Raw genomic sequence first — 55,892 nt, 5'->3', positions numbered from 1 at the left:
CCTGCGCTGCAGCGCCCGCTCTCGCTGGGCGCCGACGTCGTGGTGCACTCGGCGACCAAGTACCTCGGCGGGCACAGCGACGTCGTGGGTGGGGCCCTCGCCTTCGCCGATGCCGCCCTGGCCGAGAAGGTACAGTTCCTGCAGTTCGCCGCCGGCGCGGTCTCGGGCCCGTTCGACGCGTACCTGACCACCCGCGGCATCAAGACCCTCGCCGTGCGCATGCAGCGTCACAGCTCCAACGCGCAGGCGGTGGCCGAGCACCTCGCCGGCCACGACCGCGTCGCGAAGGTGTACTACCCCGGACTCCCGTCGCACCCCGGGCACGAGCTCGCGGCGCGGCAGATGAGCGGCTTCGGGGGCATCGTGTCACTGGCCCTGGCCGACGGTGCGGCTGCTCGCCGCTTCGCCGAGTCCACGCGTCTGTTCACGCTCGCGGAGTCGCTGGGCGGGGTCGAGTCGCTGGTGAACTACCCGGATGCCATGACCCACGCCTCGGTGCGCGGAACCGAACTCGCCGTGCCCGACTCGATCGTGCGGTTGTCGGTCGGCATCGAGTCGGTCGAGGACCTCGTGGCCGACGTGGATCGGGCGCTCGCCGCGCTCTGACCCCCGTGCGGTGCGTGAGGTGCCCATGTGCATCGTCGAAGCGACGAACATGGGCACCTCACGCGCGTGGGTGGCGGGGTCAGCGCTCGGCGCGGGCGAGGTTCTGCGTCAGCTTCTCTGCGGTCTGGCGCACGACGTACGCCGGCTGGTCGCGCTCGACGCGCCAGCTCTCGCTGAGCGGTCCGACGTTGACGGTGTCGAAGCCGAACTCGTCGTAGATGCGGGTCACGAGCGCGACCGCCTCGTCGGAGTCACCTGAGGTGGCGAGGGCGCGGCGCCCCTCGGTGCCGGCGGGGGAGCCGTCGGTGAGAATGTCGGCCGCGGGGATGTGGTTGAACGCCTTCACGACGGTCGACTGGGGAAGGTGCTCCTGAAGCATCTGCGAGGTCGTCGTCTGCTTCTCGTCGAGAGCCGCGATGTGGCCGTCGCGCTCGAAGTAGTAGTTGTTGGTGTCGAGCACGGTCTTGCCGGCCAGGGGTGCGACGGGCACGTCGGTGTACGCCTTCAGCGGGACGGTCACCACGACGAAGTCGCCGGCTTCGGCCGCTTCCTGGGCGGTCGCGGCGCGCGCGGGGTCGCCGACGGCGGCGACGAGGTCGGTGAGGGTCTCGGGACCGCGTGAGTTGGCGATGACGACGTCGTAGCCGTTCTTCGCGAACCCCTTCGCGAGGGCCGAGCCGATGTGTCCTGCTCCGATGATTCCTACTGTTGTCATGCTGACCGGCAACTGCTCGAGCGCCGCACGCATTCCCGGGCGGGGGTCGCCTGACCATCAGCGGACTAAATAATTAGCAGCTCTAGATATCCGTGTCAACGGGTCCGCGTGCCGACATCAGGCCCAATAACGTCCTTCTTGTCGCACCCTCGCGAATGAGGTCGCCGGCCGGTGTTCGGGTCACCGTCCTGCTGGACCTGCGAGGGCGACGGCCCCCGGTGGACGCGGCTTCGGACCACCGGGGGCCGCTTTCTTTCCCGGTGACGGTCGTCGGAGTCCTGACCACGAGGTGGAAGACTGGTGCGTCGGCGAGGGTCCCCTCCCTCCCGTCCCGTTCGAGGAGCCGCATCCGTGACCACCGCCACGCGCCCACCGCACACCGCCCGTTTCTTCGCCGTGTGCATCGGGGTCGGTCTTCTCGCGGGCCTCATGTCGGGCCTGTTCGGTGTCGGCGGCGGCACGGTCATCGTGCCCCTGCTCGTGCTGCTGCTCGGCTTCGACCAGCGCCTCGCCGCCGGCACTTCTCTCGCGGCCATCGTGCCGACCGCCTCGGTCGGCGTGATCACCTATGCGGTCGACGGGCACGTCGCGTGGCTGCCGGCGCTGATCCTCGCCGCGGGCGCCGTGGTCGGTGCGCAGATCGGCACGTGGCTCCTGCCGAAGCTGTCGCAGACGGCTCTGCGATGGTCGTTCGTGGTGTTCCTCCTCGCCGTGATCGTCAGCCTGTACTTCGTCATCCCCTCGCGCGACGCCGAGCTGGTGCTCACCTGGGTCACCGGGCCCGGGCTCGTCGTCCTGGGTGTGGTCACCGGCATCCTGGCCGGACTGCTCGGGGTGGGGGGCGGCATCATCGTCGTCCCCGCGCTGCTGCTGCTGTTCGGCACGAGCGACCTGATCGCGAAGGGCACCTCGCTGCTCATGATGATCCCGACCGCGATCTCGGGCACCGTCGGCAACCTGCGCCGTCGCAACGTCGATCTCGTCGCCGCCGTGTGCGTCGGTGCCGCCGCGTGCGCGACGACCGCCGTGGGGGCGCAGATCGCGAAGGCCGTCGACCCCTTCGTCGCCAACGTGCTGTTCTCGATCTTCCTCGTCTTCATCGCCTCGCAGATCGCGGTCAAGGCCGTGCGCGGGCGTCACCAGCGCTGAGCTCGATCGACCGCTCCGAGCGGGACGTTCGCCGAGCGCGGCCGACGCCCCGCCGTAGACTTGCCCCGTGCCCGTGAACCCCGAACTCGTCGGTCGAGCCTTCGCGCCGACCGCTCCCTATCTGGTCGGCCGTGAAAAGGTGCGCGAGTTCGCGCGTGCCGTTTTCGCCGACGCCCCGCAGCATTCCGACCCCGACGCCGCGCGCGCGCTCGGCTACGCCGACGTGGTCGCGCCGCCGACGTTCGCGATGGTCGTGCAGGACCTCACTCTCCAGCAGCTGCTCGGCGACCCCGACTCCGGCATCGAGCTGTCGCGCCTCGTGCACGCGGAACAGCGATTCCGCTACACGCGCCCGATCGTCGCGGGCGACGAGCTCGTCGCGACGCTGTCGGTCACCGGCATCCGTTCGATGGGGGGCAACGCCATGATCACCAGCGAGGCCGAGATCATGGATGCCGCGGGCGCTCACGTGGTGACCACGACCAGCATCCTTCTCGCCGGGGAGGCCGGAGCATGAGCGGCTTCACCGTCGGAGAGGTCGTCGCCGAGCGCTCGGTCCACCTCACGCGCGAGTCGCTCGTGCGGTATGCGGGGGCGTCGGGCGACTTCAACCCCATCCACTACCGCGACGACATCGCCACCGCCGTCGGGCTCCCGGGCGTGCTCGCGCACGGCATGCTCACGATGGGGATCGCCGTCGGCACGCTCGCCGAGGCTCTCGGCGACAGCGGACGCATCGCCGACTACGGGGTGCGCTTCACGCGTCCGGTCGTCGTCGACCCCGAGACCGGCGCCGACCTGCACATCAGCGCCAAGGTGGGCGCCGTCGACGACGAGATCGCCCGCATCGACCTCACCGTGACGTTCGCCGAGACCACCGTGCTCGGCAAGGCGCAGGTGCGGGTGCGGGTGTCCTGATGCCCGACGTCGTTCCGATCCCCCTGTCGCAGCTCACGACGCTGCGCACCGGCGGTGCCCCCGCCCGCATGATCGAGGCGACCACCGCAGAAGAGCTGATCGCCAGCCTGCGTGCGGTGTGGGCCGACCGTGAGGCGTGGTTCGTGATCGGCGGCGGGTCGAACCTGTTCGTCGGTGACGACGCGTTCGAGGGCACCGTCATCCGCGTGCGCACCACCGGCGTCGAGGAACTCCCCGGTTCGGGTCCCGACACGGTGCGCGTGCGCGTGCAGGCGGGCCATGACTGGGACGCCCTCGTCGCCGAGACCGTACAGCGGGGTCTCGCGGGCATCGAGGCGATGTCGGGCATCCCCGGCACGGTCGGTGCCGCCCCCGTGCAGAACATCGGGGCCTACGGTCAGGAGATCGTGCAGACCCTCGTCGAGGTCGAGCTGATCGACGAGGCCACCGGTGAGGTGTCGGTCGTACCCGCGTCCGAGCTGGGGCTCGGATTTCGCACCTCGGTGCTGAAGCAGCACTACGGCTCGGTGCCGGATCGTTCCGCGGTGATCCTGTCGGTCACCCTCGAACTCGAGCGCGTCGGCGACGGCGAGCGACCGATCACCGGTGAGCAGCTGCGCAACGCCCTGGGGCTCGAGGAGCGCGACGCGGTGTCGTTGCGCTGGATCCGCGATCACGTGCTCGCGACCCGTGCCCGCAAGGGCATGGTGCTCGACGCCGAAGACCCCGACACCTGGAGCGCGGGCTCGTTCTTCCAGAACGCGATCGTGTCGCAGTCCTTCGCGCGGACCCTCCCCGCGGGGTGTCCCCGGTGGCCGATGACCCCGGTGCTCGACCCGGTGACCGTGATCCCGCTCGCCGCGTTCGACGGCATCCTGCCCCCGCCGCCCGTGGAGCGGCACGAGGTCAAGGTGAGCGCCGCGTGGCTGATCGAGAACGCAGGTCTCGGCCGCGGGTTCCGTTTCCCCCGCTCGCGGGCCGGCCTGTCGACCAAGCACACCCTGGCGCTCACGAACCGCGGCGAGGCGACGGCCGCCGAGATCGCGGAGCTCGCCCGTTTCGTGCAGGGCCGCGTGCAGTCCGAGTTCGGACTGCTGCTGCAGCCCGAGCCGGTGCTGGTCAACGTCGAGCTGTAGCCGGCTCGGCGGCGCGAGGTCGGTATCGGCCGGCCCCCGGGGCGCGTGACGGAGGGAGGAGCGGGGACAAGGGGAGGACGGATCGCGCGGTGCGATCCTCCGCCGGTCCCTGCTCCTCCGCTCGTCACGCCCGACGGCGCGCGGACGTCAGGAGAACAGGCGCTGGAGGCGCTGGACGCCCTCGAGAAGCTGCTCGTCGCCGAGCGCATACGACAGGCGCAGGTAGCCGCTGGGGCCGAAGGCCTCGCCGGGCACCACGGCCACCTCGGCCTGCTCGAGGATGAGGTCGGCGAGCTCGAGCGAGGTGGTCGGAGTGACCCCGCCCCACTCGCGGTTCAGCAGCCCCTGCACGTCGGGGTAGACGTAGAACGCGCCGAGCGGGTTGGGCACCTCGACGCCGTCGATTTTCGACAGCTCCGACACGATCAGCCGACGACGACGGTCGAACGCCGCGCGGAACTGCTCGACCTCGTCCTGCGGACCGTTCAGGGCCGCAGCGGCCGCGCGCTGGGCGACGTTGTTGACGTTGCTCGACAGGTGCGACTGCAGGTTGGCGGCGAGCTTGATGGCATCGGCCGGTCCGACCATCCAGCCCACGCGCCACCCGGTCATGGCGTAGGTCTTGGCGACGCCGTTGAGCAGGATCGTCTGCTCGGCGAGCTCGGGTACGGCCTCGACGATCGAGACGGCGCGGACGCCCTCGTACGTGAGGTTCTGGTAGATCTCGTCGGTGATCACCCAGATGCCGTGCTCGAGAGCCCAGCGGCCGATCTCGGCGGTCTCTTCGGGCGTGTAGACCGAACCGGTCGGGTTCGACGGCGACACGAACACGAGCACCGTGGTCTTGTCGGTGCGGGCGGCCTCGAGCTGGGCGACCGTGACCTTGTAGTCCTGGTCGGCGCCGGCGAAGACCTCGACGGGCGTGCCGTCGGCCAGCGCGATGGCCTCGGGATAGGTGGTCCAGTACGGCGCGGGCAGCAGCACCTCGTCGCCGGGGTTCACCACGGTCTGGAACGCCTGGTACACGGCCTGCTTGCCGCCGTTGGTCACGACGACCTGCGTGGGGGCGACCTGCAGCCCCGAGTCGCGCAGTGTCTTGGCGGCGATGGCCTCGCGCAGCACCGGGAGCCCGGCGGCGGGGGTGTAGCGGTAGTTCGCGGGGTTCTGGAGCGCCTCGGCCGCGGCATCGACGATGAACGAGGGGGTGGCGAAGTCGGGTTCGCCCGCGGCATACGAGATGACCGGTCGGCCGGCGGCCTGGAGGGCCTTGGCCTTCGCGTCGACCTTGAGGGTCGCGGACTCGGCGATGGCGGACAGCTTGCGAGAGAGCGGGGCGCGGGAAGTCACGGTCCGAGCCTACTGTTCGCGCCCGCGCCCGACGAGAGGTGTGACGGCCCGCGAAGGTCGCCTCCGCCGGGACCGGGGCCGCATCGCCGGAGTCCGGATGCCGAACCGCCGACGCCCGCGCACAGGCCGCCCCCGCGCGCGGTCCGGCGCGGGCGCGCGCGTGGGCTAGCGTGGCGGACGTGACAGCAGAACCCCTGGCGCCCCCGCGTGTCCACCGTCGCGCGATCGGGGCCCTGCTGAAGCTGGGCCTGGCGAGCCTCATCGTCGGCGTCGCCACCGGTCTCGCCGTGCTCCTTCTGGTGTGGATCGTGCACACGATCGAGCACCTCGTCTGGGGCCACGAAGAGGGACCGTTCCTCGACGGTCTGGCGATGCCCGCCGTGTGGTGGCTGCCGATCGTCACGGTCGGCGGGGCCGGGGTCGTGGCCGCGCTCGGGTGGTATCTGCTCCGCCGCTTCGGACGCCGGCTCGCCACCGTCGAGCAGGGCGTCGACGGCGCGCATATGCCGTGGTGGGAGACACTCGCCGACACCGTCATCCAGGTGACCTCGGTGGCCCTGGGCGCCTCGATCGGCAAAGAGGTCGCCCCCCGCGAGCTCTCGGCGATGGCGGGCTCGAAGGTGGTCCGCTGGTTCGGTCTCGATGCCCGGTGGGCCCGTATCCTCATCGCCGCCGCCGCCGGTGCGGGCCTTGCCGCCGTCTACAACGTGCCGCTGGCGGGGGCGCTGTTCACGCTCGAGATCCTGCTCGCGCAGTTCAGCGTCGGGGCGGCGGTCGTCGCCCTCTCGGTCAGCGCGATCGCGACCTTCGTGGCTCGTCCGCTCGTGGGCGACGGGTCGCTGTACCACGTGGCATCCGTCGAAGTGAGCCCCTCGCTCGTGGTCGCGGCCCTGCTCATCGGCCCGCTGATGGGGTGGGGGGCGACGAGCTTCGCGACGGTCACGAAGAAGCTCGCGCGCTTCCGTCCCACCGGCTGGAAGCTGCTGGTCGTCCTGCCCCTGACCTTCGCCGCGGTCGGCGCGGTGGGGGCGTTCTTCCCGCTGATCCTCGGCAACGGTCGCGCGCTCGCCACGGCGGGGTTCGACCTGTCGCAGCCCGCGCTGATCCTGCTGCTGCTCGCCCTGCTCAAGTACGTCGCCACGACCGTGTCGCTCGGCTCGGGCGCGATCGGCGGCACCCTTCAGCCCTCCGTGGCGATCGGGGCGGCGCTGGGGGCCGCGGCCGCGGCCGGGTGGGCGTTCGTCTGGCCCGGAGCCGACGGCACGGCGCTGGCGATCGTCGCGGCGGCGGCGTTCCTGGCATCCAACATGCGTGCCCCCTTCACCGCGATCGCTCTGGTGATCGAGTTCACCGACACGGGTTTCACGCTGCTGCTGCCGATCTTCCTCGCGGTCGCGGGGTCGCTCTCCGCGTCGCGCCTGTCGTCGCGGGCGGGGCTGCGTCGCTTCGCGCCGATCGACCCGGCGCGTCCCTGAACCCGCGCGTCGCGCCGCGCCCGTCTCCACCGGTGCACGGCGATGCGCCCCTCCCGCGTGGGCGGAAGGGGCGCATCGACCCGGGCGTCAGTCGAGGTACTTCGCGTACGCGGGCAGGGTGAGGAACGCCGGGAACTCCGCCCGCAGCGCCACCTCGCGGAACACCTCGGCGGCGTCGTCGAAGCGGTCGCCGTCGACGCGGTGCGCGTCGTCGAGCACCTCGGTCACCAGCTGCTCGACGAACGACCGGGTGATCGCCGTGCCGTCGTCGGTCACGCGGTCCTGGTGGATCCACTGCCAGATCTGCGAGCGCGAGATCTCGGCGGTGGCGGCGTCTTCCATGAGGTCGTCGATCGCGACGGCCCCGAGACCCCGCAGCCACGCCTCGATGTAGCGGATGGCCACCGAGACGTTGCCCCGCACCCCCGCCGTGGTGATGGGCAGGCCGATGCGCAGGTCGAGCAGGTCGGCGGGCTCGACCGCCACGTCCTCGCGCAGGCGGTGCAGCTGATTCGATCCGTCGCCGAACGCGGCGTCGAACTCGGCGCGTGCCACCGGGATGAGGTCGGGGTGCGCCACCCAGGTGCCGTCGAAGCCGTCTGCGGCTTCGCGACGCTTGTCGGCGGCGACCTTCTCGAACGCGGCCTCGGTCACCTCGGGGCGACGCCGGTTGGGGATGAACGCGCTCATGCCGCCGATCGCATACGCGCCTCGCTTGTGGCAGGTCTGCACGAGCAGCTCGCTGTAGGCGCGCATGAACGGCACCGTCATGGTCACGTCGCTCCGCCCTGGGAGCATGAAGCGCGCCCCGCGGCCGCGGTAGGTCTTGATGATCGAGAAGATGTAGTCCCATCGCCCGGCGTTCAGGCCCGCGCAGTGGTCGCGGAGCGCGAACAGGATCTCCTCCATCTCGAATGCCGCCGGCAGGGTCTCGATGAGCACCGTGGCGCGGATGGTGCCGTGCGCGAGGCCCAGTCGCTGCTCGGTGAACGTGAACACGTCGTCCCAGAGTCGGGCCTCCTCGGCCGACTCGATCTTCGGCAGGTAGAAGTACGGTCCCCGGCCCGCGGCGATCAGCGCGTGGGCGTTGTGGAACACGTACAGGCCGTAGTCGACGAGAGAACCGGATGCCGGCAGCTCGCGGCCGGAGCGGTCGATGAACGTCACGTGCTTCTCGGGCAGGTGCCACCCGCGCGGGCGCATCACGATCGTCGGCGTGTGTGCGGCGGTGACCTCGTAGCGCTTGCCCTCGACGCTGGTGAACGACAGCTGTCCGCGGATCGCGTCGAACAGCGAGAGCTGCCCGCCGATGACGTTCCGCCAGGTGGGGCTGGTGGCGTCCTCTTGGTCGGCGAGCCAGACGCGGGCGCCGGAGTTCAGCGCGTTGATCGTCATCTTCGGGTCGGTGGGGCCGGTGATCTCGACGCGGCGGTCTTCGAGTCCCGGTCCCGCCCCGGCCACGCGCCACGACGGGTCGTCGCGGATGTGCGCGGTGTCGGCGCGGAAGTGGGGGTCGTCGCCCGTGCCGATCTCGAAGCGGCGACGCAGGCGCGCCGCGAGCCGGTCGTGACGACGGCGCGCGAAGCGGTCGTGCAGCTCGGTCAGGAAGGCGAGGGCGGCGGGGGTGAGGATCTCGCCGTCGCGTCCGTCGAGGGGCCGCTCGAGGCGCAGGTGCGGGGCGGATGCCGGAGGTGCCGGCATCCGGGATCCCTCGGTGTTCGTGGTCGGCGGGGGAGAGGTGAGGAGGGTCATGGTCCTGGCTTTCTGTGCGTTCCCCCGTCGTCCCTCTCCGCTGTCCTTCTCCACCGTCCCTCTCGGGTCGGTGAAGCCGTTGAGTGTCCAGAACACGCCGCAAAGGACGCGGCCGTTACGGCGGGTCTTGGACACTCAACGGGGATGCGGGGACGGGGATGGGGACGGGAGGCGAAGGGGTGGGGGTCAGTGGAACTGGGCGGTCTCGGTGGAGCCCGCGAGGGCGAGGGTGGCGCTGTCGGGGTTGAGCGCGGTGGAGACGACGTCGAAGTAGCCGGTCCCGGCCTCGCGCTGGTGGCGCGTGGCCGTGTACCCGTGGGCTTCGGCGGCGAACTCGGCCTCCTGCAGCTCGACGTACGCGCTCATGGCGCGTTCGGCGTAGCCGCGGGCGAGGTCGAACATCGAGTGGTTCACGGCGTGGAAGCCGGCCAGCGTGATGAACTGGAAGGCGTAGCCGAGAGCGGCCAGGTCGGCCTGGAACGTGGCGATCTGCTCGTCGTCGAGGTGGCGCTTCCAGTTGAAGCTCGGCGAGCAGTTGTAGGCGAGCTTCTTGCCCGGGTAGCGGGCGTGGATCGCCTCGGCGAAGCGACGCGCGAGCTCGATGTCGGGCTCGCCCGTTTCGACCCAGAGCAGGTCGGCGTAGGGCGCGAAGGCGAGGCCGCGCGCGATGACCGACTCGAGCCCCGGTCGCACCTGGTAGAAGCCCTCGCTCGTGCGTTCGCCGGTGAGGAAATCCGCGTCGCGCGGGTCGACGTCGCTGGTGAGCAGGTCGGCGGCCAACGCGTCGGTGCGTGCGATGATCACGGTCGGCACGCCCGCGACGTCGGCGGCGAGACGCGCGGCGTTCAGGGTGCGGATGTGCTGCTGGATCGGCACGAGCACCTTGCCGCCGAGGTGGCCGCACTTCTTCTCGCTGGCGAGCTGGTCCTCCCAGTGGATGCCGGCAGCCCCCGCCTGGATCAGCGACTGCGCGAGCTCGTAGGCGTTCAGCGGGCCGCCGAAGCCGGCCTCGGCGTCGGCGACGATCGGCGCGAGCCAGTCCCGGGTGATCTGCCCCTCGGCGCGCTCGATCTGGTCCTGTCGCAGCAGCGCGTTGTTGATGCGCCGCACGACCGCGGGTACGCTGTTGGCGGGGTAGAGGCTCTGGTCGGGGTAGGTCTGGCCCGCGAGGTTGCCATCGGCGGCGACCTGCCAGCCCGACAGGTAGATGGCCTTGAGGCCGGCGCGCACCTGCTGCACGGCCTGCCCGCCGGTGTAGGCGCCGAGGGCGCGGACGTACTCCTCGGTGTGGATGAGGTTCCAGAGGTTCTCGGCTCCGCGGCGGGCGAGGGTGGACTCCTCACGGACGCTTCCGCGGAGGCGGACGACGTCGTCCGCCGAGAACGTGCGCTCGATGCCGTCCCAGCGGGGGTCGTTCTCCCACGCGGTGCGGATCTCGTCGGCGGTCTCGGTCTGGTCGCCGGGGCGCAGGGGCTGCGGGGCGGGGGTGGCCTGGATCGTCATGAGCGTTCTCCTTCGGATGCCGGGGCTGCGGTGCCCCGTGGAGGCCACTGTCCGCGAAGAACGACCCCACAATCCGAGTTCCTCGTGTGAAGATCGCGCGATCTTCTGTTTTAGTGAGAACATGGCGCATGGACACCGGCGTCTCCGCTTCTTCGGCATCCCTCCCGTTCGACGATGACGAGGTGGACACCCTCACCATCGGCCGGCGCATCCGGCAGCTGCGCACCGCTCGCGGCATGACGCTCGACGACCTGGCCGCCGCGGTCGGTCGCGCGCCGAGCCAGATGTCGATGATCGAGAACGGCCGCCGCGAGGCCAAGCTCACCCTGCTGCAGGCGATCGCCCGGGCGGTGGGATGCACGCTCGACCAGATCCTGGATGCCGAGCCGCTCGACCCGCGCGCGACGCTGGAGCTGTCGGTGGAGCGCGCGATGCGCGGGCCGACCTTCCAGGCGCTGGGCATCGCCCCCTTCCGCGTCGCACGCGCGGTCCCCGACGAGGTGCTCGCGGCGATGCTGACGCTGCAGGGCGAGATCGAACGCCTCCGCGAGGAGCGGTCGGCGACGCCCGAGGAGGCGCGTCGGGCGAACGTCGCTCTTCGTCGTCTCATGCGCACGCAGGACAACCATTTCCCCGAGCTGGAGCGGGTGGCATCCGAGATGCTCGAGGCGATCGAGCACCCCGGCGGTCCCCTCACGCAGCGCGGCGCAAGCGACATCGCCGCGCACCTCGGCTTCTCGCTGCACTACGTGCCCGACCTGCCCTCGTCGACGCGGAGCATCGCGGATGCCAAGAACGGGCGGCTCTACCTCTCGACCACGGTCGCGAAGGGCGACCCGCGCGCGGCGGTGCTGCAGGCTCTGTCGAGCCGCATGCTCGGCCACGGCGAGCCGACGAGCTACGACGAGTTCCTCCGCCAGCGGGTCGAGACGAACTACCTCACCGGGGCGCTGCTCATGCCCGAGGCGCACGTCGTGCCGGCGCTGCGCGAAGCGAAGGAGCGGCGCACGATCAGCATCGAAGACCTGCGCGACGCCTACTCGGTGTCATACGAGACCGCCGCGCATCGCTTCACCAACCTCGCGACGGTGCACCTCGGCATCCGGGTGCACTTCCTCAAGGTGCACGAGTCGGGCACCATCACGAAGGCGTACGAGAACGACGACGTGAACTTCCCCACCGACCGGCTGGGCTCGATCGAGGGGCAGATGTGCTGCCGACGCTGGACGAGCCGCGTGGTTTTCGACGAAGACGACCTCTTCAATCCGTACTACCAGTACACCGACACCGGCAACGGCACGTACTGGTGCACCGCGCGCGTGGAGCAGTCGAGCGAGGGGGCGCACTCGGTCAGCGTGGGCGTGCGCTTCGACGACACGCGCTGGTTCCGGGGCCGCGATACCCCCAACCGCGGGGTCTCGCGGCACGCGGTCGAGACGTGCTGCCGCCGCGCGCCCGCCGATCTCGAGGCTGCGTGGCGCGACAAGGCCTGGCCGAACGTGCGCACCCCGCGGACGCTGCTGGCGACCCTGCCGATCGGAGCGTTCCCCGGCGTCGACACGACGGAGTTGTACGAGTTCCTGGAGGCGCACGCGCCGCGGGGGTGAGGTGGGGTTCGCGGCGCTGGTGCGGTGTGCCCGTGCCGTGTGCCCGTGTGCGCAACGGCGGGGCTTCTCGGCGTCACGCCGGGGTGGGATGCCGGTGGGTCGGCGTGTCGGTTATTGTCCCGCCGTTGTGCTCGGTGCCGTGTGCCGTGTGCCGTGTGCGCAACGGCGGGGCTTCTCGGTGAGACGCCGGGGTGGGATGCCGGTGGGTCGGCGTGTCGGTGATTGTCCCGCCGTTGTGCTCGGGGTCGGGGCGCCGGGGCGCGGACAAGCCCAGTGCCCGGAAGGACCGGGACGTCAGCGGGCCAGGTGGAGGCCGCGTTCCACGTAGGCCATGATCGCCCGTTCCACCGTGGGCCAGTCGTGGACCACGAGGGCGTAGTCGAACCGCAGGGAGACGAAGCCCCACGCGGCCGCATGAGCGTCGCGCCGCAGGTCGCGGTGCCTATTCGCGGCGCCCTCGTGATTGCCCGCTCCGTCGATCTCGATGATCAGGGCGTCGCCGATGAGCAGGTCGACGCGGCCGACCGAGATGATGTGCATCTGAGTGCGCACCGGAAGATTTCTGTGCCGCAGTCGCCACCGGACGATCGACTCGAGGCCGCTGTCGGCGTCGGACCGCGCGAAGTCGAGCGCGTCGCGCGCGACGTCGTTCGTGTGGCTCCGCAGCCACGTCTTCCCCGACGACGTCAGCATGCCGAGGCGGAGGGCGGACTCCACGGAGACGAAGAAGTCCTCGACTCCCCGGCACCGCAGGATCTGGCGCAGGATGCGCGGGACCGACGGCAGAGCGAAAGCGTGTCCGGGGGCGGCATCGTCCCAGTGCAGACGACAGGTGCACTCGTCGTGGGCGTACGCGTGGCCTCCTCCGCGCATCCAGACGTGGATCGGTTGTTCCGCGGCGAGAGTCCACAGCCCGAGGTGCCTCGCCGCGGTGACGCACGCCGCTCGCCCTCCGTGGAGTGCCGCGGTCACGACGGGCGCGCAGGCCCCGCGCTCCGCATAGACCCCGCGGCGCAGATGCCGTAGTTCTCCCGCCTCGACGGCCGAGGTGATGCTTCGGCGTGATCGTCCCCGTGCGCGCAGGCCGGAGAACGTCTCGATTCCCTGACCCGGTGCGCACATCACGACAGGATGCCGCCGGAGTGCACCCGCGCCGGCCCCGAACCCGGAACCTGTGGGCAGTCCTCTCTTGGGGAGGAGCCGCCACCCCGCCGTCACCGGTGCATCGCCCCTCGGCATCCCGTGCACAACGGCGGGGCGCCTCCTCGACGCGCCGTCGACGTATGCCGATGCCCCGGCGTGTCGGAAATTCCCCCGCCGCTGTGCCCCCGCGGCCGTGGGCTCGACTCGGGCGCCGGTGAATCGGCATCTCCGTGCACAACGGCGGATCGTCTCCGCAACCCGTCGTCGACGGATGCCAATGCCCCGGCGTGTCGGAGGTCCCTCCGCCGTTGTGCCCCCACGGCCGTGGGCTCGGTCCGGGCGCCGGTAGGCCGACATCCGGACGGCTGTGCACCGGCATCCCGTGCACAACGGCGGGGCGCCTCCGCGACGCGCCGTCGACGGATGCCGAGTCCCCGGCGTGTCGGAAATCCCCCCGCCGTTGTGTCCGGCCGCGCCCCTCAGGCGGCGTTCCAGCGCAGCCGCGGGGCGCCGAGTCCCGACCGCAGGGCGGCGGGGTCGGCGACGGGGAAAATCGTGACGATGAGACCGTCGACCGCGTAGGCCAGGGCGGCGGCGCCGTCGGGGAGCGGGTCGCCGAGGGCGATGCGGGTCGAGCGGCCCTCGACGGCCTCGTCGATCGCGTCGGCGCGGGAGAGAAGGGATGCCGCGGCGGCGGTGACCCGCGAGAGCAGGGTGCCCGACCCCGTCCAGGGGGAGAACGCCCCGCCCTCGAGGCCGCAGGCGAGAGCCAGGTCGTCGGTGAGCCACCGTTCGCGCTTGAGGCCGTAGGGGGTGGGCGTGGTCGACAGCAGGTAGCCGTAGATGTGCAGCAGGCCGGCGTTACCGACGGGCCACGAGGCCTCGAGCCCTGCCCGCCCGTGCAGCTCGTCGAACAGCGCCCGGGAGAGCACCGCCTCCCCGACGTTCTCGTCGACCACCGTCGAGCGGCCCCACGCGGCGAACCGGCCCGCGGCGGCGTCCTCGGCGAGGGATGCCGCGAGCCACGGCAGAGACGAGATCGCCGACGAGGGGTCGAGGGCACCGAGCGCCGCGGCGGTGTCGAGAGCGGTGGGGGAGGTCACCGCTTCACGCTAAGCCGTGAGCCGGGGCGCACAGGAGCCGTTCATCCAGCGTTTACACGGCGTGGACATAGCGTCCACATTTGAGGTGCACCATGGACGCAACGTCCGCGACAGGAGTTCCCCGTGCCCCGCCCCGTCCTCATCTTCGACTTCGACGGTACCGTCGCCCTCGGCGACGGCCCCCTGTTGGCCTACGCCCGCGCGGTCGCCGTGCACACGGCATCCGCCGCCGACTTCGTCTCCACCGTCTCGGCCCACCTCGCCGTACCCTCGGCCGACGTCATCGACGGGTACGACGCGGTCCGACGCCTCGCACTCGACGCCGGGGTCGACGACGCCGCGCTGGCCTCGGCCTACTCGACGAGCCGCGCGCAGCTGGCGGGCCCCGACGCGCCCGTGTCGACCGCCGCCGATCTGGCCGGGTTCCTCGCCGAGGTGGATGCCGAGCGCCTGCTCGTCACGAACGCCCCGGCGACGCGACTCGACGACGCGCTGGCCGCCATGGGCCTGAACGGCCTGTTCGACCGCATCGTCACGGACGCCGCGAAGCCCGCCGGTCTCGAACTGCTTCTCGATCAGCTCGCCGCCGGCACCCCGGTCCTCGCCATCGGTGACGTCTGGCGCAACGACCTCGCCCCCGCCCACGCCCGCGGTCTCGCCACCGCCCTGGTCGGCGGCTACGCCGATGCGGCCGCGGACCCCACCTTCCGTGCCGACACCCTCGACGAGCTGCTGCCCGCGCTCGCCGAGTGGGTCGGCGCCGCCCACGTCGACGCTCCCCCCGCCGATCACCTCCCCTCCCACGCCTGAACCCCACCCGAATCGCAGAGGAATCATGAACACTCGTCGCACCCGTCTCGCCGCGGCCTTCGCCACCGCCGCTCTCGCCTCGATCGCCCTGGCCGGCTGCTCCGGTACCGCGGGCGCCGCCTCCGAACCCGCCGCCGACCCCAGCTCGTTGGTGCTCGCCCTCGTCCCCTCGCAGGACCAGGCCAACCTCGTCGACACCGCGAAGCCCCTCACCGACATGCTCACCGAGAAGCTCGGCATCCCGGTCAGCGGCGTCGTATCGAAGGACTACCAGGCCGCCGTCGAGGCGATGGGCGCGGGGCAGGCCCAGATCGGCTTCCTGCCCTCGCTGCAGCTGTGGCAGGCGAACGACCGATACGGTGCCTCGGTCGTGCTGCAGACCGAGCGCAACGGCAACATCACCTACCCGGGCCAGTTCATGACGAACGACCCCGACAAGTACTGCGACACCCCCGTGGTCGAGCGCGACGGCATGTCGTTCTGCAACGGCGCCGACGCACTGCAGGGACCCGCCGGTCTCGGCAGCATCACCAAGATCGCGGGAGCCAAGGTCGCCGTCCTCGGCCCGGGCTCGCCCGCCGGCTACATCTACCCGATGCTCGCGCTGAAAGAGGCCGGCGTCGACATCGACAGCGGCTTCCAGCAGGTACCCGTCACGGCCAACGACGCCTCGGTGCTCGCGGTCTACAACGGCGACGCCGAGGTCGGGTTCAGCTTCTGGGACGCCCGCACGCTGGTGAAGAAGGACAAGCCCGACGTGGGCCAGAAGGTCGTCGTCTTCGGCCTCACCGCCGAGATCCCCAACGACGGCGTCGCCGTCTCGAAGGACCTCTCGCCCGAGCTGCAGCAGAAGATCTCGTCGGCGCTCGCCGAGTACTCCACCACCGACGAGGGCTCGGCGGCTCTGAAGGCCGTCTACTCGATCACCAAGCTCGCTCCGGCAGACCCCGCCTCGCTCGACGTCGTCGCCCGCGCCGCTCAGCAGCTCGGACTCCAGTGACGACCGGTTCGCTCACCCCGGGCGTCGAGGCGCAGGCCTCGGCGCCCTGGGGCATCCGTCTCGACGGCGTCTCGGTGCGCTACCCCAACGGCACCATGGGGCTGCGCGACGTGAGCGTCGACATCGCGCCCGGCGAGCTCATCGCCGTCGTGGGTCTCTCGGGCTCGGGCAAGTCCACGCTCATCCGCACGATCAACGGGCTGGTGCCCGCGACCTCCGGCGTCGTCGAGGTCGGCGGTCGCCGCGTCGACGGGGCCTCCGGTCGGCGCCTGCGCGAACTCCGTGGGCACATCGGCATGGTGTTCCAGAGCTTCAACCTCGCCGGGCGCACGAGCGTGCTGAACAACGTGCTGGTCGGTCGCCTCGCGCACACCCCGCTGTGGCGCACGCTCCTCGGCGCGTACCGCGAAGACGACCGACGCCTCGCCTTCGAGGCCCTCGACCGGGTCGGCCTGCTGCCCAAGGTGTGGGACCGCGCCTCGGCGCTGTCGGGCGGCCAGCAGCAGCGCGTCGCGATCGCCCGCGCGCTCACCCAGCAGCCCCGCATCGTGCTCGCCGACGAACCGGTCGCGAGCCTCGACCCGCCCACCGCCCGTGGCGTCATGGACGACCTGCGTCGCATCAACGTCGACCTCGGCATCACGGTGCTGGTCAACCTGCACCTGCTCGACCTCGCCCGCGAGTACGGCACGCGCATGATCGGCATGCGGGCCGGGGAGATCGTCTACGACGGGCCGGCGGCATCCGCCACCGACGCCGATTTCGCCCAGATCTACGGGCGCTCGGTGACCGCCGCCGACAGGCTCGAGCGATGACGGCGTTGAGCGTCCCCACCCGCCCGAAGGGCCGATGGATGCCGTGGACCGCCGCGGGCGTCGTCGTCGCGGTGACCGTCTTCATGTGCCTGCCGGTGGTCGGGGTGGGCCTCGACGTCGGGGTCATCGCCCGCAACTGGCAGCAGGGTGCTCTGCGGGTGGGCGAACTGCTCACGCCCGACTGGTCGTTCTTCCCGCGGACGGTCGGTCCCATCCTCGAGACGCTGCAGATGGCCGTCATCGGCACGGCGGTGGGGGCCGCGGTGTCGCTGCCCCTGAGCTTCTGGGCCGCTCGACCCACCAATCCCACGGGGTGGACGCGGTCGCTGGTGCGCGGCATCCTGAACGTCATCCGCGCCGTGCCGGAGCTCGTGTACGCCGCCGTGCTCGTCGCGATGGTCGGGGTCGGGGCTCTTCCCGGCATCCTGGCGCTGGTGCTGTTCAACGTCGGCATCATCGTCAAGCTCGTGTCGGAGTCGATCGACGCGAGCGACATCGGCCCGCTCGAGGCGGGACGGGCCGCGGGGGCGACGCAGACGCAGATCAACCGCGCGATCGCCCTGGCCGACACCTGGCCCGCGTTCGTGTCGCAGACGCTCTACGTGTTCGAGCTCAACGTCCGCGCCTCCACCGTGCTGGGCCTGGTCGGCGCGGGCGGCATCGGCCTGCTCATCGACGCCGTGCGCACCTTCTACCGCTACGACCAGCTGTCACTCGTCATCGTCGAGATCCTCGTGATCGTCGTCGTGCTCGACGCCGTCAGTGACGCGATCCGCCGGAGACTCGTATGACCGCCCTCGCCCCCGCCCGCCCCGCGGCCCTCGACCTGCCGCCCCGCCGTCGACGGCCCCTGCGCACCCTGTCGTGGCTGGTGGTCGGCGTCATCGTCGTCGCCGCGTTCTGGTCCGCCGACATCACGTGGTCGCGGCTCGGTGAACTGCCCGCCGAGATCGCGCGCTACCTCGGCCTCATGTTCGTCTCGCCGAACTGGGCCAAGCTCCCCGAGGCCCTCTGGCAGACCTGGCGCAGCGTCGAGATGGCGTGGATCGGCACCGTTCTCGGCATCCTGATCGCGACGCCGCTGTCGTTGATCTCGGCGCGCGGTTTCGGTCCGGCGCCGGTGCGTGCCGTGCTGCGCTTCGTCTTCTCGCTCGTGCGGGCCGTCCCCGAGCTCGTCTTCGCGATCATCATCCTCTCGGTGACGGGTCTCACCCCTCTCACCGGCGCTCTCGCCCTCGCGATCGGCGGGATCGGAACCCTGGGCAAGTGGGGCTACGAAGCCGTCGAGAACGTCGCCCCGGGGCCGATCGAGGCCGCCCGCGCGGCGGGGGGATCCACCGCGCAGGTGCTGCGGTGGGGTGTGTGGCCCCAGGCTGCTCCCACCTTCCTGTCCTTCTGGCTCTACCGCTTCGAGATCAACGTGCGCGCCTCGGCCGTGCTCGGGCTCATCGGCGTGGGCGGCATCGGCGACATGCTCACCTCGTACACCCAGTACCGTGAGTGGTCGACGGTCGGCATGCTCCTGATCGTCGTGGTCATCGTCACCGTCGCGATCGACGCGGTCTCGGCCCGCATCCGCCGCCGCATCATGGAGGGTCCTCGTGTCCGCAGCTGAGGTGCCCACGACCGCGCGGATCGCCGCGGTGCGCAACTCCCTGCAGCCCAGCGAACGCCGCGTCGCCGACCTGATCGTCGACGACCCGGATGCCGTGATCGAACTGACCGCGCAGCAGCTCGCCGACCGCGTGGGGGTGGGACGGTCCACGGTCGTGCGCGCCTGCCAGACCTTCGGGTACCGCGGATATCCGCAGCTGCGCGTGGCCCTGGCCGCCGAGCGCGGGCGTCGACCGGCGCCGACGACCGACGCGGGCGACGGCGCACTGGGCGGCATCCGCTCGGCCATCGATCGCATCGCCGACGACCTTCGCGCGGCCACGAGCCTGCTGGATGCCGACGGGGTCGACGCCGCCGTCGAGGCGGTCGTGGGTGCGCGACGGCTGCTGGTGGTGGCGAGCGGCCTGTCGGCTCCGGTCGCGACCGATCTCGCGATGCGCCTGACCGCGGTGGGTCGCCCCGCCGAGACCCTCGGTGACCCGATCGGTCAGCAGATCGCCGCGCGGCACCTCTCGGCCGACGACGTGTGCGTCGTGATCAGCGGGTCGGGGGCAAACGAGGCGAGCCTCCGCGCGGCTCAGGCGGCGCGCGCCGCGGGCGCTCGAGTGATCGCGGTGACCTCGTTCATGGCGTCGCCCCTCACGGAGCGCGCCGATCTCTCGCTGGTGCTCGCCTCGGGCGGAACCTTCCGCGACGAGCTCGAACACACCTCGCGCATCGCGCACGCGGTCTTCGCCGAGGCCTTCGTCGACGCCGTGGCGCGCGCGCGGGCGGGGGAGGCCGATCTCTCGCGCGAGCGTGTGCTCGAGATCCTCTCCGACAATCTCGGCGACGCCGGCTGACCGCCGGTGCGGGGCATTCGTCCGGCCGACGAGACCCCGCGATCCGGGCGCCGGTGTACCGGCCGTCGGCGCCGCTACTCGGCCAGACGCAACGCCGTCCAGGTCTCCGCCCGCGCCGCGAACGACGACAGGTCGCGCCCGAGCACCCGTTCGGCCTGAGCGATGCGCGCGCGCACGGTGTGGCGATGGATGCCGAGAGCCTGGGCGGTCGCCTCGTGCGAGCAGTCGTGGGTGAGCCAGGCGTCGACGGTCTCGAGCAGCGCCGAGCCCTGCGCCTCGTCGTGCGCACGCAGGGGGGTCAGCACCCCCGCGGCGATGCTCCGGGCGGCTTCGGAGCCGAGCGCGGCGAGAAGTCCCGCCCGCGCCGTGTCGGCGAAGTCGGCGACCCCGGGCGTCGAGAGCCGGTCGCGCGCGGTCCGAGCCTGCGCGAGAGCGCTCGAGAACGCCTCGTACCCGGTCGGGGCGGAGCATCCGACGACGATCTCGAAGCGGTCCGAGATCTCGTCGAGCAGTCCTCGAGCCGCGGCGGGCACGACCACGACGAACCCGTCGTCGCCCCGGCCGAAGAACAGCTCCCCCCGCCGTTCCGACGCACGCATCTCGAGCCACTCGGCCAGCGCACCGGAGCGCGCGGCCGAGGCGGGGGTGAGCGCCACCACCACGGGGGCCGTGGGAAGGGGGCCGAACAGATCCCGCGACGCGCGGCGGGCGAGAGCGGGGTCGTCGGTGCACAGCGACTGCACGAGTCCCGCGCGGAAGGTGCCGATCGCGCGGCCCAGCCCATCCTGCTGCTCGAGGACGAGGGCGGCCATCGCCACCACGGCCGTCACCACGCTGCGGGCCTCGTGGTCGAGGTCGTCGGCGGCGATCGCGAGAGCGCCGCGCAGATGCCCGCCTCGGCCGAGGGTCTGCAGGCTCACCGCGGTCCCGTCGATCCGCAGGGTCGACGCGGCGCGCGTGCCGCGGTGCAGCATCGTCGTCACCTCCGCCGTCACCGCGTCGAGCGCCGCAGGGGCGAGGGCGTCAACGGGGTACTCGGTGCGCACGGCCCCGGCCGCGTCGAAGAGGCCGACCCAGCAGTCGAGCTGTCGCGAGAGCTCGGCGAGGGTGGCGGCCAGACCGTCGGGGCGCAGTGCCGCCAGCGAGACGGCCCGCTGGGCGGCGAGCGACCAGCTGCGGCGGGCGTAGGCGTCGGCGGCGATCGCCTCCGCTCCGGCGCGGGCCACGGCGATGAACGGCGTGCGGTAGGGCACCTCGAACAGGGGCATCCCCGCGGCCAGGCAGGCGGCGGTCAGCCCCGCGGGGATGCCGTCGCGCACGACCTCGGTGCCGAATCCCAGCGCCCGCACCCCGCGGGCGAGCAGCCGCCCGACGTAGGCCTCGTAGTCGGCGGGGGTCGCGTCGGCGAACTGGGTGCCGGTGGTCAGCAGCACCAGCCCCTCGCTGAGGAACGGAGTGGGATCGGCGAGGTCGCTGGAGTGCACCCATCGCACGGGGCGGTCCACGCTGCCGGCGGGAAGGGCGGCCTCGTCGACGATCAGGCCCAGGCCCAGGTCGGCTCGAGCCAGGAGGGCGCGCAGGCTCGGTGGGGCGACGGCGGTGTCGACCATGAGTCCTCCTGTACAAGACGTATACGACAGTGCCTGCGACTGTACAGGGGGGAGAGTGCGGGCCGAGACGCCGCGTCCGTAGCATCGCCGCCATGAGCCTCGACACCCTCCCCACCGTCGGCGGTCCGTCCCTCGTCCAGGAGCGCCGCCTCGTCACCGCCATCCCCGGCCCCCGCTCGCAGGAGCTCCTCGACCGCAAGGCCGCGGCCGTGGCATCCGGTGTCGGCCACACCGTCCCCATCCACGCGGTCGCCGCGGGCGGCGGAGTCGTCGTCGACGCCGACGGCAACTCGCTCATCGACCTCGGTGCGGGCATCGCGGTCACGAGCGTCGGCAACGCCCACCCCGCCGTCGTCAAGGCCGTCCAGGATCAGGTCGCCGCCTTCACCCACACGTGCTTCATGGTGTCGCCGTACGACTCGTACGTCGCCGTCGCCGAGGCGCTCAACCGTCTCACCCCCGGTGACCACGAGAAGAAGAGCGCGCTGTTCAACTCGGGCGCCGAGGCCGTCGAGAACGCGGTCAAGATCGCGCGCAAGCACACCGGCCGCCAGGCCGTGGTCGCCTTCGATCACGCGTACCACGGCCGCACCAACCTCACGATGGCGCTCACGGCCAAGAACATGCCGTACAAGAGCGGCTTCGGCCCCTTCGCCGCCGAGGTCTACCGCGCGCCCCTGTCGTACCCCTTCCGCGACGGATTGACGGGCCCCGAGGCCGCGGCCAAGGCCATCTCGCTCATCGAGAAGCAGGTCGGCGCCGAGAATCTCGCCGCCGTCATCATCGAGCCCATCCAGGGCGAGGGCGGCTTCATCGTCCCCGCCGACGGATTCCTCAACGCGATCGTCGACTGGTGCCGCGACAACGGCGTCGTCTTCATCGCCGACGAGGTGCAGTCGGGCTTCGCCCGCACCGGCGCGATGTTCGCGAGCGAGCTGTTCGGCATCGTCCCCGACCTCGTCACCACCGCCAAGGGCATTGCCGGCGGGCTGCCGCTGGCGGCCGTCACCGGTCGCGCCGAGATCATGGATGCCACCCACACGGGCGGTCTCGGAGGCACCTACGGCGGCAACCCGATCGCCTGCGCCGCGGCCCTGGCCTCCATCGACGCCTTCGAGAACGAGGGGTTCCTCGAGCGCGCGCAGCAGATCGGCGAGCTGCTCACGCGCCGTCTGCACGAGCTGCAGGCGAACGACCCGCGTGTCGGCGACGTACGCGGCCACGGCGCGATGATCGCGGCCGAGTTCGTCGACCCCACCACCGGAGCCCCCGACGCCGCCCTCACCTCGGCCGTGGCGAAGGCCGCGATCGCCGAGGGAGTGATCGTGCTCACGTGCGGTACTTACGGGAACGTCATCCGGTTCCTGCCGCCGCTGTCGATCGGCGACGAGCTGCTGAACGAGGGCCTCGACGTCGTCGCGGCCGCCCTGTCGCGCAACTGACACTCGTCCCGGCGGTGGCGGAGAAGCATGCGCACACCCGCCGCCGTCGGGACCACCCACGACATTCCCGAGCGAACGACAAGTAAGGAAGCTTCCATGGACGAGATCACCCGAGACGTCGTCGTCATCGGAGCCGGCGCCGCCGGTCTCACCGCCGCCAACGACCTGCGCAAGGCCGGCCTCTCGGTCGCCGTCCTCGAGGCGCGCGACCGCGTGGGCGGGCGACTGTGGACCGACGTGGTCGAGGGCGCGATGCTCGAGCTCGGCGGTCAGTGGGTCTCGCCCGACCAGCAGGCGCTCATCGACACCGTCGAGGAGCTAGGGCTCACGACCTACAGCCGCTACCGCGAGGGCGACAGCGTGTACGTCGGAGCCGACGGCGAAGCGAAGCGCTTCACCGGCGAGATGTTCCCGGTGGCCGCCTCGACCGAGAAGATCATCGACGAGATCACCGTGCGCCTGGACGCCATGGTCGCCGAGATCGACCCCGACCGTCCCTGGGAGCACCCGAACGCCGCCGAGTGGGACACGGTCTCGTGGGACGCATGGCTGCGTCAGCAGACCGACGACGACGAGGCCGTCCGCAACCTCGCCTTCGCCACCGGCTCGGCGATGCTCACCAAGCCGACCCACACCTTCTCGCTGCTGCAGTCGCTGCTCATGGCGGCATCGGCGGGCTCGTACTCGAACCTCGTCGACGCCGACTTCATCCTCGACAAGCGCGTCGCCGGTGGCCTGCAGGCGGTGCCCGAACTGCTCGCCGAGCGTCTCGGCGACGACGTCTTCCTCAACCAGCCGGTGCGCCGCATCATCTGGGGTGCCGATTCGGCCACGCCCGACCGCGCTGCGGACTCGGCGACGGGGCAGCGGGTCGACGAGCTGCGCGCTCTGACCGCTCGCGTCGAGGCCGCGAAGGCCTCCGCCGCGGGAGTCACCGTCATCGCCGACGGCCTCACCGTGCGCGCTCGCTTCGCCATCCTGGCGCTCGCGCCCGTGCTCTACCCCCGCATCTCGTTCGAGCCGCCCCTGCCCCGGCTCCAGCACCAGATGCACCAGCACATCTCGATGGGCTTCGTCATCAAGGTGCACGCCGTCTACGAGACGCCGTTCTGGCGCGCGCAGGGTCAGTCGGGCACCGCCTTCAGCCCCTACGAGCTGGTGCACGAGGCCTACGACAACACCAACCACGGTGACGAGCGCGGCACGCTGGTGGGCTTCGTGTCCGACCAGAACGCCGACGACCTGTTCCGTCTGAGCGCCGAGGAGCGCAAGGAGCGCATCCTTGAGTCGCTCTCGCACTACTACGGGCCCGAGGCGAAGAACACGGTCGTCTACTACGAGAGCGACTGGGGCACCGAGGAGTGGACGCGCGGCGCCTACGCCGCGAGCTTCGACCTCGGCGGTCTCCACCGCTACGGCGCCGACCTGCGGGAGCCCGTCGGCGCGATCCACGTCGCGTGCAGCGACATGGCCGGCGCGGGCTACCAGCACGTCGACGGCGCGATCCGCCAGGGTCACCGCGCGGCGCAGGAGATCCTCGAGCGGACGCGCGGATGAGTTCCGCGATCGTCGTCGGCTACACCGCCACCGAGGCGGGTGCCGACGCCCTCGCCCTCGCGGCGCGGCTCGGGAACGCCCTCGACGCGCCCGTCCACGCGGTGATCGTGCTGCCCGCGGCCGAGAACAACGTCTCGATCCCCGCCGACGCCGGTTACGACCGGCTCGTCGCCGACACGGCACGCGGCTGGCTGCGCGACGGTCTCGCGCGGGTCGGGGGATCCGGCATCCGGGGCCACGTGCGTCCCGCGCACGGGGTGGCAGCCGGACTCGTCGCCGCCGCCGAGGAGTTCGACGCGGGCCTCATCGTCGTCGGCACCGGAGGTGGGGGACCACGCGGTCGGCACCGCCTCGGCACCACCGCCGAAGAGCTCGTGCACGCCGCTCCCGTCCCGGTGGCCCTGGCCCCCGAGGGCGCGCGCGACATCGCCGTCGACGCGGGTCTTCCGCGCATCACCGCGGCGATCGGCACGCGGCCGGGTGCCGACGTGCTGCTCGAGTCCTCGGCATCGCTGTCGGCCCGCGCGCAGGCACCGCTCCGGCTGCTCTCGCTCGCGGGCGTCGACCTCCCCGCCCGCGTCGACGCCGGGCTGACCCGTCTGACCGGACAGGCCCACGCCGAGGAGGTGCTCGAGACCGTTCGCGCCGCGCTCCCGCCCGAGATCGAGGCTCACGCGGTGGTGGGCGCCGGCTCCGACATCGAAGACGCCGTCGGACGCATCGAGTGGATGCCGGGCGAGATCGCCCTGGTCGGTTCCAGCCGGCTCGCCCAGCCCCGGCGCCTGTTCCTCGGCTCCACCGCAGGACGCATCCTGCGGGCCCTTCCCGTTCCCATGATCGTGGTGCCCCGCACCTCGGAGGCCTCATGACCACCTCTCGCAACGGCGCGAGCCCTGCACCCGACAGCCCCGTCACCACCGGCATCTCCAACAAGGGCCTGCGCGTCGGCTCGATCGGGATGATCGGCGCCGTCGTCATCGGCATCTCCACCATCGCCCCGGCGTACACGCTCACCGGGGCACTCGGTCCGACGGTCTCGGCGGTCGGGTTCCAGGTTCCCGCGATCATCCTCGTCGGCTTCATCCCGATGCTGCTGGTGGCCCTGGGCTACCGCGAACTGAATTCCCGGATGCCGGATGCCGGCACCTCGTTCACCTGGGCGGCGCGGGCCTTCGGCCCCTGGGTGGGCTGGATGGCCGGGTGGGGTCTGGTGGCCGCCACCGTCATCGTGCTCTCCAACCTCGCCGGCATCGCGGTGGACTTCCTCTTCCTGCTGATCGCGCAGCTCAGCGGCAACGCCGAGATCGCGGAGCTCACCCGCGTCGTCCCGATCAACATCGCGGTGTGCCTGGTGTTCATGTTCCTGGCCACGGTGGTGTCGTACCGCGACCTGCAGACCACCCAGCGCCTGCAGTACGGCCTCGTCGGCTTCCAGATCCTCGTGCTGCTCGTCTTCGCGGGCGCGGCGGTCGTGGAGACGATGAACGGCAACGCCGTCGACCCCAGCCCCGTGCAGCTGTCGTGGTTCAACCCCTTCGAGGTGCCCTCGTTCAGCGCCTTCGCCGCCGGTCTGTCGCTGTCGATCTTCATCTTCTGGGGATGGGACGTCATCCTCACCATGAACGAAGAGACGAAGGACCCCGACCGCACCCCGGGCCGCGCCGCCACCGTCACGGTCTTCCTCATCGTGGCGCTGTACCTGGTCATCGCCGTCGCCCTGCTGATGTTCGCGGGAAACGGCACGGGGGAGCTGGGCTTGGGCAACCCCGACATCCAGGAGAACGTCTTCTTCCACCTGTCGGGACCCATCCTCGGGCCCCTCGCGTTCCTCGTGTCTCTCGCGGTCCTCACCAGCTCGGCATCCTCGCTCCAGGCCACCTTCGTGGGGCCCGCGCGGACCCTGCTGGCCATGGCGCACTACGACGCTTTGCCGAAGAAGTTCGCGAAGGTGAGCCCGCGGTTCTTCACCCCGGGCTACGCCACGATCGTCTCGGCGGTCGTCGCCTCGGCGTTCTACGCGATCATGCGCGTGCTCAGCGAGAACGTGCTGACCGACACCATCACGGCCCTCGGCGCGATGATCTGCTTCTATTACGGGCTCACCGCCTTCGCGTGCGTCTGGTACTTCCGCAAGCAGTGGTTCGACTCGGTGCGCAACGTCCTGCTGACGCTGCTGGCCCCGCTCGTGGGCGGGGGAATCCTCGCGGTGCTGTTCGTCACGACCCTCATCGACAGTGCGAGCCCCGACTACGGCTCGGGCTCGCAGATCGCCGGCGTCGGACTGGTCTTCGTCATCACCGTCGTGATCATCGTGGTCGGCGTGGTTCTGATGATCGCCCAGCGCATCGCCAGCCCCGCCTTCTTCCGCGGTGAGACCCTGGGACGCGAGGCGCCCGCCAGCGCCCGCCGTCGCCGCACGTCCTGACAACGAAACGAAAAGGAGCACCATGAGCGACTACGCCGTCGTCAATCCCGCCACCGGTGAGACCCTCGCCGAGTACGACACGCTGTCCGACGAAGGAGTGCAGAGCGCGATCGCCTCCGCCCACGACGGTTACCGCGCGTGGTCGCGCACGGCCCCGGCCGAGCGCGCCGAGGCCCTTCGCCGCGCGGCGCAGCTGCACCGCGACCGCCGCGACGACCTCGCCGCGATCATCGTGCGCGAGATGGGCAAGCCCCTCGAGGCGGCGCTCGGCGAGGTCGACTTCGCGGCCGACATCACCGAGTACTACGCCGACAACATCGACAAGATCACCGGCGACACCCCCATCGACATCCTCGGCGAGGGTTCCGCGGTCATCCGGCGCTCGGGTCTCGGCGTGCTGCTCGGCATCATGCCGTGGAACTTCCCGTACTACCAGGTCGCCCGTTTCGCCGCCCCGAACCTCGCGGTCGGGAACACCATCCTGCTCAAGCACGCTCCCCAGTGCCCCGAGTCGGCCGAAGCCCTGCAGTCGATCTACACCGACGCGGCCTTCCCCGAGGGCGCCTACGTCAACATCCGCGCGACCAACGACCAGGCGGCGACGATCATCGCCGACCGTCGCGTGCAGGGAGTGTCGGTGACGGGCTCCGAGCGCGCGGGCTCGGCCGTGGCCGAGCTGGCCGGCCGCCACCTCAAGAAGGTCGCGCTCGAGCTCGGTGGCTCCGACCCGTTCATCCTGCTCTCCACCGACGACCTCGACGCCGCCGTGCAGGCCGCGGTCGACGCGCGCCTCGACAACAATGGGCAGTCGTGCAACGGAGCGAAGCGGTTCCTCGTCGTCGACGACCTGTACGACGCGTTCGTCGAGAAGTTCTCGGCTGCGCTCGGCGAGGCCAAGGTCGGCGACCCGTTCGCCGACGACACCGTGCTCGGTCCGCTGTCGTCGCTGGCCGCGGCGGAACGCCTCGACGAGCAGGTGCAGCGAGCGATCGCCCAGGGCGCGACCGTCGAGGTCGGCGGCACCCGCGACGGTGCCTTCTACCCGGGCACCGTCCTCACCGGTGTGACGCCCGAGATGGACGCCTACGGCGAGGAGTTCTTCGGACCCGTCGGCACCGTCTACCGGGTCTCGGGCGAAGACGAGGCCGTGGCGATCGCCAACGACACCGGATACGGCCTGGGCTCGTACGTGTTCACCACGGATGCCGAGCAGGCCCAGCGCATCGCCGATCAGATCGAGGCCGGAATGGTCTACGTCAACGTCGTGCTCGCCGACTCGCCGGAGCTGCCGTTCGGCGGCGTGAAGCGCAGCGGCACCTCCCGCGAGATGGGCCTTCTCGCGGCCGACGAGTTCGTGAACAAGAAGCTCATCCGCACGGCCTGACCGATGTCGCGTCCCCCGGCCCGGTTCGCCTCGTCGGGGGACATGACATAGACTGGGGAGTGCAGTCGAAATCTGCATTCTTTCGCCGTGCCCCCGGGCACTCGGCATCCTCCCCGAGAGATTCCAGGCGTTCGCATGTCGGTTTCGAATCCTGGATCCCTCGGGATCTTAGGGCGGTAGCTCAATTGGCAGAGCAGCGGTCTCCAAAACCGCAGGTTGCAGGTTCGATTCCTGTCCGCCCTGCGCACAGCGCACGCTGGCACAGACAGAGACCTAGGTGGTTCGATGACGCAGGACGAGACGAAGGGCGAAGTCGTCGCTGATCGCGGCGCGCCCCGCGAGAAGAAGCTCAACTTCTTCGCGCGGATCGCTCTCTTCATCCGTCAGGTCTTCGCGGAACTCCGCAAGGTCGTCACCCCGACGCGGCAGGAACTGCTCAAGTTCACCGCCGTCGTCCTCGGGTTCGTCGTCGTCATGATGGCGATCGTCTACGGCCTCGACGTGCTGTTCGTGTGGATCACCACCGCCGTCTTCGGCGTCCCCGGTACCGCCGGCGCCTGACCGGCGTCTGGGCGGACGCGCGGCGCCAAGAGCGGCCGCCTCTGAACGGAAGAGATCACAGTGTCTGAAAGATATGTCGACGACGCCGATTGGGCCACCGCGGCCGAGCAGTCGAGCGAGGATGACGAAGCCCAGGAGGGCAACGTGCTGGCCTCGCAGGAGCACGCCTCCGACTCGGCCGAGCACGCTGCCATCCACATCGTCGACGACGAGACCGACACCGATGACGCCGACCTCGGCGACATCGACATCACCGACCCGGAGGCGGACGCGATCGTGAACGACGCTCTCGAGATCGACGAGACCAGCGAGGCCGAGGCCGCAGCCGAGGTGCTCAACGACGCTCTCGCCGAGGAGCAGGCCGAAGAGGCCGCCGAGGCTGCCGACGAGGTCACCCCCTACGACGGTCCCGACGTCAACGGCGAGCCCGACGCCCCCGTGCTCGACGAAGACTTTGTCGACGAGGTCGCCACCGCCGCCGGTGTGGTCGACGAGGTCGAGGCCTCCGAGTCGCCCGCCGACGCCGCCGAGGCCCCCATCGATCTCGATGACGCCGACGCCGAAGACGACGACGTCGACCCGTACGACGCTTTCCGCGCCGAGCTCCGCTCGCTCCCCGGCAAGTGGTTCGTCATCCACTCCTACGCCGGGTTCGAGCGCAAGGTGAAGGCCAACATCGAGCAGCGCAAGTCGACGCTCGAGGTCGAGGACGACATCTACCAGGTCGAGGTCCCCATGGAGGACGTCGTCGAGATCAAGAACGGCCAGCGCAAGATGGTCACGCGCGTGCGCATCCCCGGCTACGTGCTGGTGCGCATGGACCTCAACGAAGACACCTGGTCGGTCGTGCGTCACACGCCCGGTGTCACCGGCTTCGTGGGCAACGCCCACAACCCGACCCCGCTGCGTTTCGAAGAGGCCTTCAACATGCTGAAGAGCCTCGTCGAGGTCAAGGAAGCCGCTCCCTCGAAGTCGGGTGCCGCCAAGGGTTCGCCCACCACGGCGCGCGTCATCCCCGCCGAGGTCGACTTCGAGACCGGCGAGACCATCACGATCAAGGAAGGCTCGTTCGCGGGCCTACCCGGCACGATCAGCGAGATCAAGCCCGAGAGTGGCAAGCTCACCGTGCTCGTGTCGCTCTTCGAGCGCGAGACCCCGGTCGAGCTGTCGTTCGACCAGGTCACCAAGATGCTCTGACGCCTCCGGCGTCGCACGAACGCCCCGCTCGGCTCCGGCCGGCGGGGCGTTCGTCGTTCCGCGCACCGTCGCCCCCCTCGCATAAACGCCGATCGTGCGCATAAACGCGCTGCCTGACCGTTTATGCGCACGATCGGCGTTTATGCCCGGAGGAGGATCACCGCGAGCGCGGGTTTCGCCCCACCGACGCCAGGGCAGCGGGGTCGGCGCGGCGCGACGGCGCGAGCCCGGCAGCGGCGAGAGCCGCGCGTAGTCCGTCTGCGCCGAGCGCCCCCGCGTAATCCCACCGGGCGACACGCCAACCGGCACGCCGAAAGCTGTCTTCGCGGCGCTTCTCGGCGCGAACGGCCTCGGCGGCCGCGACGGGATCGTCGCCGCCGTACTTGAGCCACCCATCTGATTCGCCGATGACCTTCTGCTCCGGCCAACTGAAGTCCGAGCGATACGTCCGCCCCTCGAGACGATGCGTCATCTGGAGCGTCGGCGCGGGGAATCCGCACCACTCGATGACCGCTCGGCTCAGGGATTCTCCCGCGGACTCCGAGAGCGGGGTGGCCCGAGTCAGCACCCATTCCACGCGCTTCATCCGGAACGTGTTCCGTTGCGCCGCGGCGTGATCGATCACCTCGTCGCGCGAGAGCGAGGAGTCGCGGAGGGCCGCATCCGCGACGGCGAGGCCGAACGCCGGCGGCAGAACGCGCGCGAGATCGACGACCAGGTCTTCGACGGTCGTGAGATGGATGCCGCCGACCCGCTGCACCGATCGCGCGTCGGCGCTCGTGTGCGCGGTGACATCGCCGTACGCCACCGAACGGGAACGCCGCGTGTCGAAGATGTGGATGTTGCGAGGGTGGCCGAACGTCGGCAGCCCGAGCAGCGATGCGGCCGACTCGTGCGAGAACACGGCATCGGCGCGAACGAGCGCGAAGGCGTGCACGCGGGCGAGGTACCGGTCCCAGGGGGCGAGCACGTTCCACGCGTCCCGGGCGGCGTAGACGCCGGGCCGTACTTTGTAGAGGCTCGCATCACGCGACGGATACGGGGCGGTGCCCAGCAGGCTCGACGCACGGAAGAGGTGCACCGGCGATTCACGCAGCGATCGGGGGATGGCATCCATTCGGCGAGGGTGGCAGGTCGGCCGGCAGGTCGTGTGCGGCCTGTGGACAACTGCCGCCCCTCCCGATGCATAAACGCCGATCCTGCGCGTAAACACGCGGCCTTCGCGTTTATGCGCAGGATGAGCGTTTATGCGGTGCGGTGCGGTGCGGTGCGGTGCGGTGCGGTGCGGTGCGGTGCGGTGCGGTGCGGCGGGGCGAGGCGAGGCGGGGCGGGGCGCCGAGCGGACGGCGCAATCGCGCCGGCGGGGCGACCGAAACCGCGGCGAGCGGCGACCCGCGAGACGCGGCTGGAGGGCGACCGCGCGGGCGACCGCGCGGGCGAGGAGAAGACGCGGGATGCCGGCGCCATGGCGTATGATGAGAAGGTTGCTCGTGCGTCAGCACGACGATGACCGCTGTCCGGAACCGCCGGATGCGCGGGAGAGAGGGAGCCGCGAGGCCCCCGCTCGAGAGAGGAAAAGGATATGGCACCCAAGAAAAAGGTGACCGGCCTGATCAAGCTCCAGATCAAGGCGGGCGCGGCCAACCCCGCGCCGCCCATCGGTCCGGCGCTCGGTCAGCACGGCGTCAACATCATGGAGTTCTGCAAGGCCTACAACGCGGCGACCGAAGCCCAGCGCGGCAACGTCATCCCCGTTGAGATCACGGTCTACGAAGACCGCAGCTTCACGTTCGTCCTGAAGACCCCGCCCGCGGCGGAGCTCATCAAGAAGGCGGCCGGCCTGGCCAAGGGCTCGTCGACGCCTCACACGGTCAAGGTGGGCAAGCTCACCAAGGACCAGGTTCGCGAGATCGCCACCACGAAGCAGCCCGACCTGAACGCGAACGACATCGAGGCCGCCTCGAAGATCATCGCCGGCACCGCCCGTTCCATGGGCATCACGGTCGAGGACTGAGGGAGATAACAATGGCTACCAAGTCCAAGGCATTCCGCGCCGCTGCTGAGAAGATCGCGGCCGACACGTTCTACACCCCGACCGAGGCCGTCGCCCTCGCGAAGGAGACCGGCTCGAAGAAGTTCGACTCGACCGTCGAGGTCGCGCTGAAGCTCTCGGTCGACCCCCGTAAGGCAGACCAGATGGTCCGCGGCACGGTCATCCTGCCCCACGGCACGGGTAAGACCGCGCGCGTCATCGTCTTCGCCAACGGCCCCGCGGCCGAAGCGGCTCTCGCCGCCGGTGCCGACGAGGTCGGTGGCACCGAGCTCATCGAGAAGGTCGCCGCCGGCTACACGTCGTTCGACGCGGCCGTCGCCACGCCCGAGCTCATGGGCCAGGTCGGACGCCTCGGTAAGGTCCTCGGACCCCGCGGCCTCATGCCGAACCCCAAGACCGGCACCGTGACCCCCAACCCGGCCAAGGCCGTCGAGGAGATCAAGGGCGGAAAGATCGAGTTCCGCGTCGACAAGCACGCCAACGTGCACTTCGTCGTCGGCAAGGCGTCGTTCTCGGCCGAGCAGCTCGACGAGAACATCGCCGCCGCGCTCGAGGAGATCGTCCGCCTCAAGCCGTCGAGCTCGAAGGGCCGTTACATCCAGAAGGGTGCGGTGTCGACCACGTTCGGCCCCGGCATCCCGCTGGACGTCAACGTCCTCGCCTGACATCCGTCACCGAAAGCCCCGCTGCGCCTCGTGCCGGCGGGGCTTTCGCGTGCACGGACGTGCAACACGGCGTCATCCGGGAAGAGTCCTGCGGGTGAACGTGTTGTGCTGGGGGGCGCTCACCGCGCCCTCCCCCCATCACTTGTCCCCACATCACCCATGTCAGGAACAGCTATGCCCCGTCGTCGTTTGACCGTCCTCGCCGCCACCCTGGGCCTCAGCGCCCTCGCGCTGACCGCCTGCAGCGGCGGTGCGTCGTCCGAGGCCACGCCCGGAGCGGGAGCCGATCTCGGCCTCATCTCGGACGGCACCCTCACCGTCGCCACCGAGGGCACCTACCGCCCGTTCTCGTTCCACGAGGGCGCGGGCGAGCTGACCGGTTTCGACGTCGAGATCGCGAAGGCCGTCGCCGACAAGCTGGGTCTGCAGGTCAAGTTTCAAGAGACCCAGTGGGACGCGATCTTCGCGGGCCTGGATGCCGGTCGTTTCGACGTCATCGCCAACCAGGTGTCGATCAACCCCGAGCGCCAGGAGAAGTACACCTTCAGCGCGCCTTACACGGTGTCGCGTGGCGTGATTGTCACGAACGAGGACGACAGCGCGATCTCGAGCTTCGCCGACCTCTCGGGCAAGACCACCGCCCAGTCGCTCACGAGCAACTGGTACGAGCTCGCCACCGACAGCGGCGCGCAGGTCGAGGCCGTCGAGGGCTGGGCGCAGGCCGTCGCGCTGCTGAAGCAGGGTCGCGTCGAGGCCACGATCAACGACCAGCTGACCTACCTCGACTACGAGAAGACCAACAGCCCGACGGGCCTGAAGATCGCCGCCGAGACCGACGACACCTCCGAGAGCGCCTTCGCGTTCAAGAAGGGTCAGGACACGCTCGCCGAGGCCGTCGACGGCGCCCTCGAGGAGCTGCGCGCCGACGGCACGCTCGCCGAGATCAGCCAGAAGTACTTCGGCGCCGACGTCACCCAGTAACACCCGGCTGTAAACCCCCGCGGATCGTCCGCCTTCCCCCTCTAGCGTGGGAGGCGGACGGTCCGCGTCGGCGTGTGCGAACGCGCGCGCGAGGAGTCGGGCCCCGAGCCCACCGGAGAAAGGAGGCCCATGAACGACATCTGGACGCTGATGCTCGACTCGTTCTGGCCCATGCTGCTGGCGGGCCTCACGGGCACCATCCCCCTGTCGCTGGCCTCGTTCGCGATCGGGCTCGCTCTGGCACTCGCGATGGCGTTGCTGCGTCTGTCGCGCAACGTCGCGTTCTCGGGCTTCGCGCGGTTCTACATCTCGGTCATCCGCGGCACGCCGCTGCTGGTGCAGCTGTTCGTGATCTTCTACGGCCTCCCCGCGATCGGTGTCGTCATCGACCCGTTCCCCGCGGCCGTCATCGCCTTCTCGCTGAACGTCGGCGGCTACGCGGCCGAGGTGATCCGCGCCGCGATCCTGTCGGTCCCGCGAGGGCAGTGGGAGGCGGCGCACACCGTCGGCCTCTCGCACCGAAAGACGCTGACCCGCATCATCCTCCCGCAGGCCGCGCGGGTGTCGGTCCCTCCGCTGTCGAACACGTTCATCTCGCTCGTGAAGGACAGCTCGCTGGCGTCGCTCATCCTCGTGTCGGAGCTGTTCCGCCAGGCCCAGAACATCGCCGCGTTCTCGTACGAATTCATGGCGGTGTACCTCGAGGCCGCGCTCATCTACTGGCTGTTCTGCCTGGTGCTGTCGTTCGGGCAGAACGCTCTCGAGAAGAGATTGGACCGCCATGTCGCCCACTGACGCCCCGTTGTTGCAGGTCACGGGTCTCGAGAAGAGCTTCGGCGACAACCGCGTTCTCGAAGGCGTCGACCTGTCGGTGCGGCGCGGTGACGTGCTGGTGCTGATCGGTCCCTCGGGGTCGGGCAAGACGACGGTACTGCGCTGCCTGAACGGTCTCGAGACCCCGGATGCCGGAGTGGTGGCGTTCGACGGCGGTCCGGTCGTCGATTTCTCGGCGCCCAAGGTGTCGAAGGCCGATCGCACGGCTCTGCGCGACCGATCGGCGATGGTGTTCCAACACCACAACCTCTTTCCGCACCTCACGGTGCTGCAGAACGTCACCGAGGGGCCCATCCAGGCGCACGGCGTGCCGAAGGCCGACGCGATCGCCCGCGCCGAGACGCTCTTGGCCCGTGTCGGCCTCGCCGAGAAGCGCGACGCCTACCCGTCGGAACTCTCGGGCGGCCAGCAGCAGCGCGTCGGCATCGTCCGGGCCCTGGCGCTGCAACCGCAGCTGCTGCTCTTCGACGAGCCGACGAGCGCTCTCGACCCCGAACTCGTCGGCGAGGTGCTGACGGTGCTGCGGGAACTCGCGAACGAGGGCTGGACGATGGTCATCGTCACGCACGAGCTCGGTTTCGCCCGCGAGGTCGCCGACGAGGTCCTGTTCTTCGACGAAGGGGTGATCGTGGAGCGGGGCGCCCCCGCGGATCTGCTCCGCGCGCCGAAGAAGGAGCGCACGCGTCGCTTCCTGAACCGCCTGCTGCACCCCCTCGACGGCCCCGATCCGACCGGGGCGTCCGAACTCCCGGAGTAGCGTGGATCCATGCGCCGCCTCGAGAACCTGCTCGGCATCGATTCGCCCGTCGTTCTCGGCCCCTTCGGCGGGCTGTCGTCGATCGCGTTGACGGCGGCGGTCAGCGACGGGGGAGGTCTCGGCTCGTTCGGCCTCTACGGATACACGCCCGAGCGCATCCGCGACACGATCGCCGCCCTTCGGGCTGCCACGCCGCGTCCCGTGGCGGTGAACCTGTGGCTGCCGCGCGGCGACGAGGTGACTCCGACCGACGTCGACGTCGCACCGTTCCTGCGGGCCGCCGAGCAGCTCTTCGCCGCCGCGGGCATCGCCCCGCCCGTCGTTCCCGCCGCGTACCTCACGCCGATCGCCGACCAGCTCGAGGCCGTCTTCGATGCGCGCCCCGATGTGCTGAGCGTCGTGTACGGGGTCCCGGATGCCGAGACCCTCGCCCGCGCGCGAGCTCTCGGCATCCGCGTGATCGGCACCGCCACCTCGGTCGCCGAGGCGGTGGCGCTCGGGGATGCGGGGGTCGATGCCGTCGTCGCGACGGGGGCCGAGGCCGCGGGGCACCGTGTGTCGTTCCTCGCCGACCCGGCCCACTCGCTCGTGGGCACGTTCGCGCTGGTGCCGCAGGTCGTCGACGCGGTGAGTGTCCCCGTCATCGCGGCGGGCGGTGTGGCCGATCGCCGCGGAGTCGCCGCGGCGTTCGCGCTGGGGGCCGACGGCGTGCAGGTCGGCACGGCATTCCTGCGCACGAGGCAGTCCGCCGCGACCGCGGGGCACCGCGCGGCGATCGCCGCCGCGGCCGACACCGACACGGTGCTGACGCGGGCGATGAGCGGGCGACTGGCGCGCGGCATCCCGAACCGGGCGATGCGCGAGCTCGAGGCCGGCGGCATGATCGCCCCGTTCCCCGCGCAGAACTGGCTCACCGGTGCGTTCCGCGCGGCGGCCACGGCGTCGGGAGACGCCGACCTGGTGTCGCTGTGGGCGGGACAGGCCGCGGGCCTCGCGCGTCTCGACGACGCCGCCGACGTGCTGGCGGAGCTGCGGGCGGGCGTGCCGGTCTAAGCCGTCGCGCGGATCTCGAACCCGCGCGGAGCCGCGCCGCCGCCCTCGTGCACGTCGACCCCGTCGACGCGGGCCGACGGGGGACCCGCCTGGGCCCACGCCAGGACGGCGTCGACCGTCGCGTCGTCACCCTCGACGAGGGCTTCGACCGAATCGTCGCGGCGGTTGCGCACCCAGCCGCGGGCCCCGAGCCGCTCGGCCTCGGCCTGCAGCGCGTAGCGGAAGCCGACACCCTGCACGCGGCCGTGCACCCTGATCGTCACCGTTCGCATCGGGCCATTCTCGTGCACGCGGTGCCCGTCGGTCCACGCGCGCCGGCTCAGTGCGGCAGCACGAGCGAGACCGCGATGGCGAACATCACGACCGCGATGATCGCGTCGAGGATGCGCCAGGCGCGGGGCGTGTCGAGCCACCGACCGAGGTACCGCGCCCCGAAGCCGAGGAGCGAGAACCACGCGAGGCTGGCGAGGCACGCGCCGAGCGCGAACGCCCACCGCCCGTCGCCGTGCGTGGTCGCGACCGAGCCGAGCAAGAACACCGTGTCGAGGTAGACGTGCGGATTGAGCCAGGTGAGGGCGAGGCAGGTGAGCACGGTCGCGGCGAGCGTCGTGCGTGCGGGACGGGCCGTCACGGTCGTGCGCCCGGTCTCGGCGGGCGAAGCGGATGCCGCCGGGGCGGCGTCGACGCGCAGGGTCTCGCCGCTCGGACGCAGCGCCCGCCGGGCTGCCAGCAGGCCGTAACCGACGAGGAACGCCGCGCCCGCCCACCGCACGACGACGATGAGCCAGGGGACCGCCTGCAGCACGAGTCCGACGCCGGAGACGCCGAGCAGGATCAGCACGGCATCCGATACCGCGCACACCGCGACCACCGCGAGCAGATGTTCGCGCCGGACGCCCTGGCGCAGCACGAAGAGGTTCTGCGCCCCGATGGCGACGATGAGTGAGAGGCCGAGGCCGAGGCCGGCGAGGAGGGGGGTGAGCACGTCTCGACGCTAAGGCGACGTTCTCGAGAAGACCAGCTCAAGATTCTGATGGACCATTAGCCTCGCTTCATGTCAATTCCACTCGATCTCGCTCGCACCCTCGCCGTCGTCGTCGAGGAGGGGACCCTCGATGCCGCGGCACGGCGTCTGCACGTGACCCCCTCCGCGGTGAGTCAGCGCGTGCGGGCCCTCGAAGACCAGCTCGGACGCGTCGTTCTGGTGCGATCCAAGCCGGTGCGCACGACCGAGGCGGGCGACGCCGTCGTGCGCCTCGCACGCCAACTCGCGCTGCTCGAGCACGACGCTCTGGCGGCGATCGGTGCGGAGGGCGGTGTCGTGGCATCCCTTCCCCTGGCGGTGAACGCCGACTCGATGGGCACGTGGTTCCTGCCGCCGCTGGCCCGGGTGGCCGAGCGACGCGCGGTGGTGTTCGACCTGCACCGCGACGACCAGGACTTCACGGTGGGCCTGCTCGAGTCGGGCACGGTCATGGCGGCGGTCACGTCGCGTGAGACCCCGCTCGCCGGGTGTCGGGTACGACCTCTCGGTGTGCTGCGGTACGAGGCGGTGGCGACGGCGGGGTTCTCGCGCCGCTGGTTCCCCGAGGGTGTGGATGCCGGGGCTCTCGCCGCGGCGCCCGTCGTCGACTTCGACCGTCGCGACGACCTGCAGACGCAGTGGCTGGCGCGCCGGGGCGTGGCGGCGGCAGCGCCCCCGCGGCATCGGGTTCCGGCATCGCAGGACTTCGCCACCGCGGTCGAGCTGGGGCTCGGGTGGGGGTTGCTGCCGAGCTTCCAGTCGGCGGCGGGGTTGGCCGACGGATCGCTCGTGCCCCTCGGCGACGACCCCCTCGACGTGCCGCTGTACTGGCAGCAGTGGAACCTCACCTCCGACCTGCTCGACGACGTGGCCGACGAGGTCGTGGCCGAGGGACGGCGCGTGCTGGCGGCGGGGTGAGCTCAGTCGTCGCTGACGTGCAGCACGATCTTGCCGCGGGTGTGCCCGCGTTCGAGCTCCGTGTGCGCGGCGGCGACATCGTCGAGGTCGAAGACCCGGTCGATGAACACGCGGACGGCGCCCGAGTCGAGCAGGCGGCCGATGGTGGCGAGGGCGGCGCCGTCGGGGATGGTCTTGTAGTCGGTCGATCGGATGCCGCGGGCCGAGGCCGCCTCGCGGAAGCCCGGCCAGGCTCCGGTGGGCACCTCGATCAGCAGTCCACCGGGGCGCAGCACCTCGAGTGAGCGCGTGCCGGTGTCGTCGGCGACGTTGCCGATGAGGTCGATCACGACATCGACCGGCGAGACGACGTCTTCGAAGCGGGTCGAGGTGTAATCGACCACCTCGGCGGCGCCGAGCTCGCGGAGCCACTCGAGGTTGCGGCCGGAGCCCGTCGCGATGACGTGCGCGCCGAAGTACGCGGCGAACTGCACCGCGAAGTGCCCCACCCCTCCGCTGCCGGCGTGCACGAGGATGCGCTGGCCCTGGTGGGCGAGCGCGGTCTCGACGACCAGGCCCCACGCGGTCAGGGCGGCGACGGGCACGCCCGCGGCCTCGACGTGCGAGAGATCGGCGGGCTTGCGCGCCAGCGACAGGGTGGGCACGACGACGTACTCGGCGTACGCCCCCGGGGTGCGGGGGGCGGCGGCCATGCCGTAGACCTCGGTGCCGACGGGGAACGGGTGCGCGTCGAACGGCGCGCGTACCACCACCCCGCTGACGTCGAGCCCCAGCACAGCCGGCCAGGAGTCGATCGCGCCCGACAGGCCGCGTCCGGCGCGGGTCTTGGCGTCGATCGGGTTGATGCCGGCGGCCACGACCCGCACCAGCACCTCGCTCAGCACGGGAGAGGGCACGGCGACGTCGGCGAGGTGCAGCACGTCTGCCGGGCCCGGAGCGTCGAACACCGCCGCCCGCATCGTCTCGGGGACCGCCGGCGCGGGTTCGATGGCGGTCTCGGGACGCGTCGATCGGGATCTCATCGGGCGCTCTCTCTCGCGTGCGGTCGCATGCACGGCGACTCCGCCGCGACGCGACCAGTCAAGCGCGCCATTGTCTCCGCGGTGTTACACCCGGGTCACCGTGTCGCGAAGGCTAGCGATCCTGTGCGGGGGACTCGCCGACCGCGAGCGCGTGCAGAAGGGTCGACAGGTGGCGGATGTCGGCCACCGACCAATCGGCCATCGCCTCGAACAGGCGACTCTCGTGCGGGGCGCGGGCGTCGGCGAGCCGCGCGTGCCCGACCTCGGTCACCGCGATGAGGCGCGAGCGGCGATCGTTCGGATCGGGTGTGCGGGTCACCAGGCCCAGCTCTTCCAGCTCGCTGATCGATCGGCTGAGGAAGCCCTTGTCGGCCGAGAGCCGTTCGGCGAGAGCCGAGAGCGTGAGCGGGCCGAACCTGCTGACGACGGAGAGGGCCTTGAAGGTGGCCGGGAGCATCCCGGGACTCACGCGTTCCGCCGCTTCGGAGACGAAGCGGCGGAACACGGTCATGAGCTCCGAGAACGACGACTCCAGGGCCTGGACGGCCTCGCGGCGGTCATCGTTCGATTCGCTCATCACGTCAGTCATCCTCTCCCATCTCGGCGCCACGGCGTGCGCGGCGCGAGGCAGCGGCATCCGGGGTCGTGATGGATCCCGTCGCGGCGAGCGTCGCCATGCCGGCGGGAACCGAGACGGTGGCGAAGTCGGCCTCGCTCGCGGCGACGCGCTCGGTCGTCGTCATGCGGGTGAGGGGCCGGTTGGGGAGGAACAGGATGGCGATGAGGCTCACCACGGCCACCGGAACGGCGATGAGGAACGAGTGCGCGATCGACTGCGCGTAGATGTCCTCGACGATGACCCGGACGGTGTCGGGGAGGGCCGACACCTGTGGGATGGTGCCCGACTGCAGGGACTGGGCCACCGCGGCGCCGTCGGCGCCGAGACCCATGATCGCGGTCTTCAGCTCGTCGGCTCGGTCGGTGAACAGGCTCGCCGCCATGCTGGCGAGGGCGGCGCCCATGACCGACACGCCGATGGTGCCGCCGAGGCTGCGGAAGAACGTCACGCCCGAACTCGCCGCGCCCATCTGGGTGGGGTTGGCCGTGTTCTGCACGATGAGCACGAGGTTCTGCATCGTCATGCCGACACCGGCGCCGAGCAGGGCCATGTAGACCGAGACCAGCGCGAAGTTCGTGTCGTAGTGGATCGTCGACAGCAGGAACGATCCGGCGATCAGCAGCACGCCGCCGGCAATGAGGAACGGCTTCCAGTGCCCGTGACGCGAGATGAGCGCGCCCACGACGATCGACGAGATCAGCAGGCCCGCGATCATCGGGATGGTCATGACGCCGGCCTGGGTGGGTGTGGCGCCCCGCGCCATCTGCATGTACTGGCTCAGGAAGACGGAGGTGCCGAACATCGCCAGCCCCGTCGCGATCGACGCGATCGTCGCCAGGGTGAAGGTGGCGTCGCGGAACAGGGTGAGCGGCACGAGCGGCTCGGAGGAGCGCAGTTCGACGACCACGAACAGGACGGCGGCGAGCACGGCTCCACCGACCATCACGGCGGTCTCGACGCTGGCCCAGTCGAAGGTCTTTCCGGCGTTGGTCACCCAGATGAGGATGAGCGAGACCGCGGTCGAGAGCAGCACGATGCCCAGGTAGTCGATCTTCACCTTGCGCTTCGCTCGCGCCGGCAGGTGCAGGGTGCGCTGCTGGATGAGCAGGGCCACGACGGCGAAGGGCAGGGCGACGAAGAAGTTCCAGCGCCAGCCGAAGGCGTCGGTGATGACGCCGCCGAGCAGCGGGCCGCCGACCGTGGCCACGGCCATGACGGCGCCGAACAGGCCCATGTACCGCCCGCGCTCGCGCGGGCTGATGATGTCGGCCATGATGACCTGGCTGAGGGCGGCGAGACCGCCGGCACCCAGGCCCTGCACGGCGCGGAAGGCGATCAGCATGTTCGTGTCCTGCGCGAAGCCGGCGGCGGCCGTGGCGAGCACGAAGATCGCGATGGCGATCTGGATGAGCAGCTTGCGGTTGAACAGGTCGGCGAGCTTGCCCCAGATGGGGGTCGAGATCGCGGTGGTGAGCAGGGTCGCGGTGATGACCCAGGTGTAGGCGTTCTGGTCGCCCGACAGGTCGTGCACGATGACCGGCAGCGACGTCGAGACGACGGTCGAGGCGAGCATCGACACGAAGGTGCCGAGCAGCAGCCCGATGAGGGCGGGGAGCACGCGCCGCTGGGCGGGCGTGTCTGTGGTGGGGGAGGTGGTCATGCGGAACTCCACGGAGGGGACGGATGCCGCGACGACGATGGCGCGTTAGTTGACTAACGTCAACGATACGCCTGATGCTTGACTTGCGTCAACTATTAATCGAGGAGCGCCAGGGCGCGGTACCTCTCGGTCGGTTCCGTCCGCACGGGTTCGGGGCGCGGCTGACGCGTCTGCATGGTGCGGTGATAGAGCTCGTCGATGAGCGAGGTCGCCAGGCCCACGAGCTTCGCGATCTCGCGTTCGTCGCGGTCGATCCACTGGCAGCGCGGCTCGTCGCCGACGGGGACGAAAGCGTCGTGCTGCTCCCAGGCGACGAGCGTGCGTTCCGCGCCGAGCACGTGCTGCTGCCACCAGATCTGGCGCATGTACGTACGGGGGATCGAGCGCCACGCCTTGTTCGTCGTCTTGATCTCGGCGAGCATGATGCGCCCCTCGCCGTCGACGACGACGCCGTCGGGGGTGGCCAGGTGACGCTTCTCGACGACCGCGTGATACAGCGCCGACGAAGGGCGGATGCCGTGGGTCGCCGCGACCCACGCGGCGATCTCGGGTTCGCGCCGACGGCCGTGCGCAGTGAAGGCGTTGCCCGAGAAGTTCGAGCCCATGAGCTTGGCATCCGCGGCACGCGAGATGGCGTTGTGGCTCGTCAACGTGGCGACGTCGGTGGCCGTGATCCCGCGCGAGCGGGCCCGGATCCAGGCGACCCGATCCCGCGAATCGGCGACGATGCGGGCGTCGAGGTCGGCGCTACGAGAGGCGACGAGCTCGGGGGACATGCGTTCGACCCTAACCCCGCGCGCCCGTGGATCGGATGCGAACCCCGGCGCGTCGGCATCCGGGGTCTTGTCCTCGAAGTAAGGGTGACCTAAGTTGATCGTCATGAGTTCGGATGCCGTTTCGCTGCGCCGCCCCGACGGGGGCCGCTGGTGTGATCTCGAGGGTGCTGTGCTGCTCGGTGGTGACGCCCGGAACCTCCCCGAGATGCGGCGTATCGCCGCCGCCCTCTCGCCCGCCGCGCACCTGACGGTGCTGGTCGAGGTGTGCGGGTCGGATCAGGTGGGCGTCATCGACGCCCGCGACGGGCGGGTGAGTTGGCTCGACCGCTCGCTCGAGAATCGGCTGCGGCCGCGCGGAGAGCGTCTCGCGCAGGCGATCCACGCCTGGTGCGCCGAGTGGGCCTGCGGAGACGACCCGGTGTGCACCGTCTGGCTCGGCGCCCGCACGCCCTCGCGCATCGTGCGCATGACCCGGGCCCTGCTGCCCGAACCGCGCGTGTCCTGACGCGGGGGAGTCCGGCCTGCCGCGGCTGCGGGGGAACGGGCGCGCGGGTGGTGGTTCGGTGGGGACGCACACGATCGCCGAGGACGCACTCGATCGTTGCTCATGCGATGCGTCATCGTCGATCGAGTGCGTCCTCGTGAGGTCGGTGGGCCTCCTCCCGCGCGCGCCTGTGGAAAGACGCCGACGCCCGGATGCCGGAGTCGGCAGTGTGGACGCATGCAGGCGGAATCACCGATCGAACTCGCTCGGCGGTCGCTCTTCTCCAGATCGGAACTACGCGAGCGCGGTGTGTCCGAATCGGAGCTGAGGAAGGCCGGCACCGGCGGCGCGTGGTCACGAATCGAGCCCGGGGTGTACATCGCCCGCGACGAATGGACCGCGGTGCGGCCGGCCGACCGCCACCGCTTCGCGATCCTCGCCGCCGTCCGCAGGGCGCGCGATGCCGGCGGGGTGGTCTCCCACCTCTCGGCGGCCGTTCTGCACGGTCTGCCGCTCTACCGCTTCCGCGGCGGACCCGTGCACGCGATGGTTCCGCGCTCCGCCCATCCACCGAGCGGTCGGGCACTGCGCCGGCACACAGGCGCCCTCGACCCCCAGGATGTCGTCGTCGTCGACGGGATCCGCTGCACCTCGCTCGGGCGGACGGTCTTCGACATCGCCTGCACCGAGCCGCGGGAGGTGGCGTTGAGCTGCGCCGATGGGGCTCTTCGTCTCGTCGCTGTGCACGGCCGGCGGTTCGACTCCGACGCGCAGACCCTCTGGCGTGACGCCATGCGCGAGCGCGTCGTGAGCGGGCGGGGTCGACGCGGGGTACGCGAGGCCGTCTGGGTCATCGAGTTCGCCGATGGAAGGGCGGAGTTGCCGGGTGAGAGCGTGAGTCGACTGCAGCTGCACCGGCTCGGTTTCCGCGACATCGACCTGCAGGTGGCGGTGGAGGGCCCGCGGGGGTCCGCGTATTTCGTCGACATCGCGCTGCGTGACGTGCGGACGTTCTGGGAGTTCGACGGTGAGGTGAAGTATCGGGACCCCTCCCTCCGCGGAGGTCGTTCCGTCGAAGACGTCGTCCTGGACGAGAAGCGACGCGAAGACTGGATCCGCGGTGTCACGCAATGGCGATTGTGTCGCGGCGGCTTCGTCGACATCGCCTCTCCGGAGGCGCTCGCCGCCCGCCTGGCGGCGTTCGGGGTGAGGCCGCCGAGATGATCGGCGAGGACGTACTCGCTCGTCGAGGACGCATCGGTTCGGCATCGATCGGATGCGTCCTCGACGAAGCAATGCGTCATCGGCGCTCGGGCATCGCGGGGCGGGCGCGGCGGGCGGGCGGGCCGGCGGGGCGGGGCGAGCGAGGCGAGGCGCGGCGCGGCGGGGCGGGCGGCGGGCGGGCGGATTGGCGAAGGGGGCCGGCGTCGGGTATAGTGGGGGCAAGCCAAAGACCGTCGGTTATCGGAGTGCTCGCATTCTGATCGAAGCGTCTGCTGAGAAGCAGAGAACCTACGCAGGTCACTTGAACTCCTCCCGATCGGGAATCCGAGCTCCGTGCGCCTGCGCCGGAGCTCTTCTTTTTTGCCCAGACCCCGGTGTCTTCGGCCGGCGCCCCGTCATCGCGGAGCGCCTCGTATACACAAGGAGTGGCCATGGCGCAGAAGGATGCATCGGTCGCCGAGCTCACGAAGCATTTCGAGAACTCGACCGCCGTTCTGCTGACCGAGTACCGCGGTCTGACGGTTGCCCAGCTCAAGCAGCTGCGCAACGACATCCGTCAGGACGCGGATTACGCCGTGGTGAAGAACACGCTGACCAAGATCGCCGCGGCAAACGCGGGGGTCACGGGACTGGATGACGAGCTCAAGGGCCCGTCTGCCATCGCGTTCGTGCACGGCGACCCCGTCGCCGTCGCGAAGGGCCTGCGTGCCTTCGCCAAGGCTAACCCTCAGCTCGTGGTGAAGGGCGGCTACTTCGATGGCGCCGCTCTGACCGCGGATGAGGTCAACAAGCTCGCCGATCTCGAAAGCCGTGAAGTCCTGCTGGCGAAGCTCGCCGGTGCGATGAAGGCAACGATGACCAAGGCGGCATACGTCTTCCAGGCGCTTCCGTCGAAGGCCGTTCGCACGGTCGACGCGCTGCGCGAGAAGCAGGACACCGCGGCCTGACCCGGCCCGGCTGATTAACCCGATCAAGGAGATACAACATGGCTAAGCTCAGCACCGAAGAGCTTCTCGCGGCGTTCAAGGAGCTCACGCTCATCGAGCTGTCCGAGTTCGTCAAGGCGTTCGAGGAGACCTTCGACGTCACCGCTGCCGCCCCCGTCGCGGCTGCCGGCCCCGCCGCCGGTGGCGCTGCCCCCGCCGAAGAGGTCGAGGAGAAGGACTCGTTCGACGTCGTTCTCGAGGCCGCCGGCGACAAGAAGATCCAGGTCATCAAGGTCGTCCGCGAGCTCACCTCGCTCGGCCTCGGCGAGGCCAAGGCCGTCGTCGATGGTGCTCCCAAGGCCGTGCTCGAGGGCGCGAACAAGGAGACCGCCGAGAAGGCCANATCGGTCGGAAACGCGCCGCGCCGACGGCTTCACCGTTCACACGATGGCAACGAATGAAGCCTGGGAATTCCTGATGAGGTCGTCTACGGTCGAAGAGACCCCCCGTCGATCCCCCCACCCGACGATGACCGTCGGATTCGCAGGAGACCCATGTCCCCCATGCCTTCTCGGCGCCCCTCGGGCCGCACCTCGACCGCGCTGAGCGCGGCGGTGGCCGCCGCCCTCCTGGGTTCCGCCCTGGTCGCCCCGGCTGCTTCGGCGGCCCCCATCGACTCCGGGGCACCTTCGCTGCCGGTCGTCGAGACGTCGGCCCCCGACGCACCGGACACCGCCGCCCCCGGCGACGTCATGCCGCAGCCGGACACCGCACAGACCGCCTCACCCGCCCCCACGCAGGCGGATCCGACGACGCAAGAGACGGCCGCGACCGAGCCCCCCGCTGCCGAGACCCCCGCCGCCGAGACCCCCGCCGCCGAAGCGGCCGCGGCGGCGGAGGTCACCGCCATCCGCGACATCCAGGGCGAGGGCGACACCACCCCGCGGGGCGGGCAGTCCGTCACCACGCGCGGCGTCGTGACCGCCGCGTACCCGACCGGCGGGTACGACGGGTTCTTCCTGCAGACCGCGGGCACCGGTGGCGACCTGGGCGCCGATCACACGGCATCCGATGCGATCTTCGTCTACGGCTCCCGCGCGGTGGCCGAGGTCGCGGTCGGTGACCACGTCGAGGTCAGCGGAACCACGAGCGAGTACAACGGCCTCACTCAGATCGTCTCGGACTCCGACCTCGTCACGGTGCTGACCGACGCGGCCGAGCCCGTCACCCCGGCGACCGTCGCGTGGCCGCGGACAGACGAGGAGCGCGAGCGCCTCGAGGGGATGCTGCTGGCACCCCAGGGCGACTTCACCGTCACCAACACCTACAGCACGGGCCAGTACGCCGAAGTGGGCCTGGCCGCGGGCACCACTCCGCTGCTCGCCCCCACCGAGGTCGCGCGCCCGGGCACCGCCGAGTTCGACGGCGTCGTGGCCGACAACGCCGCCCGCGCCGTGGTCCTCGACGACGGAGCGTCGCTGAACTTCCAGCGCTCGGCCACCGATGTGCCCCTGCCGTACCTGTCGCTCACCGACCCCGTGCGCGTCGGCGCTCCGGCGTCGTTCACCCGGCCTGTCGTGCTCGACTTCCGTAACGGCGCGTGGAAGTTCCAGCCCACCGGGCAGCTCACCGTCGACAACGCCGCCGACGTGCAGCCGGCGACCTTCGAGAACACGCGCACCGCGCGGCCCGCCGACGTCGGCGGTACCGTGCAGGTGGCCAGCTTCAACGTTCTGAACTACTTCACCACCACCGCCGAAGACGTCGGCTGCGACTCGGTCTACACCGACCGCGAGGGCAACCCCATCACGGCCAACCGCTGCGCCGAGCCGGGCCCGCGCGGAGCGGCCAACGACGAGAACCTCCAGCGCCAGCAGGCGAAGATCGTCGCCGCCCTGAACGCCCTCGACGCGGAGGTGGTCTCGCTCGAAGAGATCGAGAACTCCGCCGCTCTCGGGAAGGACCGTGACGAGGCGCTCTCGACCCTCGTCGGGGCGCTCAACGCCGACCTGGGCGAGGACGCCTGGGCGTTCGTCGCGTCGCCGACCGCGCTGCCGGCGTCGGAGGACGTCATCCGCACCGCCTTCATCTACAAGCGTGCGGCGGTCGCGCCGGTCGGCGACAGCGTCATCCTCGACGACCCCGCGTTCGCCAACGCGCGACAGCCGCTGGCCCAGGCCTTCGCGGCCGCCGGCGACGACGAAGCGTCGTTCCTCGCGATCGTGAACCACTTCAAGTCGAAGAGCGACAGCGATCCCGCAGCCTCGGGCGACAACGCCGACGGCGACCAGGGCGCCTTCAACGGCGACCGCGTGCGTCAGGCGCAGGCGCTCGTCGACTTCGCCGCCGCGCGCACCGCGGACACCGGCGTCGACGAGGTGTTCCTGCTCGGCGACTTCAACGCGTACACGCAGGAGGACCCGATGCAGGTGCTCCGCGACGCGGGGTACGCCGATCTGGGGTCCACGACCGGTGAGTACACGTACTCGTTCAGCGGTCAGTCCGGCTCGCTCGACCACGTGCTGGCGTCTCCGGCCGCGCAGGAGCTCGTCACGGGCACCGACGTCTGGAACATCAACGCCGGTGAGGCTCTCGCGCTGGAGTACAGCCGGTACAACGCCAATGTGCGCAACTTCTACGACGCGTCCCCCTACCGCTCCAGCGACCACGATCCCGTGGTCGTCGGGCTCGACCTGTCGGGGACGACCGAGCTGAACCTGCTCAACATCAACGACTTCCACGGGCGCATCGACACCAACACCGTGAAGTTCGCCGGCACGATCGAGCAGCTGCGGGCCGAGAAGGGCGAGCAGCGGTCGCTGTTCCTCTCCAACGGTGACAACATCGGCGCGTCGCTCTTCGCCTCGGCCAACGCCGACGACGCGCCCACGATCGACGTGCTCAACGCGCTCGGGCTCGCGGCATCCGCCGTCGGCAACCACGAGTTCGACAAGGGCATCGACGACCTGACCGGCCGGGTCACCGAGCGTTCCGCGTTCCCGTACCTGGGGGCGAACGTCTACCGGGACGGTCGACCGCTGCTGCCCGGCTACGAGATCGTCGAGGTGAACGGACTGCGCGTCGGCGTCGTCGGCGCGGTGACCGAGGAGACGGCCTCGCTCGTCAGCCCCGGAGGGATCGAGGGCCTGGAGTTCCGCGAGCCCGTGGCCGAGGTGAACCGCGTGGTCGCCGAGATCCGCGATCAGGTCGACGTGCTCGTCGCCGAGTTCCACGAGGGCGCGGCCCAGGGCGACGCGGCGGGCACCACCCTCGACGACGCGATCGCCGCGGGCGGGGCGTTCGCCCGCATCGTGACCGAGACCGATGCCGACGTGGATGCCATCTTCACCGGCCACACGCACGAGGAGTACGCGTGGGAGGCCCCGGTTCCCGGCGGTGACGGGACGCGTCCCGTGCTGCAGACCGGCAACTACGGCGAGAACATCGGCCAGGTCGTGCTGACGATCGATCGCGAGAGCGGCGACGTGGTCGACCACGAGGCTCGCAACGTTCCGCGCCTGGCGGCCGAGATCGTCGAGGACGACCCCGAGCAGACCGCCGAGAACAGCGCCGCGCTCGACGCCGACCTCATCGCGACGTACCCGCGGGTGGCCGAGGTGGACGACATCGTCGACCGTGCCCTGGCCGAGGCCGACCTCGTCGGTTCGCGCCCGGTGGGATCGGTCACGGCCGACATCACCACCGCCTTCCTCGGCGGGGCGTACGTCGACGGCGTGTACACGGGCGGCCAGCGCGACGACCGGTCGAAGCAGTCCGCGCTCGGCAACCTCGTCGCCGACGCGCTGCTCGACACGCTCGACGACCCCGCCCGCGGCGGGGCCGACATCACCGTGGTCAACCCGGGCGGCCTGCGCGCCGAACTGCTGCGCGGCGACGACGGCGTGATCACGTTCGCCGAGGCGAACGCGGTGCTGCCGTTCGTGAACAACCTGGGCACGACCACCCTCACCGGCGACCAGCTGCGCCGCCTGCTCGAGCAGCAGTGGGGCGATGAAGCGGGCCGTGCCGCGACGCTGGCGCTGAGCGTGTCCGAGAACCTGCGCTACACCTACGACGCCACTCGGGCGCCGGGGCAGCGCATCTCGGGCCTCTGGGTCGACGATGTCGCGGTGGATCCCGCGGCGTCGTATCGCGTCGGCTCGTTCAGCTTCCTGCTGCAGGGCGGTGACGCGTTCACCGTGTTCGACGAGGGCACGGAGCCGCGCGACTCGGGTCTCATCGACCGCGACGGCTGGATCTCGTACCTGTCGGCCCATCCGGGCCTCGCGCCCGACTTCGGTGCCCGCGCGGTCGAGGTGACGGGTGCGCCGACCGAGGTCGTCCGCGGCGCCGAGACGTCGTTCACGGTCTCGGGGCTCGACCTGACCTCGCTCGGCAGCCCCGCCGCCACCGAGGCCACGGTGACGGTCGGTGCGGGAGAACCCCAGACGGTGCCCGTCCGCGACGGCGTCGCCCAGGTCACCCTCACGGTGCCCGTGGACGCCCCCGCCGAGGTCGGCATCCGCCTCGTCACGGCCTCGGGCTCGACGGCCACGGTGCCCGTGCGGGTCGTGGACGGCGCCGATGACGCGCCGTCGGGTCCGGGGGACTCCGGCGGTGGTGAGGCCGGCCCCGGCGCTCCCGGGTCGCTTCCGCGCACCGGTGCGGACACGGCGTGGATGGGCGGCGGCGTGCTGGCGGCCCTCGCGCTCCTGGGCATCGGTGTGGTGCTGCGTCGTCGCGGAGTGCGCCGGGCGGACTGAGCCGAAGAAGCACGGGACCCCGGATGCCACGGCATCCGGGGTCCCGTGCTGTCAGGCGGGGCGCGGGGGAGCGGTGGAGGAGCGCACCACCAGGCGGGTCGCCGCCTCGGTGCGTCGCGGGGGCTCGCTGGTGCCCTCGATCATCGACAGCAGCATGCGCGTCGCCTCGACGCCCTGGTCGAGCGGGAACTGCTCGACGGTGGTGAGGGCGAACATCTCGGCGTAGTCGTGGCCGTCGATGCCGACGACGCTGAGCTGCGTCGGAACGGAGATGCCCATGCGACGCGCGGCGATGATGACGCCGATGGCGACCTCGTCGCACGCGGCGACGACGCCCGTGGGGCGGGAGGCGGCGTCGGCGAGGAACGAGGCGGCGGCCGCGTACGCATCGGTGATGGTCAGCGTGGACGGGACGTTGCGGATGCGAACGGCGAGTCCGTGGTCGTTCATGGCCTTGCGGTAGCCGATGGAACGCTCGTCGACGTCTTTCGCGGGGGCATCGCTGGGCGGCGTGCTGCCGACGAACGCGATGTCGGTGTGTCCCAGGGCGATGAGGTGCTGCGTGATGATGCGCGTGATGGCGATGTTGTCGAGGCCGAGGGTGGGAACCCCGGCGAGGGCGTTGCCGATGCTCACGACGGGTTTGCCGATGTTCGCGAGGCGTTCCAGATCGGCGTCGTCGGGTTCGAGGGCGACGGCGATGATGCCGTCGAAGCGCTTTCGGGCGAGGTAGGTGGAGTACAGGCTCTCGCGGTCGTTCGATCCGGGTTCGGCGACGTACAGGGTCACGTCGTACCCGCGGGGGATGAGGGTGCGCTCGACGCCCTCGACGATCGCGCCGAAGTACCAGCGGTTGACCTTCGGCACGATCAGGGCGATGGTGCTCGTGCGGCCGGTCGCCAGACTCACGGCGCTCGTGGAAGGGACGTAGCCGAGCGACTCCGCGGCGTCGGCGACGCGCCGACGCGTGTCGTCGGAGACGTAGCCGCCGCCGGTCAGTGCTCGGCTGGCGGTCGACTTGGACACGCCGGCCAAGCGTGCCACATCGGCGATTCCGCTCATCGTGTGTTCCTCGGGGTCCGATCGACATCGGTGTCGACGTCGAAGAAGAGTATCCGACAACGCGCTTTTGTGGAACCGGTTCCCCGCGATGCTTCCCCCCGGTTCTTCGCGTTTTTCCGCCAGTTATGCGTTCGTGATCTTTCGGCGTTGCGTCTCGTCGGGTTCTCGCCTACGGTGATCTGGAATCGGTTCCTGACAGGTTCCGATGCACCATTTGAACTCGAAGAGGAGAGACCACATGGGTATGTCACAGCGGTATCGCCTGCTGGCGCCCGTCGGGCTGCTGGCGGTCGGTGCGATTGCTCTCGCGGGCTGCGCCGAAGGCGACAGCAGCGGCGGCGGGAGCGGATCCGGGGGCGAGACGACCGTCCGCATCTCCGGCGGCATCACCGGCACCGAGGCCGACGCGCTGAACCAGAGCTTCGACCAGTTCACCGCGGACACGGGCATCAAGGTCGTCTACACCGGCGACAAGAGCTTCGAAGGCAACGTCGTGACCAAGGTCTCGGGTGGCGACGCCCCCGACATCGCGATCGTTCCGCAGCCGGGTCTGCTCAAGACCCTGATCGGCACCGGCGAGGTCCAGAAGGCGTCCGACGCCGTCTCGAGCAACGTCGACGAGTACTGGGGCGAGGACTGGAAGTCCTACGGCACCGAGGACGGCACGTTCTACGCCGCTCCCATGCTCGCCAACCTCAAGGGCTACGTCTGGTACTCGCCGGCGAAGTTCAAGGAGTGGGGCGTCGAGGTTCCCAAGACGTTCGACGAGCTGCTCACGCTCACGCAGACCATCCAGCAGAAGTCGGGCTCCGCACCCTGGTGCGCGGGCTTCGCCTCGGACGCCGCATCTGGCTGGCCCGGAACGGACTGGATCGAGGACATGGTCCTGCGTCAGTCCGGCCCCGACGTGTACGACCAGTGGGTGGCGAACGAGGTCAAATTCACCGACCCGCAGATCAAGGACGCCTTCGACGCCGTCGGCTCGATCCTGCTCAACCCGTCGTACGTCAACGCCGGTTTCGGTGACGTCAAGAGCATCAACTCGACCGCGTTCGCCGACGTCGCCGCCAAGGTGGCCGACGGCAGCTGCGCGATGACCCACCAGGCGTCGTTCCTCTCGGCGAACTTCCTCACGGTCACGAACGCGGCGGGCGAGACCCCCACGATCGCCCCCGACGGCGACGTGTACGCGTTCCTGCTCCCGGGCGTGAAGGAAGGCGAGCTGGCGGTCGAGGGTGGCGGCGAGTTCGTCGCGGCCTTCTCCGACGACGAGAGCGTTCAGAAGGTCGCCGAGTTCATGTCGACCCCCGAGTTCGCCGATGCCCGCGTCAAGCTCGGCGGCGTCATCTCGGCCAACAAGGGCGCCGACCCGTCGCTCGCCTCCAGCGAGTTCCTCACCGAGGCGATGAAGACGCTGCAGGACCCGAACACCACGCTGCGTTTCGACGCGTCCGACCTCATGCCGGCCACCGTCGGTTCGGGTTCGTTCTGGAAGGGCATGGTCAGCTGGATCGACGGCACGCCCACCGACGAGGTGCTCAGCAACATCCAGGCCGGCTACGACAACTAGCCGTTCCTGACGAGACCGATGGGCCGTCCGCGATGCGGGCGGCCCATCCGGTCCCGTCCTTCATCATCGCCCTCTCGCTCGGGCGTCAATCGATGAGCACGAAGGCGTGTTCGGGAGGGAAGTCATGACCGATATCAAAAACGCGGAGAAGGCGCCGGCGGCCTCGCCGGCGGGCCGGACGAAAGCGACACCGTCGCGCGGCTCCGCGCACAATCACCGGACCACGGTCATCGTGGTCTCCGTCGCCCTCATCCTGGCGGTGGCGCTCTTCCTCTTCATGGTGACGCGGCCCGCGGCGGAGACGCGACCCACCACCCTGGGCTTCTCGCTCAACAGCTTCTTCACCTGGCTGGGCGGACTCAACCCGCTCGCGCAGATCCCGCTGGTCCTCCTCGCCTTCGGCGTCGTCGTCGGACTGCTGCTGCTGCTCATCGAGTACGCGCCACGCGCGGGCAAGGGCTACTTCTGGCTCCGCCTGGTGGCGTGCTTCGCCATCCCGGTGATCGCCTTCATGCTGCTGCGTCCGTACCAGAACGCCGTGATCTACGTGCTCGGCATCGCGGTGCTGCTCGGCGCCGTGCTCTTCTACGCGGACTACCGGTCGCGTCAGGGGGCCGGGTACCTATTCCAGCTCATCCTGTTCGCCGCCCCGGCGTCGATCCTGCTGCTGCTGGGGCTCGTCTACCCCGCGATCACCACGTTCTTCCAGTCGTTCTTCGACAAGACCGGTGACAACTTCGTCGGGTTCGAGAACTACATCTGGACCTTCACGAACCCCGAGGGCTTCTGGTCGGTCATCAACACCCTCATCTGGGTGCTGCTGGCGCCGACCATCGCGACGGCCATCGGCCTCGCATACGCGGTCTTCATCGACCGAGCGGCCGGTGAGAAGTACCTCAAGGTCCTCATCTTCATGCCGTTCGCCATCTCGTTCGTCGGTGCCGGCATCATCTGGAAGTTCGTCTACGACTTCCGCCAGGACAACCAGATCGGCATCTTGAACGCCATCGTCACGGCGTTCGGTGGGCAGCCGGTGTCGTGGCTGTCGGCGGCGCCGCTGATCAACACCCTGCTGCTGGTCGTGGTCTTCATCTGGAGCCAGACAGGCCTGGCCATGGTCATCCTCTCGGCGGCCATCAAGGCCGTTCCGACGGAGCAGATGGAAGCGGCAGAGCTCGACGGCGCGAGTGCCTGGGAGCGGTTCATCAACGTCACCGTCCCCGGCATCCGTTCGTCGCTGATCGTGGTGCTGACCACGATCGCCATCGGTGCGCTCAAGATCTACGACATCGTCGCGGTCATGACCGGTGGACGCAACGACTCGACCGTCCTCGCCTTCGAGATGGTCAACCAGCAGCAGCGGTTCCAGAGCTACGGCCACTCCGCGGCGCTGGCCGTGGTGCTGTTCCTCTTCGTGCTGCCGCTGATCATCTTCAACGTGCGCCAGATCCGGAAGCAGAGGGAAGTGCGATGACCATCGGAGTAGATGTCGTCGAGCCGATCGTCGATTCACGTTCGGCCCGCCAGGTCGAGCGCGACACGCGCCGGCACGAGAAGACGGCGCAGAAGCGCCTCACGTCCAAGGGCGCGACGATCGCGGCCGTCGTCATCGCGTTCTTCTGGACGATCCCGACGTTCGGCCTGTTCATCACGTCGTTCCGCCCCGGCTCCGACACGCAGTCGACCGGTTGGTGGACGGTGTTCACCGACCCCAGCTTCACGCTCGAGAACTACCGGCTCGCGCTGACCTCGGGCGGTACCGCCCTGACGCTGGCGTCGTCGTTCCTGAACTCGCTGGCGATCACGATCCCGGTGGTGCTGTTCGCCCTCGCGATCGCGTCGCTCATCGCCTACGCCTTCGCGTGGATCGACTTCAAGGGCCGCAACTTCTTCTTCATCTTCATCTTCGCGTTGCAGATCGTGCCGCTGCAGATGGCTCTCGTGCCGCTGCTGACACTGTTCTCGCGCGGACTGACGATCAACGAGGTCACGATCTTCCCGGGCTTCGACCTTCGCGGGGTGGAGCACAGCTTCGCCACCGTGTGGATCGCGCACGTGATCTTCGCGATGCCCCTGGCGATCTTCCTGCTGCACAACTTCATCGCCGAGATCCCGGGTGAGGTCATCGAGGCGGCTCGCGTCGACGGTGCCGGACACGGGCAGATCTTCTTCCGCCTGATCCTGCCGCTGGCTGCTCCCGCGCTGGCGTCGTTCGCGGTGCTCGAGTTCATCTGGGTGTGGAACGACCTGCTGGTGGCGACGATCTTCGCGCCATCGTCCTCTCTGCCTCTGACGCAATCGTTGAACTCGCTGTCGGGCACCTGGGGCGACCAGTGGTTCCTGCAGTCGGCGGGAACGTTCATCTCGATCCTCGTTCCGCTGCTGGTGTTCTTCCTGCTGCAGCGCTTCTTCGTGCGCGGCCTGCTGGCAGGTGCGACGAAGGGCTGAGCCCGACTCCAGCGAAGGGGCGCGGCATCCATTCGGGTGTCGCGCCCCTTCGGCGTTCGAGCGGATGCCGTGCCGTTGGCGCGCTCCGTCACCGCGGGCCATCGAGGGAGGCCGGCTCGGCCGCCTGCCGCCCGCTGCGCGCCGTTTGCTGCGCGCCGTTGCGCGCCGCCCGCCGTCGCTGCTCGCCGCGCCGCCCTCCCCGCCCTCCGCGTAAACGCTGATCCTCCGCATAAACGCGGTGACGAAGCGTTTATGCGCAGGAACAGCGTTTATGGCGCTGGGCGGGGTGTCCCGAGGCGCGGCTGCCCGGCTCGGCTGCGCGGGGCCGCGCGCGGGGCTGCGGCGCGGGGCTGCGGCGCGGCAGGGCGGCGCGGCGGCGGACGGAAACGGAACCGACCGGGAGCGGCGGGAACACCGTGCGCACGCGGTGTCCGCTGCCGATCGCGGCGCGGCGCAGGCCGACGGACGGCCGTGCGTCAGGCGCTGCAGCCGAGGCGTGACTGGATGTCGCGCATCGCGTCGATCTCGGCGGACTGACCGCTCACGATCGTGCCGGCCACCTCGGCCACGCGGGGCTCGTCACCGAGCTCGATGATGGCCTCGGCCATGGGGATCGCGCCCTGGTGGTGGCGGATCATCAGCTCGAGGAATAGGCAGTCGGCGGGCTGCCCCTCGAGGGTGCGGAGTCGGTCGAGCTGCGCGTCGGTGGCCATGCCCATCTCGCCGAGCAGCTGCTCCTGCGTGAGGGCGGAGGTGTCGCCGTGGCTGTGCTCGCCCGACTTCTCCATCCACGTCATCAGCGGCTGATCCGAGGCTTGGGGTAGACCCCACTCGACGAGCCAGCCGTACATCTCGCCCCGCTGACCGGACTGCGTGGTCGCGATGTCGTACGAGAGGGCGCGCAACTCGTCGTCGGCGGTCTTGCGGTAGATCTCCATGGCCATGAGGACCGCCTGGGTATGGTGCACCTGCATGTCGCGGGCGAAGCCGGCGTCGGCGGAGGTCGTCGAAGGGTGCGCCGGCGCGGCCGTCGCGCCGAACGCCGTGAAGCGTCCGATCGCGAAGGCCACGGCGACGACCGCCACGGCGATGAGGGCGACGACGGCCCACCGGACCGCGGGGCGTGCGACCGGGGCGTCGTCGGTCATCAGGCCTTGCCCGGACCTTCCACGCCTCCCGAGCACGCGGCGTTCGGCTCGGGGGCGTTCTGGCTGCGCCAGAACTCAGTGAAGAACTCCCCGATGCGCGGGTCGCTCGGATCGTCGAGCTTCAGCTGGTGGTTCCAGGCGCTGACGGCGACGGGGGTGTCCATGTCGGGGTACGGCGAGAGGATCGCGTAGCT

At 70.5% G+C, this 55,892-nt stretch carries 51 protein-coding genes, 1 tRNA gene and 1 pseudogene (2 of these 53 cut by a window edge); 36 read left to right on the top strand and 17 right to left on the bottom strand.

Going from position 1 to position 55,892, the window contains the following annotated elements; translation table 11 throughout:
• On the top strand, nt 1-606 hold the 3' portion of the coding sequence (locus IFU19_RS13305) for a cystathionine gamma-synthase (RefSeq protein ID WP_192014343.1). It extends 555 nt beyond the left edge of the window; the window shows 606 of its 1,161 coding nt (coding positions 556-1,161); its start codon lies beyond the left edge, outside the window; the stop codon is at nt 604-606.
• A gap of 79 nt (nt 607-685) precedes the next feature.
• On the opposite strand, the gene IFU19_RS13300 is transcribed toward IFU19_RS13305, so the two are convergent.
• Entirely contained in the window at nt 686-1,321 is a 636-nt protein-coding gene (locus IFU19_RS13300) for an NAD(P)-binding domain-containing protein (protein ID WP_191915928.1), read from the bottom strand.
• 351 nt (nt 1,322-1,672) lie between these two features.
• On the opposite strand from IFU19_RS13300, the gene IFU19_RS13295 reads away from it, so the two are divergent.
• The 4 genes from IFU19_RS13295 (at nt 1,673) to IFU19_RS13280 (ending at nt 4,524) form a co-directional block, all read left to right on the top strand.
• A complete protein-coding gene (locus IFU19_RS13295; RefSeq protein WP_055838922.1) occupies nt 1,673-2,470 on the top strand; it encodes a sulfite exporter TauE/SafE family protein in 798 nt (265 codons plus the stop codon).
• 67 nt (nt 2,471-2,537) lie between these two features.
• Nucleotides 2,538-2,987 carry an FAS1-like dehydratase domain-containing protein gene (locus tag IFU19_RS13290; protein ID WP_192014341.1) on the top strand — a complete coding sequence of 150 codons (450 nt, stop codon included), beginning with the start codon at nt 2,538-2,540 and terminating at the stop codon, nt 2,985-2,987.
• Nucleotides 2,984-3,388 (top strand): MaoC/PaaZ C-terminal domain-containing protein, encoded by a 405-nt coding sequence (locus IFU19_RS13285; RefSeq protein WP_192014339.1) that lies wholly within the window; start codon nt 2,984-2,986, stop codon nt 3,386-3,388. The genes IFU19_RS13290 and IFU19_RS13285 overlap by 4 nt, the downstream gene beginning before the upstream one ends.
• Entirely contained in the window at nt 3,388-4,524 is a 1,137-nt protein-coding gene (locus tag IFU19_RS13280) for a UDP-N-acetylmuramate dehydrogenase (protein ID WP_192014337.1), read from the top strand. Before IFU19_RS13285 ends, IFU19_RS13280 begins: the two co-directional genes overlap by 1 nt.
• A gap of 147 nt (nt 4,525-4,671) precedes the next feature.
• Here the strand turns inward: IFU19_RS13280 and IFU19_RS13275 are convergent, their stop codons facing one another.
• Nucleotides 4,672-5,871, bottom strand: coding sequence for a pyridoxal phosphate-dependent aminotransferase (locus IFU19_RS13275; RefSeq protein ID WP_055838909.1), 1,200 nt, complete (start codon nt 5,869-5,871; stop codon nt 4,672-4,674).
• Between the two features lie 179 nt (nt 5,872-6,050).
• Between IFU19_RS13275 and IFU19_RS13270 the strand changes: the two genes are divergently transcribed.
• On the top strand, nt 6,051-7,346 hold the full coding sequence (locus IFU19_RS13270) for a chloride channel protein (protein WP_342343422.1): 1,296 nt from the start codon (nt 6,051-6,053) through the stop codon (nt 7,344-7,346).
• A gap of 87 nt (nt 7,347-7,433) precedes the next feature.
• On the opposite strand, the gene aceB is transcribed toward IFU19_RS13270, so the two are convergent.
• Together aceB and aceA are read right to left on the bottom strand one after the other, a co-directional pair.
• Nucleotides 7,434-9,098, bottom strand: coding sequence for a malate synthase A (aceB, locus tag IFU19_RS13265; protein WP_192014335.1), 1,665 nt, complete (start codon nt 9,096-9,098; stop codon nt 7,434-7,436).
• 186 nt (nt 9,099-9,284) lie between these two features.
• A complete protein-coding gene (aceA, locus tag IFU19_RS13260; RefSeq protein ID WP_055838899.1) occupies nt 9,285-10,601 on the bottom strand; it encodes an isocitrate lyase in 1,317 nt (438 codons plus the stop codon).
• Nucleotides 10,602-10,729: 128 nt separating this feature from the next.
• On the opposite strand from aceA, the gene IFU19_RS13255 reads away from it, so the two are divergent.
• Nucleotides 10,730-12,208 carry a helix-turn-helix transcriptional regulator gene (locus IFU19_RS13255; protein WP_199858754.1) on the top strand — a complete coding sequence of 493 codons (1,479 nt, stop codon included), beginning with the start codon at nt 10,730-10,732 and terminating at the stop codon, nt 12,206-12,208.
• Between the two features lie 294 nt (nt 12,209-12,502).
• Here the strand turns inward: IFU19_RS13255 and IFU19_RS13250 are convergent, their stop codons facing one another.
• On the bottom strand, nt 12,503-13,081 hold the full coding sequence (locus tag IFU19_RS13250; RefSeq protein ID WP_249405453.1) for an endonuclease domain-containing protein: 579 nt from the start codon (nt 13,079-13,081) through the stop codon (nt 12,503-12,505).
• Between the two features lie 749 nt (nt 13,082-13,830).
• Nucleotides 13,831-14,454, bottom strand: coding sequence for an amino acid deaminase (locus tag IFU19_RS13245; RefSeq protein ID WP_192014331.1), 624 nt, complete (start codon nt 14,452-14,454; stop codon nt 13,831-13,833).
• A 123-nt stretch (nt 14,455-14,577) separates the two neighbouring features.
• Here IFU19_RS13245 and IFU19_RS13240 point away from each other — a divergent pair, with 123 nt between their 5' ends.
• The 6 genes from IFU19_RS13240 to IFU19_RS13215 are packed head-to-tail and all read left to right on the top strand — an operon-like array spanning nt 14,578 to nt 19,535.
• A complete protein-coding gene (locus tag IFU19_RS13240; RefSeq protein ID WP_192014329.1) occupies nt 14,578-15,264 on the top strand; it encodes an HAD family hydrolase in 687 nt (228 codons plus the stop codon).
• A gap of 25 nt (nt 15,265-15,289) precedes the next feature.
• Nucleotides 15,290-16,264, top strand: coding sequence for a phosphate/phosphite/phosphonate ABC transporter substrate-binding protein (phnD, locus tag IFU19_RS13235; RefSeq protein WP_192014327.1), 975 nt, complete (start codon nt 15,290-15,292; stop codon nt 16,262-16,264).
• The gene (phnC, locus tag IFU19_RS13230) at nt 16,261-17,079 is read left to right on the top strand and encodes a phosphonate ABC transporter ATP-binding protein (protein WP_055838883.1); all 819 of its coding nucleotides are present in this window, start codon (nt 16,261-16,263) and stop codon (nt 17,077-17,079) included. Before phnD ends, phnC begins: the two co-directional genes overlap by 4 nt.
• Entirely contained in the window at nt 17,076-17,870 is a 795-nt protein-coding gene (gene phnE / locus IFU19_RS13225) for a phosphonate ABC transporter, permease protein PhnE (protein ID WP_192014324.1), read from the top strand. Before phnC ends, phnE (IFU19_RS13225) begins: the two co-directional genes overlap by 4 nt.
• Nucleotides 17,867-18,694, top strand: coding sequence for a phosphonate ABC transporter, permease protein PhnE (gene phnE / locus IFU19_RS13220; RefSeq protein WP_192014322.1), 828 nt, complete (start codon nt 17,867-17,869; stop codon nt 18,692-18,694). The genes phnE (IFU19_RS13225) and phnE (IFU19_RS13220) overlap by 4 nt, the downstream gene beginning before the upstream one ends.
• The gene (locus IFU19_RS13215; RefSeq protein ID WP_070409405.1) at nt 18,681-19,535 is read left to right on the top strand and encodes a MurR/RpiR family transcriptional regulator; all 855 of its coding nucleotides are present in this window, start codon (nt 18,681-18,683) and stop codon (nt 19,533-19,535) included. The genes phnE (IFU19_RS13220) and IFU19_RS13215 overlap by 14 nt, the downstream gene beginning before the upstream one ends.
• Nucleotides 19,536-19,609: 74 nt before the next feature.
• Here IFU19_RS13215 and IFU19_RS13210 read toward each other — a convergent pair whose 3' ends face one another.
• On the bottom strand, nt 19,610-21,145 hold the full coding sequence (locus IFU19_RS13210; RefSeq protein ID WP_192014320.1) for a PucR family transcriptional regulator: 1,536 nt from the start codon (nt 21,143-21,145) through the stop codon (nt 19,610-19,612).
• A gap of 92 nt (nt 21,146-21,237) precedes the next feature.
• Between IFU19_RS13210 and gabT the strand changes: the two genes are divergently transcribed.
• The 8 genes from gabT (at nt 21,238) to nusG (ending at nt 29,711) form a co-directional block, all read left to right on the top strand.
• The gene (gene gabT, locus IFU19_RS13205) at nt 21,238-22,587 is read left to right on the top strand and encodes a 4-aminobutyrate--2-oxoglutarate transaminase (protein ID WP_191915941.1); all 1,350 of its coding nucleotides are present in this window, start codon (nt 21,238-21,240) and stop codon (nt 22,585-22,587) included.
• A gap of 96 nt (nt 22,588-22,683) precedes the next feature.
• Nucleotides 22,684-24,144, top strand: a complete 1,461-nt coding sequence (locus IFU19_RS13200; protein ID WP_192014317.1) for a flavin monoamine oxidase family protein — start codon at nt 22,684-22,686, stop codon at nt 24,142-24,144.
• Entirely contained in the window at nt 24,141-25,013 is an 873-nt protein-coding gene (locus IFU19_RS13195) for a universal stress protein (RefSeq protein WP_055838865.1), read from the top strand. The genes IFU19_RS13200 and IFU19_RS13195 overlap by 4 nt, the downstream gene beginning before the upstream one ends.
• A complete protein-coding gene (locus IFU19_RS13190) occupies nt 25,010-26,569 on the top strand; it encodes an APC family permease (protein WP_055838862.1) in 1,560 nt (519 codons plus the stop codon). Before IFU19_RS13195 ends, IFU19_RS13190 begins: the two co-directional genes overlap by 4 nt.
• 22 nt (nt 26,570-26,591) lie before the next feature.
• Complete coding sequence (locus IFU19_RS13185; RefSeq protein WP_192014315.1) at nt 26,592-27,953, top strand: NAD-dependent succinate-semialdehyde dehydrogenase; 1,362 nt, start codon at nt 26,592-26,594, stop codon at nt 27,951-27,953.
• 170 nt (nt 27,954-28,123) lie between these two features.
• Nucleotides 28,124-28,196: transfer RNA gene (locus tag IFU19_RS13180), tRNA-Trp, on the top strand.
• Nucleotides 28,197-28,238: 42 nt separating this feature from the next.
• Nucleotides 28,239-28,514, top strand: a complete 276-nt coding sequence (secE, locus tag IFU19_RS13175; protein ID WP_055838856.1) for a preprotein translocase subunit SecE — start codon at nt 28,239-28,241, stop codon at nt 28,512-28,514.
• A gap of 60 nt (nt 28,515-28,574) precedes the next feature.
• Nucleotides 28,575-29,711 (top strand): transcription termination/antitermination protein NusG, encoded by a 1,137-nt coding sequence (nusG, locus tag IFU19_RS13170; protein ID WP_055838853.1) that lies wholly within the window; start codon nt 28,575-28,577, stop codon nt 29,709-29,711.
• A 157-nt stretch (nt 29,712-29,868) separates the two neighbouring features.
• Here nusG and IFU19_RS13165 read toward each other — a convergent pair whose 3' ends face one another.
• A complete protein-coding gene (locus IFU19_RS13165; RefSeq protein WP_192014313.1) occupies nt 29,869-30,828 on the bottom strand; it encodes a hypothetical protein in 960 nt (319 codons plus the stop codon).
• Between the two features lie 465 nt (nt 30,829-31,293).
• Here IFU19_RS13165 and rplK point away from each other — a divergent pair, with 465 nt between their 5' ends.
• The 6 genes from rplK (at nt 31,294) to IFU19_RS13135 (ending at nt 36,054) form a co-directional block, all read left to right on the top strand.
• Nucleotides 31,294-31,725 carry a 50S ribosomal protein L11 gene (gene rplK, locus IFU19_RS13160; RefSeq protein ID WP_055838847.1) on the top strand — a complete coding sequence of 144 codons (432 nt, stop codon included), beginning with the start codon at nt 31,294-31,296 and terminating at the stop codon, nt 31,723-31,725.
• Between the two features lie 11 nt (nt 31,726-31,736).
• On the top strand, nt 31,737-32,429 hold the full coding sequence (gene rplA / locus IFU19_RS13155; RefSeq protein WP_055838843.1) for a 50S ribosomal protein L1: 693 nt from the start codon (nt 31,737-31,739) through the stop codon (nt 32,427-32,429).
• A gap of 174 nt (nt 32,430-32,603) precedes the next feature.
• A complete protein-coding gene (locus tag IFU19_RS13150) occupies nt 32,604-33,410 on the top strand; it encodes an amino acid ABC transporter substrate-binding protein (protein ID WP_192014311.1) in 807 nt (268 codons plus the stop codon).
• 129 nt (nt 33,411-33,539) lie between these two features.
• Entirely contained in the window at nt 33,540-34,205 is a 666-nt protein-coding gene (locus IFU19_RS13145; RefSeq protein WP_192014309.1) for an amino acid ABC transporter permease, read from the top strand.
• Nucleotides 34,192-35,001, top strand: a complete 810-nt coding sequence (locus IFU19_RS13140; protein ID WP_274604690.1) for an amino acid ABC transporter ATP-binding protein — start codon at nt 34,192-34,194, stop codon at nt 34,999-35,001. Before IFU19_RS13145 ends, IFU19_RS13140 begins: the two co-directional genes overlap by 14 nt.
• Nucleotides 35,002-35,010: 9 nt before the next feature.
• Nucleotides 35,011-36,054, top strand: coding sequence for an NAD(P)H-dependent flavin oxidoreductase (locus tag IFU19_RS13135; RefSeq protein WP_055838831.1), 1,044 nt, complete (start codon nt 35,011-35,013; stop codon nt 36,052-36,054).
• On the opposite strand, the gene IFU19_RS13130 is transcribed toward IFU19_RS13135, so the two are convergent.
• Together IFU19_RS13130 and IFU19_RS13125 are read right to left on the bottom strand one after the other, a co-directional pair.
• Nucleotides 36,051-36,326 carry an acylphosphatase gene (locus tag IFU19_RS13130; protein ID WP_191915947.1) on the bottom strand — a complete coding sequence of 92 codons (276 nt, stop codon included), beginning with the start codon at nt 36,324-36,326 and terminating at the stop codon, nt 36,051-36,053. The two genes, IFU19_RS13135 and IFU19_RS13130, sit on opposite strands and share 4 nt — an antisense overlap.
• A 47-nt stretch (nt 36,327-36,373) precedes the next feature.
• Nucleotides 36,374-37,039: a LysE family transporter gene (locus tag IFU19_RS13125; RefSeq protein ID WP_191915948.1), complete on the bottom strand. Its 666-nt coding sequence runs from the start codon at nt 37,037-37,039 to the stop codon at nt 36,374-36,376.
• 69 nt (nt 37,040-37,108) lie between these two features.
• Here IFU19_RS13125 and IFU19_RS13120 point away from each other — a divergent pair, with 69 nt between their 5' ends.
• A complete protein-coding gene (locus IFU19_RS13120; protein ID WP_055838823.1) occupies nt 37,109-37,996 on the top strand; it encodes a LysR family transcriptional regulator ArgP in 888 nt (295 codons plus the stop codon).
• A 2-nt stretch (nt 37,997-37,998) separates the two neighbouring features.
• Here the strand turns inward: IFU19_RS13120 and IFU19_RS13115 are convergent, their stop codons facing one another.
• From IFU19_RS13115 to IFU19_RS13100, 4 genes are all read right to left on the bottom strand, one after another.
• Entirely contained in the window at nt 37,999-39,018 is a 1,020-nt protein-coding gene (locus tag IFU19_RS13115; RefSeq protein WP_055838820.1) for an NADP-dependent oxidoreductase, read from the bottom strand.
• A 112-nt stretch (nt 39,019-39,130) separates the two neighbouring features.
• Nucleotides 39,131-39,595: a MarR family winged helix-turn-helix transcriptional regulator gene (locus IFU19_RS13110; protein ID WP_055939427.1), complete on the bottom strand. Its 465-nt coding sequence runs from the start codon at nt 39,593-39,595 to the stop codon at nt 39,131-39,133.
• Nucleotides 39,596-39,599: 4 nt separating this feature from the next.
• On the bottom strand, nt 39,600-41,297 hold the full coding sequence (locus IFU19_RS13105; RefSeq protein WP_191915951.1) for an MDR family MFS transporter: 1,698 nt from the start codon (nt 41,295-41,297) through the stop codon (nt 39,600-39,602).
• A 95-nt stretch (nt 41,298-41,392) separates the two neighbouring features.
• Nucleotides 41,393-42,073, bottom strand: a complete 681-nt coding sequence (locus IFU19_RS13100) for a YqaJ viral recombinase family protein (protein ID WP_191915952.1) — start codon at nt 42,071-42,073, stop codon at nt 41,393-41,395.
• Between the two features lie 103 nt (nt 42,074-42,176).
• On the opposite strand from IFU19_RS13100, the gene IFU19_RS13095 reads away from it, so the two are divergent.
• From IFU19_RS13095 to IFU19_RS13075, 5 genes and pseudogenes are all read left to right on the top strand, one after another.
• Nucleotides 42,177-42,578, top strand: coding sequence for a hypothetical protein (locus IFU19_RS13095; protein ID WP_192014307.1), 402 nt, complete (start codon nt 42,177-42,179; stop codon nt 42,576-42,578).
• Nucleotides 42,579-42,929: 351 nt separating this feature from the next.
• Nucleotides 42,930-43,781 (top strand): hypothetical protein, encoded by an 852-nt coding sequence (locus tag IFU19_RS13090; RefSeq protein WP_192014306.1) that lies wholly within the window; start codon nt 42,930-42,932, stop codon nt 43,779-43,781.
• Between the two features lie 431 nt (nt 43,782-44,212).
• Nucleotides 44,213-44,728 (top strand): 50S ribosomal protein L10, encoded by a 516-nt coding sequence (rplJ, locus tag IFU19_RS13085; protein ID WP_055838805.1) that lies wholly within the window; start codon nt 44,213-44,215, stop codon nt 44,726-44,728.
• A 38-nt stretch (nt 44,729-44,766) separates the two neighbouring features.
• Nucleotides 44,767-45,109: pseudogene (rplL, locus tag IFU19_RS13080) on the top strand (50S ribosomal protein L7/L12); the annotation flags it as partial.
• Nucleotides 45,110-45,261: 152 nt separating this feature from the next.
• A complete protein-coding gene (locus IFU19_RS13075; protein ID WP_249405452.1) occupies nt 45,262-49,470 on the top strand; it encodes an ExeM/NucH family extracellular endonuclease in 4,209 nt (1,402 codons plus the stop codon).
• 51 nt (nt 49,471-49,521) lie between these two features.
• Here the strand turns inward: IFU19_RS13075 and IFU19_RS13070 are convergent, their stop codons facing one another.
• Nucleotides 49,522-50,532, bottom strand: coding sequence for a LacI family DNA-binding transcriptional regulator (locus tag IFU19_RS13070; RefSeq protein WP_055938591.1), 1,011 nt, complete (start codon nt 50,530-50,532; stop codon nt 49,522-49,524).
• Between the two features lie 238 nt (nt 50,533-50,770).
• On the opposite strand from IFU19_RS13070, the gene IFU19_RS13065 reads away from it, so the two are divergent.
• The 3 genes from IFU19_RS13065 to IFU19_RS13055 all read left to right on the top strand — a co-directional run bounded on the left by IFU19_RS13065 (nt 50,771) and on the right by IFU19_RS13055 (nt 54,550).
• Nucleotides 50,771-52,102, top strand: coding sequence for an ABC transporter substrate-binding protein (locus IFU19_RS13065; RefSeq protein ID WP_055838797.1), 1,332 nt, complete (start codon nt 50,771-50,773; stop codon nt 52,100-52,102).
• Nucleotides 52,103-52,379: 277 nt separating this feature from the next.
• Nucleotides 52,380-53,576: a carbohydrate ABC transporter permease gene (locus IFU19_RS13060; RefSeq protein ID WP_055839543.1), complete on the top strand. Its 1,197-nt coding sequence runs from the start codon at nt 52,380-52,382 to the stop codon at nt 53,574-53,576.
• Nucleotides 53,573-54,550 carry a carbohydrate ABC transporter permease gene (locus IFU19_RS13055; RefSeq protein WP_070409421.1) on the top strand — a complete coding sequence of 326 codons (978 nt, stop codon included), beginning with the start codon at nt 53,573-53,575 and terminating at the stop codon, nt 54,548-54,550. Before IFU19_RS13060 ends, IFU19_RS13055 begins: the two co-directional genes overlap by 4 nt.
• A gap of 476 nt (nt 54,551-55,026) precedes the next feature.
• Here the strand turns inward: IFU19_RS13055 and IFU19_RS13050 are convergent, their stop codons facing one another.
• Together IFU19_RS13050 and IFU19_RS13045 are read right to left on the bottom strand one after the other, a co-directional pair.
• Nucleotides 55,027-55,698 carry a DUF305 domain-containing protein gene (locus IFU19_RS13050; RefSeq protein ID WP_192014304.1) on the bottom strand — a complete coding sequence of 224 codons (672 nt, stop codon included), beginning with the start codon at nt 55,696-55,698 and terminating at the stop codon, nt 55,027-55,029.
• Nucleotides 55,698-55,892, bottom strand: partial view of a DUF3105 domain-containing protein gene (locus tag IFU19_RS13045; RefSeq protein WP_055838789.1) — the 3' portion only. Its footprint extends 513 nt past the window's final position; the window shows 195 of its 708 coding nt (coding positions 514-708); its start codon lies beyond the right edge, outside the window; it ends in the stop codon at nt 55,698-55,700. The genes IFU19_RS13050 and IFU19_RS13045 overlap by 1 nt, the downstream gene beginning before the upstream one ends.

Origin of the sequence: Microbacterium sp. CFBP 8794 (genome assembly GCF_014841235.1) — a bacterium.
GTDB lineage: Bacteria > Actinomycetota > Actinomycetes > Actinomycetales > Microbacteriaceae > Microbacterium.
Note: the sequence above shows the minus strand (reverse complement) of the source record. Positions and strands in the feature narration are given on the sequence as shown.

Excerpts from the sequence above, each read along its gene's own strand:
- IFU19_RS13300 (WP_191915928.1), bottom strand. The coding sequence starts at position 1,321 with ATGACAACAGTAGGAATCATCGGAGCAGGACACATCGGCTCGGCCCTC.
- IFU19_RS13285 (WP_192014339.1), top strand. The coding sequence starts at position 2,984 with ATGAGCGGCTTCACCGTCGGAGAGGTCGTCGCCGAGCGCTCGGTCCAC.
- IFU19_RS13280 (WP_192014337.1), top strand. The coding sequence starts at position 3,388 with ATGCCCGACGTCGTTCCGATCCCCCTGTCGCAGCTCACGACGCTGCGC.
- aceB (WP_192014335.1), bottom strand. The coding sequence starts at position 9,098 with ATGACCCTCCTCACCTCTCCCCCGCCGACCACGAACACCGAGGGATCC.
- aceA (WP_055838899.1), bottom strand. The coding sequence starts at position 10,601 with ATGACGATCCAGGCCACCCCCGCCCCGCAGCCCCTGCGCCCCGGCGAC.
- IFU19_RS13255 (WP_199858754.1), top strand. The coding sequence starts at position 10,730 with ATGGACACCGGCGTCTCCGCTTCTTCGGCATCCCTCCCGTTCGACGAT.
- IFU19_RS13250 (WP_249405453.1), bottom strand. The coding sequence starts at position 13,081 with ATGCGCGGAGGAGGCCACGCGTACGCCCACGACGAGTGCACCTGTCGT.
- phnD (WP_192014327.1), top strand. The coding sequence starts at position 15,290 with ATGAACACTCGTCGCACCCGTCTCGCCGCGGCCTTCGCCACCGCCGCT.
- phnE (WP_192014324.1), top strand. The coding sequence starts at position 17,076 with ATGACGGCGTTGAGCGTCCCCACCCGCCCGAAGGGCCGATGGATGCCG.
- phnE (WP_192014322.1), top strand. The coding sequence starts at position 17,867 with ATGACCGCCCTCGCCCCCGCCCGCCCCGCGGCCCTCGACCTGCCGCCC.
- IFU19_RS13210 (WP_192014320.1), bottom strand. The coding sequence starts at position 21,145 with ATGGTCGACACCGCCGTCGCCCCACCGAGCCTGCGCGCCCTCCTGGCT.
- gabT (WP_191915941.1), top strand. The coding sequence starts at position 21,238 with ATGAGCCTCGACACCCTCCCCACCGTCGGCGGTCCGTCCCTCGTCCAG.
- IFU19_RS13200 (WP_192014317.1), top strand. The coding sequence starts at position 22,684 with ATGGACGAGATCACCCGAGACGTCGTCGTCATCGGAGCCGGCGCCGCC.
- IFU19_RS13195 (WP_055838865.1), top strand. The coding sequence starts at position 24,141 with ATGAGTTCCGCGATCGTCGTCGGCTACACCGCCACCGAGGCGGGTGCC.
- IFU19_RS13190 (WP_055838862.1), top strand. The coding sequence starts at position 25,010 with ATGACCACCTCTCGCAACGGCGCGAGCCCTGCACCCGACAGCCCCGTC.
- IFU19_RS13185 (WP_192014315.1), top strand. The coding sequence starts at position 26,592 with ATGAGCGACTACGCCGTCGTCAATCCCGCCACCGGTGAGACCCTCGCC.
- secE (WP_055838856.1), top strand. The coding sequence starts at position 28,239 with ATGACGCAGGACGAGACGAAGGGCGAAGTCGTCGCTGATCGCGGCGCG.
- IFU19_RS13165 (WP_192014313.1), bottom strand. The coding sequence starts at position 30,828 with ATGGATGCCATCCCCCGATCGCTGCGTGAATCGCCGGTGCACCTCTTC.
- rplK (WP_055838847.1), top strand. The coding sequence starts at position 31,294 with ATGGCACCCAAGAAAAAGGTGACCGGCCTGATCAAGCTCCAGATCAAG.
- rplA (WP_055838843.1), top strand. The coding sequence starts at position 31,737 with ATGGCTACCAAGTCCAAGGCATTCCGCGCCGCTGCTGAGAAGATCGCG.
- IFU19_RS13150 (WP_192014311.1), top strand. The coding sequence starts at position 32,604 with ATGCCCCGTCGTCGTTTGACCGTCCTCGCCGCCACCCTGGGCCTCAGC.
- IFU19_RS13145 (WP_192014309.1), top strand. The coding sequence starts at position 33,540 with ATGAACGACATCTGGACGCTGATGCTCGACTCGTTCTGGCCCATGCTG.
- IFU19_RS13140 (WP_274604690.1), top strand. The coding sequence starts at position 34,192 with ATGTCGCCCACTGACGCCCCGTTGTTGCAGGTCACGGGTCTCGAGAAG.
- IFU19_RS13135 (WP_055838831.1), top strand. The coding sequence starts at position 35,011 with ATGCGCCGCCTCGAGAACCTGCTCGGCATCGATTCGCCCGTCGTTCTC.
- IFU19_RS13130 (WP_191915947.1), bottom strand. The coding sequence starts at position 36,326 with ATGCGAACGGTGACGATCAGGGTGCACGGCCGCGTGCAGGGTGTCGGC.
- IFU19_RS13120 (WP_055838823.1), top strand. The coding sequence starts at position 37,109 with ATGTCAATTCCACTCGATCTCGCTCGCACCCTCGCCGTCGTCGTCGAG.
- IFU19_RS13115 (WP_055838820.1), bottom strand. The coding sequence starts at position 39,018 with ATGAGATCCCGATCGACGCGTCCCGAGACCGCCATCGAACCCGCGCCG.
- IFU19_RS13110 (WP_055939427.1), bottom strand. The coding sequence starts at position 39,595 with ATGAGCGAATCGAACGATGACCGCCGCGAGGCCGTCCAGGCCCTGGAG.
- IFU19_RS13105 (WP_191915951.1), bottom strand. The coding sequence starts at position 41,297 with ATGACCACCTCCCCCACCACAGACACGCCCGCCCAGCGGCGCGTGCTC.
- IFU19_RS13100 (WP_191915952.1), bottom strand. The coding sequence starts at position 42,073 with ATGTCCCCCGAGCTCGTCGCCTCTCGTAGCGCCGACCTCGACGCCCGC.
- IFU19_RS13095 (WP_192014307.1), top strand. The coding sequence starts at position 42,177 with ATGAGTTCGGATGCCGTTTCGCTGCGCCGCCCCGACGGGGGCCGCTGG.
- rplJ (WP_055838805.1), top strand. The coding sequence starts at position 44,213 with ATGGCGCAGAAGGATGCATCGGTCGCCGAGCTCACGAAGCATTTCGAG.
- IFU19_RS13075 (WP_249405452.1), top strand. The coding sequence starts at position 45,262 with ATGTCCCCCATGCCTTCTCGGCGCCCCTCGGGCCGCACCTCGACCGCG.
- IFU19_RS13070 (WP_055938591.1), bottom strand. The coding sequence starts at position 50,532 with ATGAGCGGAATCGCCGATGTGGCACGCTTGGCCGGCGTGTCCAAGTCG.
- IFU19_RS13065 (WP_055838797.1), top strand. The coding sequence starts at position 50,771 with ATGGGTATGTCACAGCGGTATCGCCTGCTGGCGCCCGTCGGGCTGCTG.
- IFU19_RS13060 (WP_055839543.1), top strand. The coding sequence starts at position 52,380 with ATGGTGACGCGGCCCGCGGCGGAGACGCGACCCACCACCCTGGGCTTC.
- IFU19_RS13055 (WP_070409421.1), top strand. The coding sequence starts at position 53,573 with ATGACCATCGGAGTAGATGTCGTCGAGCCGATCGTCGATTCACGTTCG.
- IFU19_RS13050 (WP_192014304.1), bottom strand. The coding sequence starts at position 55,698 with ATGACCGACGACGCCCCGGTCGCACGCCCCGCGGTCCGGTGGGCCGTC.